Below are 55,635 nucleotides of genomic sequence, written 5' to 3'. Positions count from 1 at the left end.
GAGTGGATTGCGTCGCAGGCCGCCGCAGACTGAGGAAAGACCGAACGCCAAACTTGCAGGTTTTTGCAGTTGTCGTGGAGACTCCCTCCAACAACAAAGTGAGGAGAGTTCATGACGAGGTTTGCCCGCGTCCCTCTTGCCATCGCAACAGGCGCGCTTCTTGTAGTAACTTTGACTTCATGTGGAGGCGGCGGTGGAGGTGGTGGAGGCGGGGGTGTCGGCATACTCCCCAGCGCGGGCGGAACCACGCCGACCACAAACACCCCCGAGCTGCCGGCACGCGAAGCCCTCATCGCCCGCGCCAGAAGCTACGAACTCGACACGCCCTACGTCCCGCCGCCCGGCGATCCCCTGGAGCACAACACCTCGGGCTACGCCAAGACGATGTGCTCCGCCGCGTTCATCACCGGCCTTGACCCCGACGTTGCCGCCGAGAGCGTCGGCTACTTCACCGGCCCTTACGACCAGCGCAAGAAAGTGGGCAAGCCGGTGGTCGACCGCGTCAAGAAGGAAGTCCGCATCGCCATCCCGAACGGTCCGACGCTGGTGGCGCGCTACTACGGCTCGCAGGGCTGCATCACGCTGCCACCCGGCAGGGACGATGTGTTCTTCACGCCTGTGGCCGTGACAAGCACCCTCCCCGATCCCTCTACGCAGGCATGGCCCATGGGCGACGTGATGCCCGCCGGCCCCGCGCCCGGCATCGATACGGCAAAGGTAAGCCAGGCAGTCGATGCAGCCTTCGAGCTGCCGGAGGCCTACACCGCCGCCTTCGTCGTCACGCACAAGGGGCGCATCGTTGGCGAGCGCTACATGAACGGCATCACGGCGAACACGCCGCTCGAATCATGGTCGATGGGCAAGAGCGTGACCGCGACGATGCTGGGCGTGCTGATGACACAGGGCGAGTACCGGCTCGACCAGCCGGCGCCCGTTCCGGAATGGCAGGGAGCGGACGACAAGCGCAAGGAAATCAAGATCCAGGACATCCTGCATATGTCGAGCGGGCTGCGCATCAAGGCGCCGGACGATCCGGACTTCGACCCCAACGGCACTTACCCCGACCACATCTATCTCTACACCGGCCGCATAAACTCGTTCAACTACGCAGCCACGCGTCCGCAGCAATGGCCGCCCAACACCATCGGCCGCTATCGCAACACCGACCCGGTGCTCGCAAACTACCTGATCCGCCTTGCCGTGGAAAAGCGCGGTGAGGAGTACCTGTCGTTCCCGCAGAGAAACCTGTTCGACAAGATCGGCATCCGCACGATGACGCTGGAGACCGACCCGTACGGCAACTTCCTGGCACAGGGCTACGACTTCATGTCGGGGCGCGACTGGGCGCGTCTGGCCAACCTGTATCTGCAGGACGGCGTCTGGAACGGCGAGCGCATCCTGCCCGAAGGGTTCGTCAAGTTCGTGAGCACCCTGGCGCCGGCCTGGGCGGCCGACAAGCGCCCGATCTACGGCGGCTTCTTCTGGCTCAACGGCGCGATCAACAGTGCGAGCACCTGGCCGGTGCCGACCACGGCGTACTATATGCTGGGTGCGGGCGGGCAGACGGTGCTGATCGTTCCTTCGCACGACCTGGTGGTGGTGCGGCTTGGCTATGACAAGGGGGAACGCGCCTCGGCCACGAGCCTGCGAAAGGCGCTGACGCTGCTGATGCAGGCCGTGCCCAGTTCGTCCTAGGAGTGAAAAGGCCTCCCGAAGGAGGCCTGCGCTGACCGGGTTCCAGGCGGGGCCCGGGCTTTCTCTTCATTCGACGCGCTTGCTCAGGAGAGTCGGCACGAGATAACCGTCGCGGTACACGGCCTCGATGCTTCCCTGCACGCGGTCGGCGGCATGCGCAGCCACGAATTTCTCCTCTGTCACGCGGTAAACCACCATGGTGCACGACGAGTGCTTGCTGAGGGTGCGGGCCACGCCGGTGGCCTGTCTTAGGGTTGGGTACGTTTCCATGGGATCCTCCTTGTCTGCCTGACAGCCCAAATATTAACTCTTTGGTACTCAAATATGCCTCAGGGTATTTTCTGAGCGTCAACGGTCGCCATTCTTGTCCGCCCCTCCCTTTTGCAGGAATCGGATGATCTGGCCATTGACATCCTCAGGCTGCGACATGGCCGCGATGTGGTCTGCGCCCGGCACGATCGCAGCCTCCAAGCCCGGCATCCGGCGCTGCGCCAGCTTCAGCATCGCCTGGGGTTCGTAAAGCTTTTCCGCGTCGCCGATCAACAACAGTGTGGGTGCGCGGATGGCGCGCAGGCCGACGCCGCCGTGACGCTCACTACACTGCCCTCCGATGAACACCCCTCCTCGACCGCAGCGCGCGCGAGACATCCTGACTTCCTACTTCTGGAGCGGCGACGTCATCCGCAGCCGAAGCGTGAGCAATGTCGTGTTGTCTGCCACGGTCGACGTGCCTGTGCCCCCTGCGCGCCTGCTTGCAGATTGGGAGAGCGAGATTTCTTCGCGCCTGTTCCTGGAACCCGGAGACGTCGAACCATTGCCCCTGGCCCGGGCGCGTACGCGCTGGCCTGACTACAAACACTGCGTGCAGGCGGTGTCCGACTGGATGCGCACGCTTGGGCTGTCCGATGTGCTTGCCTCCAGCGACGTGGCCCTCATGGCCTGCCGCGGCGCGAAGTACCACCACGACGGTGCGCAGTACGGCGGCGCGGCCTTCTGCAATCTCTTCATGAGCGAGGACAAGGGGCTGGACCTGCACTTTCCCTTTGCAGCTCACCGGATCCCGCTGACCCGGGGCACGGCAGTGATCTTCGATACCGGCCAGCCTCACGCCGTCATTCAACGCGGCAGCAGCGGCTTCGATGCGACCGACTTCGCGCCCGAGCGGGATTGCAGCCAAGTGTTCCTGACCTGGGAGCTGCCCATCGAGGATGTCCATGTCGGGCACGCACTGGGAGTCGCCTTCGACATCGATCTTTCGACCTCACCGCAGCTGGATGAAGAGCAAGTCTGGCTTAACGGCGCACGGGCCATCGTGTGCCCGGAGTCCGGACGATGGCGCAGCGCCGACTGACTGATCGTCAGCGATTGGATGGAAGAGCCCTGGCAGCAGCCAATTCGCCCAGACAGGCGTTGACCGCCTGGAGCGGTGCCTTCTCGTGGCAACGCGCTACCGCCTCGCGCGCAACGGCTTCGCTCAAGCGCCGCTCCCGCCCGGCCTCGACCTGGAATTCGACGATCCACTTCATGAGCATGGCCAGTACGATCAGCAAGCCGATCAAGGCTGCGACCAAGGTCACCCGCCAGCCCTGAACGCGAAAGATGGATGCCGCGGATTTGCCCGCCATGGGTTCCTGCGAAGCCATCTAGCGGGGAAGGTCCGGAAAGACCCACATGCTCAAGCCGAGGATCAGGCCAGCACCCAGGAACATGATGGCTGCCGTCGTGAACATCGATGCCGCAATGATGTTCGGAACAAGGATGGCCACGACCACAAAGGCCACGGCGGCCACGATGCACAGGAGCACGGACAACCATGCCATGTACGCTGGCCCGCGCCCGGCCGCCAAAGGCTCGTCCGGGCTGGTTTCGGGTTGGAACGGTGTGCGCATGAATAGCCTCCCTCTTCGCAAGATGTCGCGTGTAATTCGGTAGCCGGTGCAGGCAGGTGCGAGGCAGCATGGACTGCGCGCAACCTTTCCTGACCTTCGTCAAAAAAGTACAGGAAGGTTAAGAAGAACAGCCGATCGGGCTAAGGGATTAATTCGCGCGCACCGCACATGAGAGCGGGGTCGGGCAGAAAGCCAGTGAACCTGCGCAATATTTGACAAATGTCAAACATTGCGCAGCGCAGGCACCTCTCAGCCGCAGAGGTCGAAGATCGCTTCCATGATCAGCTGGTAGCCACTCCAGAACAGCCAGTGGTCGCTGCACTGGGTGAACGGCCCTGCGACAGCCGGGGCAGCCAGAGCCAGCGACGACAAGATCGCGGCCACGGCGCCAGCCTTGATTGCGGTTGCACGTTTCATGATTTCTTCCCTCCATTGGTACTTCTGAACGCAGGACATCTCGCTCCTGCAACCCGAGATGAGCCGCGCAAGCGACTCACGGTCGGACTCTAGGACTGCGAACGAGCGACCACCAGTGTCGAAAGTCACGCGCTCAGGCACCCAGCGGCTGAAGCCCCCTCACCCACTCGAACACCGCAGCGACGGCCGGCTCCGAACGCCGCGACTCGAGGCACACCAGATAGAACGGCAGCCCAGGCAACTCCGGACCGAAGGGCTGCACCAGATTGCCCGCGCGCAATTCGTCGGCAATCAGCGCAAGGCCCATCAACGCCACGCCTTGCCCCTGCAGCGCGGCAGACACGGTGTGCGTTTCGTCCGAGAACACCGGCCCGGCCGATACGTCGAGGCCGGGCACCTGCGCCTGCTGCTGCCACTCGGCCCAGGTGCCGGGCTGGCCCTTGCTGCCGGGCACCGCAAAGTGAAGCAGCGTGTGCCGCGTCAGGTCACTGCGCCGGCGCAGCTTGAGTGCAGGGCTGCAGGCCGGCGCGAAGACGTTGTCGAACAGCTTCTCGGCCACCATGCCCGGCCACTGTCCCTTGCCATAGCGGATGGCGATGTCAGCCGTGACACCGTCGAGCGCAACCGCTTCGTGTGACGCATGAATGCGCAGGTCGAGCCTCGGGTGCAGCGCGCGCAAGGTGCTCACGCGCGGCAGCAGCCAGCGCGCCGCGACGGCCGGCGTGGCCGACAAGGTGATGGCGCTGCGCTCGGGCGGTGCACGCAGCCGCGCCACCGCATTCGCCATGGCATTGAACGATTCGCTCAGCACCGCCTGCAGTTCCCTGCCCTGCGGCGTGAGCACCAGTTGCCGCGGCTGGCGGATGAACAGCGGCACGCCGAGTGAGTCTTCGAGCTGCCGCACCTGGTGGCTGATGGCGGTGGGCGTGACCGAAAGCTCATTGGCCGCGAGCTTGGCGCTGCAGTGCCGCGCGGCCGCCTCGAAGGCGCGCAGCGCCGCCAGCGGAGGGAGTTGGCGAAGGTTGGCCATGGATGAATTAATTTTTCAGCAATGCAAAGAAATTGTCGTTTGTCACGCTGGGGATGCCTGGATAAATTGAGAACCATGTCAAGCAGACAGCTGAATTTTCTTCATCCCACCCTTCACGTCAACGAGGACCACGCCATGACCACACTGCTCCACATCGACGCCAGCGCCCGCCCCGGCCGCTCCGGCACCCACGTTCACGGCTCGCATTCGCGCCGGCTGAGCCATCACTTCGTGTCGAGCTGGCTCGCGACGCAGCCGGGCACCGAGGTGATCTATCGCGACATCGGCGCCGCGCCGCCGAGCAACGTCACTGGCGAATGGATCGCGTCGGGCTACACGCCCGCCGCAGAACGCGAACCGTGGATGCACGCCGTGCTCGCCGAAAGCGACGCGCTGATTGCCGAGATCCGCCGCGCCGACGTGCTGGTGATCGGCGTGCCGATGTACAACTTCAGCATGCCGGCACCGCTCAAGTCATGGATCGACAACATCGTGCGCGTCGGAGCCACCTTCGACTTCGACCGCAGCCGCGAGAACCCGTATGTGCCGCTGCTGGCCGAGCGCAACCGCCGCACGGTGCTGCTGACCTCGTGCGGCAGCAGCGGCTACGGGCCGGGCGGATTCCAGGCGCATCTGGACCTGCTCACGCCCGGCATCACGAGCCCGCTGGCCCTGCTCGGTCTCAACGAAGTGCACAGCGTGGCCATCGAGCACGCCGAAGACCATGGGGACCTGCTGGACCGCTCCATCGCCGGCGCGCTCGCCCGCGTCGAGGCGCTGGTGGGCGAGCTGCAGGCCTCCTGATGACTGGGGAAAAAAACTGCTCAGGCCGAGCGCAGCTGCTCGCGCAGCTTCTGCCCGATCTCTGGCCGCTCCAGGAAGGGGTCGGCCGGGTTGGTGATGGAGACGATGTTCTCCATGCGGCTGCGCACGTTGCCCAGCGCCTTCGGGTGGCTGAACACGTAGAACTGGTTTGCCGTGATGGCGTCGAACACCTTGGCCGCGACTTCTGCGGCCGTGATCTTGCCGCTGCTCACAGCCTTGTTGCTCATGGCCTGGCCGATGAGCTGGCTCTTGGTGAGCTCGGTTTCCTTCGGCGCATTCGGTCGGTTGCGCTCGCTGCTGGTGATGCCGGTGGGCACGAAGTACGGGCACAGCAGGCTCGCGCCGATCTGGTCGGTGACGAGGTTCAGGTCCTGGTACATCGTTTCGGTGAGGCTCACGACCGCTGCCTTCGCGGCGTTGTAGATGCCCATGTTGGGCGGCGTGAGCAGGCCCGCCATGCTGGCGGTGTTGGTGATGTGGCCCCGGTAGGCCGGGTCTTTCGCGGCGGCCTCCAGCATCATCGGTGTGAAGAGACGCACGCCGTGAATCACGCCCCACAGGTCTACGCCCAGCACCCACTCCCAGTCGGCCACGGTGTTCTCCCACACCAGGCCACCGGCTCCCACGCCCGCGTTGTTGAACACGAAGTGCGGCGCACCGAAACGTTCCTTCACGGCAGCGGCCAGCGCTTCCATCTGCGCCGCGTTCGACACGTCGACCTTGCGCGCCAGCACCTGAGCACCGGCTGCTTCCATTTCTGCCTGGGCCTTGTCGAGCGCGTCCTGCTGCACGTCGACCAGCACGAGGTTCATGCCGCGGGCGGCGCCGATGCGCGCGCACTCCAGGCCGAAGCCCGAGCCCGCGCCGGTGAGTACGGCGGTCTTGCCCTTGAAGTCTTGAATCATTGAATTCTTTCCTGTGGTTGGCTCTGCGCCGTCTATTGGAACGCTTTGCAGCATGGTTGACTGTCGTTCGTGTGACGCGTGCCTGCAGCCGGCTCAGGCTGGCACCGACCTCCCCCAACACACTACAGACCGAAAACCCACTCCTTCGTGACAAAGAACCAAGCGGTTGACCATAGACAACAGTGTTAGCAATTGCTGCCGCATACAACGCCCCGTCATCAACGGGGAGCGTAGCGAATGGAGCGAAAATTCTTGTAGTCGGCGATCCGCTAGCGTCTGGCGGACAGGTATTGCCTTACGACGGCCCCATGCTCGATTTGTATGGACACCGAGTCGCGTTGATCGGCGGCAGGGCCTACTGCGAAGGCTGCAACAGCGTGGGTGTCATCGCGAAGGCCGGAGGGCCACGGCGCCCTCAATTCATATCGGAGGCAGCGCTGGAAGGAGACGTGGTGGTCTGCCACTGCCCGGTGCCACAGCCCATACTTTCCACTCTGCAGCGGTGGGCAACATACGAGGACGAGGCTTGGCATGCCGTTGGAGCCGAGGATGAATTGGCGGCATTCAAGAAAACGGTAGACAAGAATGTGACCCACCCACCTGGGACGGAACTGACCGAAAGGATCTGCCCAAACATGACGAACAAGGAGTTTTGCGCGATGGTGCTCAAGCTGCGCGATCAGGCCGTAGTGTTCATTGCGAAGCAGCGCCTCCCGGAACTCGAGCGCTGGGACAAAGATGCGCAGGCACGAGTGCGGGAATGGTTTGGCGTGGCCGACCAATCTATGCGGGAGCATCTCCAGAAAGGACTGGCTGCGTGCAAGCGAGTGCTCGAGGGACTGGGATGCGAGAACTTCATCCGGTACTCGGAAGCAAGCAAGAAGAATCTCGGCTGCATCTTCTCAAGCGACCCGGTCGTGACAGTAGCGGCAGTTTGCAAACCAGACACTGCGACCCGCACCATTGCCATCGGGCTGAGTTTTTGCGACCTCCCGGAGAACATGCTCATCTACGATACGAACATCATTCGCGACGGGGACTCGAAGCTCCTGACATTGATTCACGAGGTCACGCACTTCGACGACACCTTCAGTTCATTCGATCCCTGGTATGGAACGAAGCACGCGAGGGATCATGCAGAAGATCCTCGGTCTCGTGTCAACGCCGACAGCATCGCTGCGTACATTCTTGGCGTTGTTGCGAAAGCATCCAAATGAAATGCACGATCAGGGGCCTTCCTCGTCATTGCTGCCACGCTGACAGGTTGCAGCGCCATGGCTTGCAAGCCCATCGTGGTAACAAGGCTGACCTTTGCCGAAGGTGCCGCAAACCTCGAGCCAACACAGATAGCGAAGCTGGCGGAGTTCATTGACCGGGCAAACTCGGCGTTTCCGAAGTACCTCGAGGTTTCAATCGACGGAGGCGCCGCCGTCAAGGTGCAAGGCAGAACACCTGCTGAAGCCAGACAGTTGGCAAGACGGCGCGCCGAAAACGTGACCCGAGCGTACAAGCAGCTCCAGCCGACCGAGATCAAGCTGGAAACGACGTCAAGCATCTACGAAGACAACAAGATGTCGAGGGAAGCGAGCAACGATTTTGTCGTGGTGCAGTTTCACCCCGACTACGAGGCGCTGAAGTTGCCCGACTGCAACCCGGTTCCGATCCCCGGGTTCAAGCGTTGATGCACGGCAATCGCCGGCCGCAGCCATCTCAACCCTCAGCCTTCTTCAGCACATACCCGATCCGCGGAAAGTGCACATGCACCGTGCCCGTCCGCTCGCTGCTGCGCTCCAGCGTGTAGTGCGTGCGCGTAGCCGCGATCAGCGTGCCGGGCGTCTCTTCGAGGCCGAAGCTCTCGGCGCGCACGGTGACGGCGCTGCCGAGCGGAATGCCGTGGTCATCCTGGAAGGTGCTGTCGGTCAGCAATGTGTGCGGCGTCGCGGCCTTGGCCACTGCAATGGCCTCGTCGCTCGTGAACTTCTCGGGAACGCCGTGGCCGATGGCGGCCATGCGGTCCAGCCAGTCGATCACCGCGGGCGTCAGGTCGAGGATGGTGCGAACCGACTCGATGCGCCGCGTGTACCAGAGCGGGTGGTAGGCCGAGAAGTCTGCAATGCTGGGCACCTCGCCGAGCAGGAAGGGCTTCTCGTCGAGCATGTCCGACAGGCGGCGCAGGTATGACTTGTAGGCGCTGGTGGCGTCGGCCGGGCGCAGGCGGGTCATGTTGCCGACGCTCATCTTGCCGCGGTCTTCGCCGAAGGCTTTTGCGGCTTCTGGCGGGGCCTTGGCGAACACCTCGGCCGCGCCCCTGGGCTGCAGGTTCCAGGTCATGGCAGCCCAGAAGAGCGTGGTGTCGGCCCACTGGGCGAGGATGCGCGACATGCCCTTTTCAGGCTCGGGGTAGAGCGTGGGTTCGGGCTGCAGGTGTTCGAGCACGTCGGCGATGAGTGCGCTGTCGCAATACATGTCGGCGCCGATCTGCAGGAACGGCGTCTTGCGGTAGCCGCCGGTGAGCACCTCCACGTCGGGCTTGGGCATGATCGGCGGGATGAAGACCGACTTCCACGGCAGCTTCTTGGCACCGAGGATCAGGCGCACTTTCTCCGAGAACGGGGAGGTCAGGTAGTGGTGAAGGATCAGGTCGGCCATGGGTGGGGTCTTTCTTCTGTGGTGGGTTCGGCGCGCTTCAACGGGGTTGCGCGCGCTGGATGATCGAATCGAAATCGGTGCCCGCGGCCAGCGTGCCAAAGGCATTGCCCCAGTCGCCACCCAGGCGCGAGGCGCAGAACGTGCCAGCAATGGCGGTCGGCGCGGTCTGTACGAGCAGTGCAGCCTGCACGGCGAGCGCAACGTCCTGCGCGAGGCGACGGGCCTCGGCTTCGGAGGCCATCGCCTCGATGCGAGCCGGCAGCGCGTCGGCCAGCCGGTCGAGCGCTGCGTGCTGGCCACGCGCAGGCGCCAGCTCCTTCGTCAGCGCGGCCACCGCGTCGCCCTTGCGCAGGCCGCGGAGCAGGTCGAGCGCCATGATGTTGCCCGCGCCTTCCCAGATGGAGTTGAGCGGCATCTCGCGGTAGATGCGGGCCATGACGCCCTCGCCACCCTCTTCCACGTAGCCGTTGCCGCCGAGGCATTCCATGGCCTCCTGCGCGAAGGCGCTGCCGCGCTTGCAGATCCAGAACTTGGCGACCGGCGTGAGCAGGCGGGCCATCAAGCGCTCGTGCTCGTCGGCCTGGTTGTCGAAGGCACGGGCCAGGCGAATGGCGAGCGCGGTGGCCGCTTCGCTTTCTAGCGCGAGATCGGCCAGCACGTTCGTCATCAAGGGCTGTTCGATCAGCGGCTTGCCGAAGGCCTTGCGCTGCGTCGCATGGTTGAGCGCGATGCCCAGCGACTGGCGCATCAGCCCGCTGGTGCCCAGTGCGCAGTCGAGCCGCGTCATCGTGCCCATCTCGAGGATCTGCGGGATGCCGCGGCCCTCCTCGCCCACGAGCCACGCGCTGGCGCCCTGGAACTCGACCTCGGAGCTTGCGTTGGCCTTGTTGCCGAGCTTGTCTTTCAGCCGCTGGATCTGGATGGCGTTGCGTGAACCATCGGGCAGCACACGCGGCAGGAAGAAGCACGAAAGCCCCGCGGGCGCTTGCGCCAGCACCAGGAAGGCGTCGCACATCGGCGCCGAGAAAAACCACTTGTGGCCGGTGATGGCATAGCGCTCGCCCCAGGCATCGCTGCCGTCGCGCACGGCTTGCGTGGTGTTGGCCCGCACGTCGGAACCGCCCTGCTTCTCGGTCATGCCCATGCCCATGGTCACGCCGGGCTTGTCGCTGAAGAGCTTCAGCGCCGGGTCGTACCAGAGGCTGCCGAGCTTCGGGCCCCAGTCGGCGTATACGGCCGCATTGCCACGCAGCGCGGGCGTGACCGCGTAGGTCATGGAGATGGGGCAAAGAATCGATGGCTCCAGCTCGGTGAAGAGCATGAAGCCCGCTGCGCGCAGCACATGCGGCGAGGCCGAAGTGCCCGTCCAGGGCGTGCCGTGCAGCCCGGCACCCACGGCGGCGGTCATCAGCGCGTGGTAGCTCGGATGGAACTCCACCTCGTCGATGCGCCGCCCGAAGCGGTCGTGCGTATGCAGCTCGGGCGTGTGGATGTTGGCGAGCCGCGCATGCGCCTGCATGCCGGCCGTGCCGAGGGTGGCGCCAAGCTCGTGCAGCTGCGTCGTCTGCAACGCGGGCGCGTTGAACTTCAGCGCATCGCGCAAGGGCCGGTTGGTGTCGAAGAGGTTGTAGTCCACCAGCGGCGTGGGCTGGTTGAACACCTCGTGCGTGGTTTCCATGACCGGCCTCCTTGCCGTGCGTTCAGTTCATCCAGTGCATCAGATCAGCTTGACGAGTTGCTTGCCGAAGTTCCTGCCCTTGAGCAGGCCCAAAAAGGCTTCAGGCGCCGCTTCGATGCCTTGCGCAATCGACTCGCGCGGCTTCAGCTTGCCCGTGGCCACCAGCGTGCCCAGCTCGGTCAGCGCCTCGGGCCACGCTTCCATGTGCTCGCTGACGATGAAGCCTTCGATCTTCATGCGGTTGATGAGGATCAGCGCCGGGTTGGCCAGCGGCAACGGCTGGCCGTCGTAGCCCGCGATCATTCCGCACAGCGCCACGCGGGCAAAGGCGTTGGCGCGCAGCAGCACCGCGTCGAAGATGTAGCCGCCGACGTTCTCGAAGTAGCCGTCGATGCCGTTCGGGCAGGCTTCCTTGAGCGCCGCGCTCATCGACTTGACGTCGGCGTGCACGCGATAGTCGATGCAGGCGTCGAAGCCAAGCTCGTCGGTCACGTACTTGCACTTGCCGGAGCCACCGGCAATGCCGACCACACGGCAGCCGCGCGCCTTGGCCAGCGCACCGAAGGCGCTGCCCACGGCGCCGCTGGCGGCGGTGATGACCACCGTTTCACCGGCCTTGGGCGCAATGATCTTCACCAGCCCGTACCAGGCCGTGACGCCGGGCATGCCGACCGCGCCGAGGTAGTGCGACAGCGGCACGTGCGTGGTGTCGACCTTCTTCAGCGCTCCGGGCTGCGAGGCATCGACCACGCTGTATTCCTGCCAGCCGCCGAAGCCGAGCACCTTGTCGCCCACGGCGTACTTGGGGTGCTTGCTCTCGACCACTTCGCCGACCGTGCCGCCCTGCATCGTCTGGCCCAGCGGCTGGGGCTGCGCGTAGCTCTTGGCGTCGTTCATGCGGCCGCGCATGTACGGGTCGAGGCTCATGTAGTGGTGGCGCACGAGCACCTGGTTGTCCTTGAGCGCGGGGGTCTCGGCGGACACGAGCTTGAAGTTGCTGGCCACGGCCTCGCCGTCGGGGCGGTTGTCGAGGTGGATCTGCTTGTTGATCGGCATGAATGTCTCCGGGAAAGTGTCAGTCAGTCGGTCGACGGCGGGCGCATCTCGTTGGCGCTGGCGGGGCCGGTCGGCAGCCGGCGCTTCACGTACTTGAAGGTGCCGGTGGCGTGGGCGCACACGCGTTCCTGTTCGTCGTAGATTTTGGCCTCGGTGAAAGCCAGTGTCGCCGTCCTGTGAATGAGCGTGCCGCGTGCGTGCAGCGGACCGACCGAAGGCTGCATGAAGCTGGTCTTCATCTCGATGGTGACCACGCCCGTCTCTGGCGCTACGCTGCGCGCGGCTGCTGCCATCGTGATGTCGAGCAGCGTCATGCAGGCGCCGCCGTGCGTCACGTCGAAGGTGTTCAGGTGCTCGGGCTTCGCCGTGTAGATGATCTCCGACTCGCCGCCCTCGAACTTCGTCAGCTCGAAGCCCAGGTGGCGCGCGAACGGGATCTGGCTCGTGTACGAGCGGATGTTGATGTCGCTGGAATCTGAAGAAGACATGTCAGGCCGCACCCAGCACCACGCTCACGCCGCCGTCTACAGCCAGCCACTGGCCGGTGATGTGCTTGCCGGCATCGCTCGCGAACAGCAGCGTCAGGCCCTTCAGGTCTTCCTCGTCGCCCAGGCGGCCGAGCGGGGCCTGCGCGGCCATCTTTTCCTCGCCCAGCGACTTGATGAGACCGGCGGCCATCTTCGTCATGAAGAAGCCGGGACAGATCGCGTTCACATTGATGCCGTAGCGGCCCCATTCGGCGGCCAGCGTGCGGGTGAAGCCGATGACCGCGGTCTTGGAGGTGTTGTAGGCCAGCGTCTGCATTTCAGGCGGGTTGCCGTTCAGCCCGGCGATCGAGGCGATGTTGATGATGCGGCCGGTCTTCTTCGGAATCATGTAGCCGTTGGCGATCTGCTGCGACAAGATGAAATAGCCGCGCACGTTGAGGTTCATCACCTTGTCCCAGGCCTCGACCGGGTGGCTCTCGGCCGGCGAACCCCAGCTGGCGCCCGCGTTGTTGATGAGGATGTCGACTGCGCCCATGCGCTGCAGCGTTTCGTCGGCCAGGCGGCGGGTGTCTTCTTCCTTCGAGCAGTCGGCGGCGATCCAGCGCGCGTCGATGCCGGCGGCTTGCAGCTCGGCGGCGGCCTGCTCCAGGTCGTCGGCCTTGCGCGAGCTCAGCATGATCTTCGCGCCGGCTTCGCCCAGCGCGTGGGCCATCTGCAGGCCCAGGCCGCGCGAGCCGCCGGTGATGAGGGCAGTCTTGCCGGTGAGGTCGAACAGCTGCTTGATGTTGCGGGGCGTCATGAGGTGTCTCCGGTTTTGAATGTCAGGCTCAGATCTCGTAGTCCATGCACTGGCGGGCTTCACGCACGGCGCCGATGAAAGGCTTCAGGGCCACGTGCTGCGGGTGGTCCGAATAGGCCGCGAGCGCGGCGGAGTCGGTGAATTCCGAGTACAGGACCAGGTCGTAGGTCGCTTCCAGCCCGGGCTGGGCAATGGCCACCTCGAAGCGCAGCGTGCCGGGCGACAGCTTGGCGCAGGCGTCGAGCAGCGCCTTGGCCTTCAGCAGGTTGGTCGCCTTGTCGGTGCCCTCGGCGTGTTCCTTGAACTTCCACATCACGATGTGCTTGAGCATGGCGGGCCTCTTTACTTGGTAGGGGTGTTGGGCAGCCGCGAGCGCACGTAGATCAGCACGAAGCCGACCAGCGCCACGACACCGCCAGGCACTGCGAGGGACCAGCCCAGCGCGGCGTCGGTGCGGCCGGTGGCAATGCCCAGGATCACGACGAACAGGCCGCCGTAGATCAGGATCCAGATCCACTTCTCGAGCCGCGCGTGCGGCTTGGGAGGTTTGACGGCGGGGGGGTTGTTGTTGGGGTTGGCGTTCGGCGAATCGGTAGTGGCCATCAGAAGGCGTCCTCGGGCAAAGCTGTACAGGTCGGGTCGCGGGTTTCGACCACGTTGAGCCATGCGCCGATTTTCGGCAGCTCGTAGTGGAAGAAGTAGTCCGTGGCGCCGATCTTGCCAGCTGTTACCGCCCTCGCCTTTTCACCGTCGGTCTGCAGGGCCCTTTGGGCCACGTCGAGCCAGATCCACGCCAGCACCGTGTGGCCGAAGGCCTGCATGTACGGCACAGCGTTGGCCAGCGCGTCGGCCGGGTCGCCGGTGGACCATGCGGCCTCGGTGGCGCTGCCGATGCGCTGCAGCGCGGCGCCCAGCGCCTTGGCATGAGCGGCCAATGCCGGCACCTTGGCGGCGCGCCCGATGGTGTCGGTCATGCGCCCGGCCAGCAGTTGCAGGCCACGGCCCTTTTCCATCAGCACCTTGCGGCCCAGCAGGTCGGCCGCCTGGATGCCGTGGGTGCCCTCGTGAATCATGTTCAGGCGGTTGTCGCGCCAGTACTGCTCCACCGGAAAGTCGCGCGTGTAGCCGTAGCCGCCATGCACCTGGATGGCCAGCGAATTGGCCTCCAGGCACCACTCGCTGGGCCAGCTCTTGGCGATGGGCGTGAGCACTTCGAGCAACAGGCGCGCGTCGTCGGCGGCCTGCGCGTCGCCGGTCTTCTGCTCGTCGACCAGCCGGGCGCAGTACAGCTCCAGCGCCAGCGCGCCTTCGCAGTACGCCTTCTGGGCCAGCAGCATGCGCCGCACATCGGCGTGCTCGATAATGCGCACCTGCGGCGCGGCCGAGTCCTTGGCGACTGCGGCCCCTGCTGCATCCGGCTTCTTCACCAGCCGCCCCTGCGGACGGCTCTTGGCATATTCGAGCGAGGCGTGGTAGCCGGCCATGCCGAGCATGGTGGCGGCCGTGCCGACGCCGATGCGCGCCTCGTTCATCATGTGGAACATGCAGTGCAGGCCCTTGCCGGGGGCGCCGACCAAGTAGCCCACGGCACCGGCCTTGCCATCGACCGGGTACTTGCCCTCGCCGAAGTTCAGCAGCGTATTGGTGGTGCCGCGCCAGCCCAGCTTGTGGTTCAGGCCCGCGAGCGCAACGTCGTTGCGCTGGCCCGTCAGCTCGCCCTTGGTATCGACCATGCGTTTGGGCACGATGAACAGCGAAATGCCGCGCGTGCCCGGCACCAGCTTGCCGTTCTCGTCGGGGATCTTGGCGAGCACGATGTGCACGATGTTCTCGGTCAGCTCGTGGTCGCCCGACGAGATCCACATCTTGTTGCCCGTGAGGCGATAGCGCGGGCCCAGAGGGTCGTCCTGAAAGCCGGCGCCGTCGGGCACTGCGCGCGTGGCCACATCGCTCAGCGACGAACCGGCCTGCGGCTCCGACAGGCACATGGTGCCGGCCCAGCGACCCGAGAACTCGTTCTTGGCGAACACCTCTTTCTGCATCTCGGTGCCGTGCACCATCAGCAGGTTGGCGTTGCCGCTCGTGAGCATGTTGGAGCCGATGCTCACGGAGGCCATCGCGAAGAAGCTGTTGGCCGCGGCAGAGAGCGTGTACGGCAGCTGCATACCGCCGATGTCGTAGTCTTGCGCCGCGCTCATCATTCCCGACTCGACGAAAGCCTTGTGCGCGTCATGCGTGGCCTGCGGCAGGATGACTTTTTCGCCATCGAAATGCGGCTCCTGCGTATCGACCGTGCGGTTGAACGGCGCGTACTTTTCGCGCGCGATGCGCTCGCAGGTATCGAGCACCGCGTCGAAGGTCTCGCGCGAGTGGTCGGCAAAGCGTTCGCGCTGGTTGAGCGACTCGGCGTCGAGCCAGTCGTAGAGCAGGAAGTCGAGGGTGGAACGCAGGCTCATGAGGGTGTCTCTTCTTGCTACTTTTTCGAGGGGTCGGGCAGTTTCGCGATGGTGCCCTGCGCCAGCGCGCAGAGCTTCTCTGCACCGTCATTCACCACGAACACTTCGCAGGTGCAGACGGCCTGCGAGCTGCCGCAATGGGCGGTGGTGGCGCGTGCGATCAAACGATCGCCAAGAGCCGGCCGCACATAGTTGATCTTGAATTCGGAAGTCACCACCGGCACACGCAACGCGCTGCCACCGGCAAAGGTGAGCGCGTTGTCGGCCATGTAGCTCACGATGCCGCCGTGGGCAAAGCCGTTCTGCTGCTTCAGCTGCGCCGTGAGCGGCAGCTGAAGCTCGGCAAGGCCCGGCGCCAGCGCGTGCAACTCCGCGCCGATCAGCACGCTGAACGGCTGCGATGCAAGCATGCGTCGCCCGTAGGCCAGAACGGCTTCGGGCGAGACCTCGTGGTCGTGGCCCAAGCCGGACATGATTACAAGACCTCGAACACGCCCGCGGCGCCCATGCCGCCGCCGATGCACATCGTGACCACGACCTTCTTGGCGCCGCGGCGCTTGCCTTCGATGAGCGCGTGGCCCGTGAGGCGCTGGCCGCTCACGCCGTAGGGGTGGCCCACGGCAATGGCGCCGCCGTCCACGTTCAGGCGGTCGGCCGGAATGCCGAGCTTGTCGCGGCAGTAGATCACCTGCACCGCGAAGGCTTCGTTCAGCTCCCACAGGTCGATGTCGTTGACCGTGAGGCCCAGGCGCTTGAGCACCTTCGGAATCGCGAAGACCGGGCCGATGCCCATTTCGTCGGGCTCGCAGCCGGCCACGGCAAAGCCCAGGAAGCGGCCCAGGGGCTTCAGGCCCTTCTGCTCGGCGTACTTCTCGTCGACCACCACGCAGGCGCCGCCGCCGTCGGAGAACTGGCTGGCATTGCCGGCCGAGATCAGGCCGCCGGGAATGGCCGAGCGGATGCCGCTGATGCCTTCCTTGGTGGTGCCGGCGCGGATGCCTTCATCGTTCTCGATGGTGACTTCCTTGGTGCGCAGGCCCAGCACAGGGTCGGCCACGCCGGCCAGCACGGTGATGGGGGCGATCTCGTCCTTGAAGCGGCCGGCTTCCAGCGCGGCGGTGGCCTTCTGCTGGCTGGCGGCGCCGTATTCGTCCATGGCGTCGCGGCCGATGTTGTAGCGCTTGGCGACCTGCTCGGCCGTCTGCAGCATGTTCCAGTAGATCTCGGGCTTGTGCTTCACGAGCCACGGGTCGGCCAGCATGTGCTTGTTGGCTTCGTTCTGCACGCACGAGATGCTCTCGACGCCGCCGGCCACGTACACCTCGCCCTCGCCCGCGATGATGCGCTGGGCGGCGGTGGCGATGGTCTGCAGGCCCGACGAGCAGAAACGGTTGATGGTCATGCCCGAAGTGGTGATCGGCAGGCCGGCGCGCAGCGCGATCTGGCGCGCGATGTTGGAGCCGGTCGCGCCTTCGGGCGTGGCGCAGCCCATGATGACGTCGTCCACCGAAGCAGGGTCGATGCCGGCGCGCTGCACCGCGTGCTGCACGGCGTGGCCGCCGAGCGTGGCGCCGTGCGTCATGTTGAAGGCACCCTTCCAGCTCTTCGCGAGCGGCGTGCGGGCGGTGGAAACAATGACGGCGCTGGTCATGGTGAGGTCCTTTGAAGCAGATGGAAGGGAAAAGAGGTTGTCGTCATTGCGCCGGAGCAGCGTTGGTGTTGCTCAGGAGCTGGTGATAGAAGCCGATCATCTCGCCGTAGTTCGAGATGGCCAGGCGTTCGTTGTTGCCGTGAAAGCGCGCGAGGTCTTCGCCTTTCACGCGGAACGGCGAGAAGCGGAAGACGGCGTCGCTCACGAGGCTGAAGTGGCGCGAGTCGGTAGCGGCGGTCATGAGGCCTGGGGCCACCACCGCATCGGGGAAGGTCTGGCGCACGGCCTGCTGGATCGCGCGGTAGCCGGTGCTGTCGGTCGCCGACACGGGCGACGGCTCGGCGTTGCCGGGGTACTGCTTGATCTTGATGTCGTCGTTGGCCAGCGTCTTGCGCAAGTGGGCCTCGACGCTGGCGAGCGTGTCACCCGGCAGGATGCGGAAGTTGACAGCGGCCTCGGCGCGGCCGGGCAGCACGTTGTCCTTGTTGCCGGCGCGAACGATGGTCAGCGCGGTGGTCGTGCGCAGCATGGCATTGCTGCTCGGGCTCTTCTCGAGCTGGCCGCGCACCAGCGGCTCGGTGAGCCACAGGTTGGACAGCATCACGCGATTGACGCCACTCATCTCGGGCGCGAGCGCGCCGAACATCTGGCCGGCCACGCCCTTGATGCCACCGGGCATCGGGTTGGCTTCGAGCCGTGCCAGCGCCGCACTCATGCTGCCGATGGCGCTGTGTTGCGGCGGCATCGACGAGTGGCCGGGGGAGGTGTCGAGCGAGAGGAAGAAGGTGCCATAGCCCTTTTCAGCCAGGCCGATGAGCGCCGCGGGCTTGCTCAGGCCCGGCAGCACGCCGTCGAGCACCAGCAGGCCTTCGTCGAGCACCCAGTCGAGGCGCACGTTGCGCGACTTGAGCAGTTCGGCAATCGGTAGCGCACCGCGCAGGCCGCTCACCTCTTCGTCGTCGCCCATCACGAGATAGACGGTCTGCCTGGGCTTGAAGCCGGCGCCGATGAGCAACTCGATGGCTTCCATCTGCGCGAAAAGATTGCTCTTGTTGTCGAGCGTGCCGCGGCCCCAGATGAAGCCGTCCTTGATCTCGCCCGCGAAGGGGTCGACCGTCCACGCCTTTTCGGTGCCCGGGGCAATGGGCACCATGTCCTGGTGCGCCATCAATGCGATGGGCTTGGCAGAGGGATCGGTGCCGGTCCATGTGTAGAGCAGCGCCTTGTTGCCGACCACTTCCTTCTTGAGAGTGGCATGCACCTTCGGGAACTGCTGCGCGAGGAATGCGTGCAGCTTGTCGAACTCGGCCGCGTTGGCAGCCGGATCGTCCATGCCCGACACCGTGCGGAACGTGATCGCTGTAGAGAGCCGCTTGGCGGCCGCCTGCAGGTCGATGTCCAGCTTCGGCGCGGGCGCCACCGCCAGTTGCTGCGACGGTGTGGTCCAGGTCTTGACCGCCACGGCGGCCACCAGCAAGACGATTGCCAGCAGCAGCCCGAGGAAGATGCGTTTCAACATTGGCGGTCGGTCCCTTTGCCTTAGTGGATCAGCTGAACTGCTTGCCTTCGGCCACGAGCTTCTGGATCAGCGGTGCAGGCTGCCAGAACGCGCCGTCATCACGCGGGTTCTTGGCAAAGCGCTTCATCGTCTCGGCCACGTTGTACAGGCCGACCTGCGACGCGTAGTGCATCGGGCCGCCGCGCCAGATCGGAAAGCCGTAGCCGGTGAGGTACACCATGTCGATGTCGCCAGACTTCGAAGCAATGCCGTCTTCCAGGATGTGCGCGCCTTCGTTCACCAGGGCGTACACCAGGCGCTGCACGATCTCTTCATCGGAGATCTTGCGCGGCGTGATGCCAAGCTCTTTGCGGTGGTCCTCGATCATCTTGTTGACGAGTTCCGACGGAATGGCGTCGCGCTTGCCGGCCTGGTAGTCGTACCACCCTGCCCCGGTCTTCTGGCCGAAGCGGCCCAGTTCGCAGAGCTTGTCGGCCGTGCGGCTGTACTTCATGTCGGCGCGCTCGGTGGCGCGGCGCTTGCGAATGGCCCAGCCGATGTCGTTGCCGGCCAGGTCGCCCATGCGGAACGGGCCCATGGCAAAGCCGAACTTCTCGACGGCCTTGTCGACCTGCTGCGGCGTGGCGCCTTCGTCCAGCAGGAAGCCGGCCTGGCGCGAGTACTGCTCGATCATGCGGTTGCCGATGAAGCCGTCGCACACGCCCGAGACCACCGAGGTCTTCTTGATCTTCTTGCCGATGTCCATGACCGTGGCGAGCACGTCCTTGGCGGTGGCCTTGCCGCGCACCACTTCGAGCAGCTTCATCACGTTGGCGGGGCTGAAGAAGTGCATGCCGACCACGTCCTGCGGACGGTCGGTGAACGAGGCGATCTTGTCGACGTCGAGCGTCGAGGTATTCGAGGCCAGGATCGCGCCCTTCTTGGCGACGCGGTCGAGTTCCTTGAAGACCTTTTCCTTCACGCCGATTTCTTCGAACACGGCTTCGATGATGAGGTCGGCGTCCTTCAGGTCGTCGTAGCTCAGCGTGGTGCTCAGGAGCGCCATGCGCTGCTCGTACTTGTCCTGCTTGAGCTTGCCCTTCTTGACCTGGGCTTCGTAGTTCTTCTTGATGGTGGCAACGCCGCGGTCGAGCGCTTCCTGCTTCATCTCGAGGATCTTGACGGGGATGCCCGCGTTCAGGAAGTTCATCGAGATACCGCCACCCATGGTGCCGGCGCCGATCACGCCAACGGCCTTGATCTCGCGCTTGGGCGTGTCTTCGGGCACGTCGGGAATCTTGCTCGCGGCGCGCTCGGCCATGAACAGGTGGCGCAGGGCCAGCGATTCGGGCGTGAACATCAGCGCCGTGAACAGGCGGCGTTCTTCGGCCATGCCTTCGTCGAACTTCAGCTTCGTCGCGGCCTGCACGGCGTCGACACACTTCAGCGGCGCCGGGTAGTTCTTCGACATGCCGCCGACCATGTTCTTGGCGAACTGGAAGTAGGCGTCGCCCTGCGGGTGCTTGCACGGCAGGTTGCGCACCAGCGGCAGCGCTTCACCGGTCTTGCCGGCCACGCTCTTGGCGAAGGCCACGGCTTCTTCGAACACCGATTCGGCCGAGGCGGCGAGCTTGTCGAACAGCTTCTGGCCGGGCAGGCTCGCGAGCAGTTCGCTCTTCACGGGCTCGCCGCTGACGATCATGTTCAGGGCGGTTTCCACGCCGAGCACGCGCGGCAGGCGCTGCGTACCGCCGGCGCCGGGCAGCAGGCCCAGCTTGACTTCAGGCAGTGCCACGCTGGTGCCGGGGGCAGCCACGCGGTAGTGGCAGCCCAGGGCCAGTTCGAGGCCGCCGCCCATGCACACCGAGTGGATGGATGCGACGATGGGCTTGGGAGAGGCTTCGAGCGCGAGGATCACGCTCAGCAGGTTGGGCTCTTGCAGCGCCTTGGGCGTGCCGAACTCCTTGATGTCCGCGCCGCCCGAGAAAGCCTTGCCGGCGCCGGTGATGACGATGGCCTTGACGGCGTCGTCGGCATTGGCCTTCGACAGGCCATCGGTGATGCCGATGCGTGTCGAGAAACCGAGACCGTTGACCGGAGGGTTGGTCAGTGTGATCACGGCGATATCGCCGAGCACTTTGTATTCAGCCGTCATGCTGCGTTCCTTGGTGTGTGAAGAAAAAGAAGAAAAAGCACGAGTGTTCTTTTTCGGGAGATTCTAGGCGTTTCGCGTGGCCCAACAATGGCACGCAGTCGCTGGAGAGACAAGGGGATCCGGGGCGTGGCCCGAATCCCCTGGGGGTATCAAACCTCCAACCACTCTTTGCGAGTTGTTGCATCGGCGCGCAGGCTGTCCGGCGTGCCGTCGAACACGATGCTGCCGTGGCCCATGACGAGCGCGCGGTCTGAAATCTGCATGGCAATGGTGAGCTTCTGTTCGATCAGGAGCACCGAGATGCCCTTGTCCTTCAGCGTGCGCAGGTACTGCCCCACCAGCTCGACGATCTTGGGCGCGAGGCCTTCGGTGGGCTCGTCGATGATGATGAGGTCGGGGTCGCCCATCAGCGTACGGCACAGCGTGAGCATCTGCTGCTCGCCGCCCGAGAGCACGCCCGCTTCTGTGTGCTGGCGCTCCTTCAGGCGCGGGAACATGCCGTACATGTCGTCGAACGACCAGCGGCTGCCCTTGCCCGAGCCCTTCTGCCCCAGCAGCAGGTTCTGGTGCACCGTGAGCTTGGGGAAGATGTCGCGGTTCTCTGGCACGTAGCCGATGCCGAAATGGGCGATCTCGTAGGCTTTGCGACGCAGGATGTCCTGCCCCTTCCAGTGCAGGCCGCCCTCGGCGTGCACCAGGCCCATGATGGCTTTGGCGGTAGTCGAGCGGCCTGAGCCGTTGCGGCCCAGCAGCGCGACGATTTCGCCGGGGTTCACGTCGAACGAAACGCCGTGCAGCACATGGCTCTTGCCGTAGTAGGCGTGGATGTCTTTGAGCTTCAGCATGTCAGTGTCCCGCCCCTTGTGCATCCGCGACCGACGAGCCGAGGTAGGCCTCCTGCACGCGCGCATTCGCGCGAACGGCAGCAGGCGTGTCGAAGGCAATGACTTCGCCGTACACCACCACCGCGATCTTGTCGGCCAGCCCGAAGACCACGCCCATGTCGTGCTCCACCGTCAGCAGTGTCTTGCCGACCGTGACGTGCTTGATGAGCGAGATGAAGTGCGAGGTTTCGGTCTTGCTCATGCCCGCCGTGGGCTCGTCCAGCAGGATGACGCTGGCGCCGCCCGCAATGGTCACGCCGATTTCCAGCGCGCGCTGCTCGGCGTAGGTGAGGTTCACCGCGTGCACGTCGCGCTTCTTCTCCAGGCCGATCTGCTTGATGAGCTCTTCGGTGCGCTCGTTGGCGTCGTCGAGGTTCGAGAGAAAGCGCAGGAAGGTGTATTTGTAGCCCAGGCTCCACAGCACGCCGCAGCGCAGGTTCTCGAAGACGGTGAGCTTCGGGAAGATGTTGGTGATCTGGAAGCTGCGCGACAGGCCCATGCGGTTGATCTCGTACGGCTTCATGCCGTCGATGCGCTGGCCGTTGAGCAGCACCTCGCCACTGGTGGGCGTGAGCCGCCCGCTGATCAGGTTGAACAGCGTGGACTTGCCCGCGCCGTTCGGCCCGATGATGGCGATGCGCTCGCCGGCCGTCACGGCCAGATCGACGCCGCGGATGATGTCGGTCTTGCCGAAGCTCTTGCGCAGGTTCTTGAGTTCAAGTGAATAGGTCATGCCGTCTCCCGCCGCTTGATCTCGGCTTCGATTTCTTCCTGTGCATGGCCCCAGACCTTCGCGAAGCGACGGCGCACCACCTCGAACACGCCCAGGCCCACCGCCAGCAGCGCCACCGCGATGATCCAGCTAGTGGCCGATGAGGTATCGAGCTGCAGGCCCGCGAGCGGCACCACGGGCCCGAGCGCCGCATTCAGCTGCATGTGATAGATCATCTCGACGATGGCGGCAGCGCCCGCGAGCATGATGGCCGCACCGATGAAGAGGCCCACGTAGAGTGCGTAGAAGCGCTTGATCTTGCCGAACAGCGCCACGCGCACGTTCATCATGATCAGGCTGGCCACGCCGCCGGGCGCGAACATCACCATCAGCAGGAACACCAGGCCCACGTACAGCAGCCAGGCCTTGCTGAGCTCGGACAGCAGCACCAGCGCGAACACCAGCAATGCCGCGCCGATGATCGGCCCGAAGAAGAAGGTCGCGCCGCCCAGGAAGGTGAACAGCAGGTAGCTGCCCGAGCGCAGCCCGTTCAGGCTGTCGGCCGCGTTCACGATCTCGAAGTTGATGGCAGCCAGCCCGCCGCCGATGCCCGCGAAGAAGCCTGCGATGATGAAGGCGTAGTAGCGCACGCGCTGCGTGTTGTAGCCGATGAACTCCACGCGCTCCGGGTTGTCGCGCACCGCGTTCAGCATGCGCCCGAGGGGCGTGCCGGTGAAGGCGAACATCAGCCCGGTGCAGATGAAGCAGTACACGGCGATCAGGTAATACACCTGGTTCTGCGGCCCGAAGTTGATGCCGAAGACCGAGGCGCCGTACACGCGGTTGGTGGTGATGCCGCCCTCGCCGCCGAAGAAGCTCGGGAACATCAGCGCCATGGCGGCAACAAGCTCGCCGAGGCCGAGCGTGATCATCGCGAAGGTGGTGCCCGACTTCTTGGTCGACACGTAGCCGAACACCACGGCGAAGAACATGCCGCCCAGGCCGCCCACGAGCGGGATGAGCACCAGCGGAATCGGCAGCTTGCCGGCGCTGGCCAGGTTCATCGCGTGGATGGCGATGAACGAGCCCAGGCCCACGTACACCGCATGCCCGAAGCTGAGCATGCCGCCCTGCCCCAGCAGCATGTTGTAGCTCAGGCAGATGATGATGAGGTAGCCGATCTGCGACAGCATGGTGAGAGCCAGGCTGCTGGTGAAGATCATCGGCGCCACGATCAGCAGCAGCGCGAAGAAAGACCAGATCAGGATGCGGCCGATGTTCAGCGGCTTGAAGCGGTAGTACTGCGTCGGCGCCTTGGTGGCCGAAGCGGCTGGCGTGGTTGTGGTGGTTGCAGTGTTCATGGCGTCAGTCCTCCCGCGTCCCGAGAAGACCCTTGGGCCTGAAGATGAGGATCAGCACCAGGAACAGATACGGCAGGATCGGTGCCACCTGCGAGATGGTGAGCTTCAGCAGCTCGTAGCCGAAGGTCTGGTCGCTCACCGCCACGCCGAGCGCCTGCAGGCCGGTGGCAAGCGATTGGTCCATGGCCACGGCAAAGGTCTGCACCACGCCGATGATCAGCGAGGCCAGGAAGGCGCCTGCCAGCGAGCCCATGCCGCCGACCACCACCACCACGAAGATGATGGAGCCGACCGAACCCGCCATGGCCGGCTCGGTGACGTAGGTGTTGCCGCCGACCACGCCCGCGAGGCCAGCCAGCGCTGCGCCGCCGCCGAACACCAGCATGAACACGCGCGGCACGTTGTGGCCCAGCGCCTCGACCATGTCGGGGTGCTTCAGCGCCGCCTGGATGACCAGGCCGATGCGCGTGCGCGTGAGCAGCAGCCACACCGACACCAGCATCAGCACCGCCACCAGCATGATGAACGAGCGCGACTTGGGAAACTGCGTGCCGTAGAGCGAGAAGAGCGGGCCCTGCAGCGCCGACGGCAGGCCGTACGGCACCGTGGAGCGGCCCCACACCAGTTGCACGAGTTCAAGGATCAGGTATGAAAGACCGAAGGTCACCAGCAGCTCGGGCACGTGGCCGAACTTGTGGACCCGGCGCAGGCAGTAGCGCTCGAAGGCCGCGCCCAGCGCGAACACCAAGAGCGGCGCGATGAAGAGCGCCGGCCAGAAACCGACGACGCCCGACAGCGTGTAGGCGAAATAGGCGCCCAGCATGTAGAAGCTGGCGTGCGCGAAATTGAGCACGCCCATCATGCTGAAGATCAGCGTGAGGCCAGAGCTCAGCATGAACAACAGCAAGCCGTAGCTCACGCCGTTGAGCAGCGAGATGACGAAGAATTCGACGTTCATCGGTCTTTCGTGTCAGGTAAAAAAGAAAAAGGCCCGAGTGTTGAAGTCGGGCCTCGACCTGTCAGGTGGCGATCAGACAGCGATCAGGAGGCGCCGCCGGGCCGCTTCATCTGGCAGGAGGTGGGCGTGCTGGCCACGTAGGCGTCGTAGTACTTCACCGGGGCCAGCGTGTAGCCGGTGTTCTCCGGGCTGTACGGGTACTTGGCGCTGGCCTTCTCCCACTTGGCGATGTACAGGCCCTGCTGTGCCTGGTGGTCGGTCTTGCGCAGTTCGATCTCGCCGTTGAAGCTCTTGAACTTCATGCCTTCCATGGCGGCGGCCACCTTGACGGGGTCGGTCGACTTGGTCTTCACGAAGGCTTCGGTCAGCGCCTGGAACACGGTGTAGACGTCGGTGGTGTAGAGGTCGTCGTTGAACTTCTTCTTGAACTCTTCGGCGTACTTCTGCATGTCGCCGCCCATGTTGTAGTGGGCATAGCCGACCTGGTACACCTTGCCGTCGGACGCTGCGCCCATGGCGGTCGGCGTGCCGCTGGTCACGGCGTAGTAGGTGTAGAACTTGACGTTCAGGCCCGAGTCGTTGGCCGACTTGATCAACAGCGCGAGGTCGGAGCCCCAGTTGCCGGTGATGACAGTGTCGGCGCCCGAGGCCTTGATCTTGGCGATGTACGGCGCGAAGTCGCGCACCTGGGCCAGCGGATGCAGGTCGTCGCCGACGATCTGCACGTCGGGGCGCTTGTTCTTGAGGTTTTCCTTGGCGAACTTGGAGACCTGCTGGCCGTGCGCGTAGTTCTGGTTGAGCAGGTAGACCTTCTTGATTTCCGGCTGGTCCTTCATGTAGGTGGTCAGCGCTTCCATCTTCATCGACGTGTCGGCGTCGAAGCGGTACTGCCAGTAGCTGCACTTGCTGTTGGTCAGGTCGGGGTCGACGGCGGCGTAGTTCAGGTACAGCGCTTCCTTGCCGGGATTGCGCGCGTTGTTCTTCTCGAGCGCGTCGATGATGGCCAGCGCAGGGCCGGAGCCGTTGCCCTGCACGATGTAGCGCGCGCCCTGGTCGAGCGCCGAGCGCAGTGCGCTGGTGGTCTCTTGCGGACTGAGCTTGTTGTCGATGCCGATGATCTCGAACTTCACGCCTGCCGCATTCTTCTTGTTGAACTCTTCGGCAAAGAACTGGAAGGTCTTGAGCTGGTTCGTCCCGACCGCGGCCATGAGGCCCGACAACGGGTCGAGCCATGCGATCTTGACGGTTTCACCCTTCTGGGCAAGGGCGCCGGTGGCGGTTGCCGCGATGACGGCCGCGGTAGCGATTTTCAGAGCGAACTTCAATCTATATCTCCTGGTCAAACCGATTCAAAACGCCGCACGAGAGTACAAGCGTTTGCAGCCCCTCCCCTCAGGGAATGCCCGTAAGAGGGGTGCTGCAAAGGCCCGTTTCTATCGCGCATGCGACACCGCGTTTCTCCAATTTGCTACCCGTTGGTAGACAGCTGCTACCAATGGGTAGGAAACGCGTTCACAAAGACGCCTAGGGGCGCTTCATCTGGCACGACGTGGGCGTGCTCGCCACGTACGATTCGTAGTACTTCACGGGAACGTTCGTGTAGCCGGTGTTCTCCGCGTCATAGGGGTACTTGGCGCTGGCCTTTTCCCAGCGCGAGATGTACAGGCCCTGCTGCAGCTGGTGGTCGGCCTTGCGCATCTCGACCTCGCCGTTGAAGCTCTTGATCTTCATTCCCTCCAGCGCCGCGGCCACCTTGACCGGGTCGGTCGACTTGGTCTTGGCGAAGGCGGCATCGAGCAGCGCGAACACGTGATAGATCGACGACTGCGTGAGGTCGTCGTTCATGCGCTTCTTGTAGCCGGCGAGCAGCTGCTGGATTTCCCCGCCCATGTTGTAGTGGGCGTAGGCGACGGTGTAGACCTTGCCGTCGGAAGTGGCGCCCATGGCCGTGGGCGTGCCCGCACCCGGCGCGTAGTAGGTCAGGAACTTGACGTTCAGGCCCGAGTCGTTGGCCGCCTTGATGAGCAGCGACAGGTCAGAGCCCCAGTTGCCGGTGATGACGGTGTCGGCGCCCGAAGCCTTGATCTTGGCGATGTACGGAGAGAAGTCGCGCACCTGCGCGAGCGGATGCAGGTCGTCGCCCACGATCTGGATGTCGGGGCGCTTCACCTTCAGGTCTTCCTTGGCGAACTTGGACACCTGCACGCCGTGGGCATAGTTCTGGCCGAGGATGTAGACCTTCTTGATGTCGGGCTGGTCCTTCATCCAGGTGGTCAGCGCCTCCATCTTCATGGAGGTGTCGGCGTCCAGCCGGAAGTGCCAGTAGCTGCACTTGCTGTTGGTCAGGTCGGGGTCGACCGCCGCGTAGTTCATGTAGAGCAGCTCCTTGCCCGGATTGCGCGCGTTGTTCTTCTCGACGGCGTCGATGATGGCTAGCGCGGGGCCGGAGCCGTTGCCCTGCATGATGTAGCGCGCGCCCTGGTCTTGCGCGGAACGCAGCGCGGCGGTGGTCTCTTGCGGGCTGAGCTTGTTGTCGAGCGCGATGATCTCGAACTTCACGCCCGACTGGTTCTTCTTGTTGAACTCTTCAGCAAGGAATTGCGTGGTCTTGAGCTGGTTGGTGCCAACCGCGGCCATGAGGCCCGACAGCGGGTCGAGCCAGGCGATCTTGACGGTCTCGCCCTTCTGAGCGAATGCGGCGGCAGCGCTCACCAGCATTGCACAGGCAGCTACTGACTTGATAGCAAATTGCATGAAGAGTCTCCAGTGTGAAAGGCGGAATGCCAGCGTACAAGCGCCCTTTTCTTCGCCGCACAGGGAATGCCCGGAAGGAAGGCCGCCGGGGCGGCTTTCCTATCGCTTAGGCGACAGTGCGGGTGGGCTTGGCTCGTGTCCTTGTCTTCAGAGGGTCGGCAGCTTGTAGTCCTTCAGCAGCTCGCGCAGCTTGGTCTTGAGGATCTTTCCGGTGGCGCCGATCGGAATGGCCTCGACGAACACCACGTCGTCCGGGATCTGCCACTTGGCAGTCTTGCCCTCGTAGAACTTCAGCAGCTCTTCGCGCGTGACTTCGGCGCCGGGCTTCTTCACGACCGCGATGATCGGCCGCTCGTCCCACTTCGGATGGAACACGCCGATGCACGCGGCCATGGCGATGGCCGGATGCGCGACGGCGATGTTCTCGATCTCGATGGAGCTGATCCACTCGCCGCCTGACTTGATTACGTCCTTGCTGCGGTCGGTGATCTGCAGATAGCCCTCGGCGTCGATGGTGGCCACGTCGCCGGTGGGGAACCAGCCGCGGTTCTGCTCGTCGGGAATCAGCGGATTGCCGCCCTCGCCCTTGAAGTATTCCTTGACGATCCACGGGCCCTTGACCAGCAGGTCGCCATAGGCCTTGCCGTCCCACGGCAGTTCCTTGCCGTCGCCGTCGATGATCTTCATGTCGACGCCGAAGATGGCGCGGCCCTGCTTCATGCGGATCTGCAGCTGCGCGTCGGCCGGCAGCGACAAGTGCTTGTTCTTCAGCGTGCACAGCGTGCCCAGCGGGCTCATCTCGGTCATGCCCCAGGCGTGCAGCACCTCGACGTTGTAGTTCTCCTGGAACGCCTTGATCATGGCCGGCGGGCAGGCCGAACCGCCGATGACAGTGCGATTGAGCTTGCTGAACTTCAGCCCGTTCGCCTGCATGTGGCCGAGCATCATCTGCCACACGGTGGGCACGCCCGCCGCGAAGGTCACGCCCTCGCCTTCGATCAGCTCGAACACCGACTTGCCGTCCAGCGCCGGGCCGGGGAACACGAGCTTGCAGCCCACCAGCGCCGCCGAGTACGGAATGCCCCAGGCGTTGACGTGGAACATCGGCACCACCGGCAGCACCGAGTCGCGTGCCGACAGGCGCATGACGTCGGGCAAGGCCGCGGCGTAGGCATGCAGCATGGTCGAGCGGTGGCTGTAGAGCGCGGCCTTCGGGTTGCCCGTGGTGCCGCTCGTGTAGCACATGCTCGAGGCGGAGTTCTCGTCGAAGCTGGGCCACTCGTAGTCGGTGGACTGCGCGCCCATCCAGCTTTCGTAGCTCACGAGGTTGGGCACGCCGCTGTCGGCGGGGAGCTTGTCCGCATCACACAGTGCAACCCATTTCCGGATCGTGGGACAGCGCGCATGCACGGCCTGCACCAGCGGCAGGAACGTGAGGTCGAAGCACAGGATCTGGTCTTCGGCATGGTTGGCGATCCACGCGATCTGGTCGGGGTGCAGGCGCGGGTTGATGGTGTGCAGCACGCGGCCGCTGCCGCTCGCACCGTAGTACAGCTCCAGGTGGCGATAGCCGTTCCAGGCCAGGGTGGCGATGCGGTCGCTGAACAGCAACTGCTCGCCGTCCAGTGCGTTGGCCACCTGCCTGGCGCGCGATGCGATGTCGCTCCATGTGCAGCGGTGGATGTCGCCTTCGACACGGCGCGAGACGATCTCGCCGTCGCCGTTGTGGCGCTCGACGAACTCGATCAGCGACGAGATCAAAAGCGGTTGGTCTTGCATCAAACCCAGCATCTACGAACTCCTATGTGAAATGACTTCATGAAAACCTGCGGACAACGGATTCACGCAAGCTTCGGCCACTTCCACAATGACACAAACCCGCACTGCACGATTGAACGAAGCGGCTCATTGCACCGGCGTGATCTTGGCCGCCAGCGGCGTGGCGTCGAGCAGCAATTGCGAGGGCCACGGCGCCCAGGTCGCACCAAGTTCGGGCGTGTTCGGATCTCCTTTGCGCATGAAGGCGCCGATGCTGGCCATGACGGCGTTCGACAGCGCCAGCCGCCCCTTCTCGTTGGCCTTGCCGCCCATGACGTTCGACAGCACCGAGGGGCCGAAATTGCCGAACACGAACGGCAGGTCGAAGGCGTGCGAGGCGCCATACACGTCATTCCACGGCGCCGCTTCCTGCGACCAGTCGAGACGGTAGTGCCAGATGTTCGACTGGCGCGTCTTCATCGTGTCGAGCAGGTTGCTGCGATTGGCCTCGAACAGCCCCTTCGTGATGAGCGCGGTGGCTGCGTTGTAGCCGGTGCCGGGCTTGTCTACCGGAAGGTAGAACGGGTCGATGATGTCGTTCACGGTGAGCGTGGGTGCGGCATCGGGGTCGAAGTTGAACATCAGCGTGAAGCGCTGGGCGTCGTTGACGATCCAGCCCGAGGTCGGAAAGCCGATGGTCCCCAGCAGCGACGCGAAGAGCTTGCCCTCGTCGCGCGTGTTGCCCGCGAGCATGGGCACCTTCACGTACTGGTCGGCCGCGATGGCGCCGATGGGGTCGGTCGGGATCACGGTGCCATCTGGAATGGGCCCGACCGAGCCCAGCCCCGCGGCGACCACGGTGCCCAGCATCCTGCCGCCGTCCTGCGCGCGCAGGTACTCGGCGATCTGGGCCGGTGTGCGGGTGGCGATGTAGGCCTTGGCAGCGGTCGCGTCGGCGGCGGTGCCGTCTGCAACGAGCAGCTTCTCCAGGATGGCCGCGCCCTGCGCGAGCGAGGTCGAGGCCGGCGACAGCGAAGGCAGCGTACCGGGCGGCAGGTTGCTCGCGAGCGAAATGCCGCCGCTCATCTCGAAGGCCTTGTGGAACAGGCCCTTGGCCATCGGCGAGGTCATGACCGACAGCAGGTTGGTGGCGCCGGCCGACTCGCCCGACAGCGTGACGTTGCCCGGATCGCCGCCGAAGTTGGCAACGTTGTTCTGGATGAACCGTAGCGCCGCCATGTTGTCGAGCAGCGCGAAGTTGCCGGAGTCGTCTCCCGCAGTGCCGCCCGGCTTCAGCTGCGGCATGTTGAGAAAGCCCAGGATGCCGAGGCGGTAGCTGGCGGTGATGACCACCGCGTTGGCGGTCTTCGCCAGCTTGGCGCCGTCGTACAGCGGGTCGGCCGTGTAGCCCGAGATGTTGCTGCCGCCATGCACGAACAGCAGCACCGGCAGGTTCTTCTCGTCCGTCGCCGGGCGCCAGATGTTGACGAACAGGCAGTCTTCGCTGCCGACCGGCTTGCCGAGGTTGGTGCCGATGGTGGCGTCGTATGTGTTGTTGAGGCCGGGGCTGAAGATGCGGCCGATCTGCAGGCAGGCATTGCCGAACTTGGTGGCCGGACGAATGTCGCTCCAGGCTTCGGGCGCGACCGGTGCGCGCCAGCGCAGCGCGCCCACGGGCGGCTGGGCGAACGGGACGCCCTTCCAGTAGTAAGTGCCCGAACTGTCGCCGTCGTCCACGCCTTCGATCTTGCCGGCCGTGGTCTGGCGCACCATCGGGCCGTCGGCTGGAGGCGGAGCCGGGGGCGCTGGCGCCGGTGGGGGCGCACTCGGCAGGAAGGTGAAGCCGGACGAACCGGACGATCCGCCTCCGCAGGCCGAGAGAGCCGCAAGGGCCGCCGCTGTCGCCATGGTGGCGATGGCCTTGCCCACCGCCGTTTTTCTTGCTGCACCCTGGTTTTGTGCCGTTGTCTCTGTCTTCATGTTTTTGTCTCCACACCGGGTTAATCGGAATTCCTGGCCTGGTGCGCGGCACCCATACTCCGGGCCGCCGAGCACGCAAAAAATTCTAGAAACCGGCGTCGTTTTCACCGCTATCGCAAGGAAGCCAAACGAATGACTTCAGGAGCCTCCCTGTCGCACCGCCAACGCGGGCCGCAGCGACGGGCCGGCGGCATGCCGCAGCCGGAGCTGCGCACCAGCTCGGCCGCGTGGCTAGAGGGCGTGCTGTCGATGTTCGAGGCCGAGGGGCTGGACGTGCCTTCGCTGTTGCGCGATGCCGGCTTCGACCCCGATTCGCTGCACCGCCAGAACACGCGCATCCCGGTCGACGAGATCTCGGTGCTTTGGCAGCTCGCGGTGGCGCGCGCCGGCAAGCCCACGCTGGGCCTGCACCGCGACCTGGCCGCCACGCACAGCAAGCTGGGCACGGTCGGTCACGCCATGGCCTGCAGCCCAGACCTGGGCGCTGCGCTCACACGGCTGACGCGCTACATGGCGGTGATCTCGGACGCGACCGCCTTCTCGATGCACCCCGAGCCGCGCGGCTGCTGGATGGTGATGGAGCACACCGGCGGCAGCCTGCCGATTCCGCGCCAGCGCGTCGAATACGCCCTGCTGACCGTGTTCATGCAGTGCCAGTGGCTCACGCGGCGCGAGCTGCAGCCGCTGGCCATGGAATTCGTGTACCCCGCGCCGGCCAACGACCGGCTGCACCGCGAGGCCTTCGGCTGCGAAGTGCGCTTCAACGCCGTCGCCAACCGGCTGCTGCTGTCGACGGCCGATATGACGATGCCGCTGCCCACCTTCCACCCGGTGCTCGGCGAGATGCAGGAGCACCTGCTCGACGATCAACTGAACCTGCTGGGCCAGACCACCACCAGCAGCCTGGTGTGCGCCGAAATCGCACGCCGGCTCCAGCACGGCGAGCCGCGCCGCCAGGACGTGGCCTCGGGCCTGGGACTGGCCGAGCGCACGCTGCAGCGACGGCTGCAGGAAGAGTCGGTGTCGTTCCAGGGCCTGCTGGACCGCACCCGCCGAGAGCTCGCGCAGCAGTACCTGGCGGAAGACCGGCATACGCTGACCGACGTGGCTGACATGCTGGGCTTCGTGGACACCAGCAACTTCTTTCGCGCCTGCAAGCGCTGGTTCGGCGTGCCGCCGGCGCAGTACCGGGCGCGCATCTGGGACAGCCCCGCGCCGCTGGCCGCCTGAGCTTCCCAAGCCTCGTGCTGGGGCCGCGATGGCCCGCTTGACAAGGGGTTACGCGCTGTGCCGGACAATCCGCCCATGAGCTTGCTTGCTGAAGACACCGAGGTCGCGGACCTTGGGCTGCGCTGGAAACCCGGTTTCGCCACCCTTGGCCCGGCCTTTCTCACCGAATTGCGGCCGACGCCGCTGCCCGATCCGTACTGGGTGGGCCGCAGCGAAGCCGTCGCCCGCGAGCTGGGCCTGCCGCCTGATTGGCATTCGTCGGATGCAACGCTGGCGGCCCTGACCGGCAGCCTGCCCATCGCCGGCACACGCCCCTTTGCCACGGTCTACAGCGGCCATCAGTTCGGCGTATGGGCCGGCCAGCTGGGCGACGGGCGCGCCATCATGATCGGCGAAACCGAAAACGGGCTCGAAGTGCAGTTGAAGGGCGCGGGCCGCACGCCTTACTCGCGCGGCGGCGACGGCCGCGCGGTGCTGCGCTCCAGCATCCGCGAGTTTCTCTGCAGCGAGGCCATGCACGGCCTCGGCATCCCGACCACCCGCGCACTCTGCGTGACCGGCTCCGACGCCCGCGTGTACCGCGAGGAGCCCGAAAGCTCGGCCGTCGTGACCCGCGTGGCGCCCAGCTTCATCCGATTCGGCCACTTCGAGCACTTCGCGGCCAACCAGCGTGAAGACGAGTTGCGCGCGCTGGCCGACTACGTCATCGACCGCTACTACCCGGCGTGCCGCACCACCGACCGCTTCAACGGCAACGCGTACGCAGCCTTTCTCGAAGCCGTGAGCGAGCGCACCGCCGCCCTGCTCGCCCGATGGCAGGCCGTGGGCTTCTGCCACGGGGTGATGAACACCGACAACATGAGCATCCTCGGGCTCACCATCGACTACGGGCCGTTCCAGTTCCTCGACGGTTTCGATCCGCGCCACATCTGCAACCACAGCGACACCAACGGGCGCTACGCCTTCAACCAGCAGCCCAACGTCGCCTACTGGAACCTGTTCTGCCTGGCGCAGGCGCTGCTGCCGCTGATCGGCGACCAGGAAGTGGCGGTGGCCGCGCTTGAGTCTTACAAGACGGTGTTCCCGAACGAGTTCGAAGGCCGCATGCGCGCCAAGCTGGGCTTTGCCGAGGCGGCCGAAGGCGACCGCGCGCTCATCGAGGGTGTGCTCAAGCTGCTGGCCGCGGGCAAGGTCGACTACACGATCTTCTGGCGACGGCTCTCGAACTACATGGCCGACGGCAACGTCGAGCCGGTGCGCGACCTGTTCCTGGACCGCGAGGGTTTCGATGCATGGGCGCTAGCGTTTTCGGAGCGCCATACGCTCACTGGGCGCGCGCAAGCCGCCGATCTGATGCTCAAATCGAATCCCGGATTCGTGCTGCGGAACCACCTGGGACAGCAAGCCATCGAAGCAAGTCAGCAAAAGGACCACTCGGCTGTGGCAACCTTGCTGGCTGTGCTCCAGTCCCCATTTGAAGAACATCCCGACGCCGACGCACTGGCCGGCTTCCCGCCCGACTGGGCCTCCACGATCGAAATCAGCTGCTCATCATGACCACTCCCGTACAGAAAACCGACGCCGAATGGAAAGCCCTGCTCGCTGAAAAAGGCGCCGAGCCCGCTGCCTTCGAGGTAACGCGCCACGCCGCCACCGAACGCCCCTTCACCGGCAAGTACGAAGCACATTGGGACGACGGCACGTATCACTGCGTGTGCTGCGGCGCCAAGCTGTTCGAGTCGACGACCAAGTTCGACGCGGGCTGCGGCTGGCCCAGCTTCTCGGAAGAAGCCGTACCCGGTGCCATCCGCAACATCGTCGACCGCTCGCACGGCATGGTGCGCACCGAGAACGTCTGCGCCAATTGCGGCGCCCACCTGGGCCACGTGTTCCCCGACGGCCCTACCGAAACCGGCCTGCGCTACTGCATGAACTCGGCGTCGCTCGACTTCCAGAAAAAATGAAACTGCTCCTCGACTTCTTCCCGATCCTGCTGTTCTTCGGCGCCTACAAGCTCGGCGACATCTACACCGCCACCGGCGTGCTGATGGCCGCCACTGTCGTGCAGATGGCGATCATCTACGCCACCGAGCGCAAGCTGCAGGCCATGCAGAAAGCCACGCTGGTGCTGATCCTGCTGTTCGGCACGCTCACGCTGGCGCTGCACGACGACCGCTTCATCAAGTGGAAGCCGACGGTGCTATACGGCGCAATGGCCATTGCGCTGGCCGTGGCGCTCTGGGCGCTGAAGAAGAACTTTTTGAAGATGCTGCTGGGCTCGCAGCTCGAGCTGCCCGACCGCATCTGGGGCCGGCTCAATGTGGCGTGGATCGGTTACTGCCTGTTCATGGCCATCATCAACGGCTACGTGGCGGCGTACTTCACGACCGAGGCCTGGGTCAACTTCAAGCTCTGGGGCTATGTGTTCCCCATCGTCTTCCTGGTGGCGCAGGGTCTGTACATCGCGCCGCACCTGAAGAACGAAGACAAGCCGACGGCATGACGACGAGCACCACACTGCTGCCCACAGCCGCCGACATCGAAGCCGCGCTGCGCGAGGCGCTTAGCCCCACGCAGCTCGAAGTGATCGACGAGAGCGCCGCCCACGCAGGCCATTCGGGCGCCAACGCGGAGGGCCGCGGCACCCATTTCCGCGTGCGCATCGCCTCCCCTCTGTTCGAAGGGAAGCCCCGCGTGGCGCGACATCGGCTTGTGTATGATGCCCTCCAGGTTTTTATCGCACAGGGTCTGCACGCCATCGCCATCGAGGTGCTCTGAGTCGTCCACCGGATCGCACGCCGCGTTTGCACCGGCCGTTGCTCCCCTTGTTTTCTTCCCTATCCCTGCTTTCTTTCCCGCGCCTTTTCCTACACGCGCATTTCCTTTCCAGCTCGATATTCATTCCATGAAAAAACAAATCTTGCAGGCCGTCGCGGCCGCAGTGCTGCTCGGTGCCACGTCCATGGCGGCTCTGGCGCAGAACGCAGCCATCGTGAACGGCAAGCCGGTGCCCAAGGCCCGCATGGACGTTCTGGCCCAGCAACTGGCAGCCGCAGGCCGTCCGGTGACGCCTGAAATGCAGAGCCAGCTGCGCGAGGAAATCGTGGCTCGCGAAGTGTTCATGCAGGAAGCGCAAAAGCAGGGCCTGGACGCCAGCGACGACTACAAGAACCAGCTCGAACTCGCCCGCCAGGCCATCCTGATCCGCGCACTGTTCGAGAACTACCGCAAGACCAACCCGGTCTCGGACGCAGACGTGAAGGCCGAGTACGACAAGTTCGTGGCGGCCAATGGCGGCAAGGAATACAAGGCCCGCCACATCCTGGTCGAGACCGAAGACCAGGCCAAGAAGATCATGGCCGACCTGAAGAAGGGCGCCAAGTTCGAAGACATCGCCAAGAAGCAGAGCAAGGACCCGGGTTCGGGCGCCAACGGCGGCGACCTCGACTGGGCCAACCCCGCGAGCTTCGTGCCCGAGTTCTCGGAAGCGATGATCAAGCTCAAGAAGGGCGAAACCACCCCCACCCCGGTCAAGACCCAGTTCGGTTATCACATCATCCGCGTCGACGACATCCGCCAGGCCCAACTGCCGAAGCTGGAAGAAGTGAAGCCGCAGATCACGCAGCAACTGCAGCAGCAGCGCCTGCAGAAGTACCAAGAGGATCTGCGCGCCAAGGCCAAGGTCGAGTAACTCGATCCAGGCAAAAGAAAAGCGGCCTACGGGCCGCTTTTTTTTGGGTGTCTTTATTCAGATCGCCCAGGTGCCGAAGTTGTCGCCCGGTCCGTCGAGCGCTGCGAACGCCCGCCATGCCTTCCCGGCATCCGCGCCCTGCACCGCGCGGCCCAGCGCGTCGAGCGTGCGGTAGATTTTCTTCGATGCGCCGAAGTGCGCGGCGTTGAGCGCCTCCAGCTGCGGAAGCAGCGTCTGCAGGATCTCAGTGCGCGCGGACGAAGCTGCCGCCTCGTCTTCACGCCATGCGAGCAACAGCATGCGGATCAGATCCTCGACACGCGACGCTTCCAGCACATGCCGGCTTCGCGGGTGATCGAGGTCGAGCACCGTTTGGTCCTCAGCCCACCCAGCGGCGGGCATTGCGCCAGATCTGCATCCACGGGCTCAGATCGCTCTTGTCGCCCGAGGTCCAGCTCATCTGGATGTTGCGGAACACACGCTCGGGGTGCGGCATCACCGCGGTGAAGCGGCCGTCAGGCGTGGTCACCGAAGTCAGGCCGTTGGCGCTGCCGTTGGGGTTGAACGGGTACTGCTCGGTGGGCTGGCCGTGGTTGTCCACGAAGCGCATCGCGCCGATGGCCTTGGCGGCGTCGCCACGGTGCTTGAAGTTGGCATAGCCCTCGCCGTGCGCCACCGCGATCGGCAGGCGGCTGCCGGCCATGCCCGCGAAGAAGATGCTCGGCGATTCGAGCACTTCGACCATCGACAGGCGCGCCTCGAAACGCTCGCTCTGGTTGGTGGTGAAGCGCGGCCAGGCCTCGGCGCCCGGAATGATGTCGGCCAGCTCGGCGAACATCTGGCAGCCGTTGCACACGCCCAGGCCGAAGGTGTCGGTGCGGCCGAAGAAGGTCTTGAACTGCTCGGCCAGCTTCGGGTTGAAGGTGATGCTGCGCGCCCAGCCGATGCCAGCGCCCAGTGTGTCGCCGTAGCTGAAGCCGCCGCAGGCGACCACGCCCTTGAAGTTGGCGAGGTCCGCCCTGCCCGTCTGCAGGTCGGTCATGTGGACGTCGAAGGCTTCGAAGCCGGCTTCGGTGAAGGCGTAGGCCATCTCGACGTGCGAGTTGACGCCCTGCTCGCGCAGGATCGCGACCTTGGGGCGCGACTGCAGGATGGCCGGCGCGGCAGGCTGCGGGTTCGGCAGGAACACGTGCATGCCCGGATCGCTCGGCACGCCGGCTGCGGCGTGCTCGGCATCGGCACAGGCTGGGTTGTCGCGCTCGCGGGCGATCTTCCAGCTGACCGAGTCCCACACCTGTTGCAGGTCGTGCAGGCTGGCACTGAACACCGACTTGGCGTCGCGCCAGACTTCGACCTTGCCCTTGCCCGCATCCATGGTGGAGCTGGCGGGGCGCGTCTTGCCGATGAAGTGGCTGTGCGTGCTGAGGCCGTGAGCGCGCAGCACTTGCATGACGTCGTTGCGCTCGGCGGTGCGCACCTGCAGCACCATGCCCAGCTCTTCGTTGAACAGCGCCTTGAGCGTGAGTTCTTCGCGCCGCGCGCTGACCTGCTGCGCCCAGTTCTTGGCGTCGCCGGTTTCCATGCGGCTGTCGGAAATGCCGTCGCCTTCGGTGACCAGCATGTCGACGTTCAGCGCCACGCCGACGTGGCCCGCAAAGGCCATTTCGCAGGCTGTGGCGAACAGGCCGCCGTCGCTGCGGTCGTGCATCGCGAGGATCTTGCCGTCGGCGCGCAGCGCGTTCACGGCATTGACCAGCGCCACGAGCTGCGCCGGGTCGTCGAGGTCAGGCACGGTGTCACCGCTCTGGCCCAGCGTTTGCGCCAGGATGCTGCCGGCCATGCGGTGCTTGCCCTGGCCCAGGTCGATCAGCACCAGCGTGGTGTCGGCCTCTTCGGCATCGAGCTGCGGCGTGAGCGTGCCGCGCACGTCGGCCAGCGAGGCGAAGGCCGTGACGATCAGGCTCACGGGCGAGGTGACCTTCTTGGCCTCCGCGCCGTCCTTCCATTGCGTGCGCATCGACAGCGAATCCTTGCCGACCGGAATCGACACGCCCAGCGCCGGGCACAGCTCCAGTCCAACGGCCTTGACGGTCTCGTACAGCGCGGCGTCTTCGCCGGGCTCGCCACAGGCGGCCATCCAGTTGGCCGACAGCTTGACGCGCGAGAGTTCGATCGGCGCGGCCAGCAGGTTGGTGATGGCCTCGGCCACGGCCATGCGGCCCGAGGCCGGTGCGTCGAGCGCGGCCAGCGGCGTGCGCTCGCCCATGCTCATGGCTTCCCCGGCAAAGCCCTTGTAGTCGGCCAGCGTCACGGCGCAGTCGGCCACGGGCACCTGCCACGGGCCGACCATCTGGTCGCGGTGGCTCAGGCCGCCAACGGTGCGGTCGCCGATGGTGATGAGAAAGCGCTTCGAAGCCACGGTCGGATTCGCGAGCACGTCGATGGCGGCCTTCTGCAGGTCGACGCCCGTGAGGTCGAGCGGCTTGAAGCTGCGGGCCACGGTCTTGACGTCGCGGTGCATCTTCGGCGGCTTGCCGAGCAGCACGTCCATGGGCATGTCGACCGGCTGCACCTGTGCGCCCTCGTCGGCCACCAGCAGCTGGCGTTCTTCGGTCGCCACGCCGACCACCGAGAACGGGCAGCGCTCGCGCTCGCAGAAGGCCTTGAACTGGTCGAGCGATTCCGGCGCGATGGCCAGCACGTAGCGCTCCTGGCTTTCGTTGCACCAGATTTCCTTAGGCGCCATGCCCGACTCTTCGAGCGGCACGGCGCGCAGGTCGAAGCGCGCGCCGCGGCCGGCGTCGTTGGTCAGTTCGGGGAAGGCGTTGCTCAGGCCGCCGGCGCCCACGTCGTGGATCGCCAGGATCGGGTTGGCCGCGCCCTGCTGCCAGCAGTGGTTGATGACCTCTTGCGCACGGCGCTCGATTTCGGGATTGCCACGCTGCACCGAGTCGAAGTCGAGCTCGGCCGCATTGGCGCCGGTTGCCATCGAGCTGGCGGCACTGCCGCCCATGCCGATGCGCATGCCGGGGCCGCCGAGCTGGATCAGCAGCGAGCCGGCCGGGAAGCGGATTTTCTTGGTCTGCGTGGCGTCGATTTGCCCCAAGCCGCCCGCGATCATGATGGGCTTGTGATAGCCGCGCTGCACGGTGTCGAGGTCGCTCGCCACGGTCTGCTCGTATTCGCGGAAGTAGCCCAGCAGGTTGGGACGGCCGAACTCGTTGTTGAACGCGGCGCCGCCCAGCGGGCCCTCGGTCATGATCTGCAGCGGGCTGGCAATGTGCTCGGGCTTGCCGTAGTGGCCTTCTTCAGGCCACAGCCTGGACACGGTGAAGCCGGTCAGGCCGGCCTTGGGCTTGGAGCCACGGCCGGTGGCGCCTTCGTCGCGAATCTCGCCGCCTGCGCCGGTCGAAGCGCCCGGGAACGGCGAAATAGCGGTCGGGTGGTTGTGCGTTTCGACCTTCATCAGCACATGGCTCAGGGCGCTATCTTTTTGATAGTTCTGCGAGCCGGTCGCGGGAATGAAGCGCTCGATGGTCGCGCCTTCCATGACCGAGGCGTTGTCCGCATAGGCGATCACCGTGTGCTGCGGGTTCTGCTTCTCGGTGTGGCGGATCATCGAGAACAGGCTTTGCGGCTGCGCCTTGCCGTCGATGGTGAAGTCGGCGTTGAAGATCTTGTGGCGGCAGTGCTCGCTGTTGGCCTGCGCGAACATCATCAGTTCGACGTCGCTGGGGTTGCGGCCCAGGCGGGTGAAGGCGTCGACCAGATAGTCGATTTCGTCCTCGGCCAGCGCCAGACCGAAACCGGTGTTGGCTGCCACCAGCGCCGTACGGCCGCCGGCCAGCACGTCGACCTGCGCCATCGGCTGGGCAGGCAGTTCGCTGAACAGGCTGGCGGCCTGATCGACGGTGGCCAGCACCGATTCGGTCATGCGGTCGTGCAGCGGGCCGGCTACGGCGGCCAGCGTGTCGCCTTCGATCACGGGGGCCTTGCCGATCAGCGGGGCCTTGAGCTTCAGGTGGTACTGGGTCACGCGCTCGACCCGGCGCAAGGCCAGGCCGCAGTTATGGGCAATGTCGGTGGCCTTGGAGGCCCAGGGCGACACCGTGCCCAGGCGGGGCGTGACCACCACCGAGGTGCCCGCCTTGGCCGGTGCCTCGAAGGGTTCGCCGTAGGTCAGCAGCGCCGCAAAGCGCTCGCGGCCGGCCGAATCCAGCGCCGCATCGGTGACCACGAGGTGCACGAAACGGGCTGAAATGCCCTCGATGCGCGGCTCGATGGCCTGGAGCTTCGGCAGCAGCTGGCGTGCGCGGAAGTCGCTGAGCGCGCTGCCGCCCTCGAACATGGTTACGACGGGAAGGGCTTGAGGTGCGGGCTGCGTCACGGTCGATGGGGCCTCGGGGGCCGCGTTGGAAATCAAGGAATCGAGGCAGATGGCCGCTGACTGGGGCCATCCGCGTTAGCCCGGAATTTTAGCTTGCCGAATGGGATAATTCGGGGATGAGCATTAACTACAAAGACGCTGCGGGCATCGAAGCCATGCGGGTCGCCTGCCGCCTGGCTTCCGAGGTGCTGGATTACCTCACGCCCCTCATCAAGCCCGGCATCACGACCAACGATGTCGACCGGCTGGCCGCCGAGTACATGGTCAAGCAGGGCACCACCTCGGCCACGGTGGGATACATGGGCGCGAGCAGCGTCCCGTACCCGAAGTCGCTGTGCACCTCGGTGAACCACGTGGTGTGCCACGGCATTCCCAATGACAAGCCCCTGAAGAAGGGCGACATCATGAACGTCGACGTGACCGTCATCAAGGACGGCTGGTTCGGCGACAACAGCCGCATGTACGTGATCGGCGACGCCTCCATCGCCGCCAAGCGCCTGTGCAGCATCACCTTCGAAGCCATGTGGCACGGCATCCTGCAGGTGCGCCCCGGCGCGCACCTGGGCGACGTGGGCCACGCGATCCAGAAATTCGCCGAAGGCCAGGGCTTCTCGGTGGTGCGCGAGTTCTGCGGCCACGGCGTGGGCCAGCGCTTTCACGAAGAACCCCAGGTGCTGCACTACGGCCGCCCGGGCACCATGGAAGAACTCAAGCCCGGCATGATCTTCACCATCGAGCCGATGATCAACGCCGGCAAGCGCGACGTGAAGGAAGACTTCAAGGGCGGCCAGTACGACGGCTGGACCATCGTCACGCGCGACCATTCGCTGTCGGCCCAGTGGGAGCACACCGTGCTCGTCACCGAGACCGGCTACGAGGTGCTGACGCTCTCCGCAGGCAGCCCGCCGCTGCCCTCCTTCGTCACCTCGACCAAGACCTGACGCGGCAACGCGTCTCCCCGCCGTGATCGAAGCAGCCAACATCGACGTGGCGACGCTGCGCGAAGCCTATCGCGCGAAAAAGCTCGCCCTGTTCGACACCCTGCGCTTCGCGCGCGCCCCCACCCGCAGCGTGCACACGGTGCTGCGCCAGCTCTCGGCACTGGCTGACGAAACGCTCTGCACGCTGTGGCGCGATGCCGGCTTCGGTGACTCGTTCTCGCTGGCCGCCGTGGGCGGCTTCGGGCGCGGCGAGCTGTTTCCGTATTCCGACGTCGACGTGCTGCTGCTGTTGCCGCCCGAAGACCACGAAAACGCCATCGACCCGGCCCGCATCGAGGCTTTCATCGGCCATTGCTGGGACGCGGGCCTCGAAATCGGCTCCAGCGTGCGCACGGTCGACGAATGCCTGGCCGAGGCCGAGAAAGACGTCACCGTCCAGACCTCGCTGCTCGAAGCGCGGCTGATCGCAGGCGACAAGAAGCTCTTCACGGCCTTTCGCCGCCGCTTCACCCGCGCGATCGACCCGCAGGCCTTCTTCGTGGCCAAGTCGCAGGAAATGCGGCACCGCCACCAGAAGTACGACAACACGCCCTACGCGCTGGAGCCCAACTGCAAAGAGTCACCGGGCGGCCTGCGCGATCTGCAGACCATCCTCTGGATGACCAAGGCCGCCGGCTACGGCAGCCGCTGGGACGACCTCGCCAAGAACGGCCTGGCCACCTCCTTCGAGGCGCAGCAGATCAAGCGCAACGAAGCCCTGCTCTCGCTCATCCGCGCGCGGCTTCACGTGATTGCCAACCGCCGGGAAGATCGCCTGGTGTTCGACCTGCAGACCGCCGTGGCAGCCAGCTTCGGCTACGAAAGCGAATCGCAGCGCAAGTCGAGCGAGGCGCTGATGCGGCGCTACTACTGGGCCGCCAAGGCGGTCTCGCAGCTCAACCAGATCCTGCTGCTCAACATTTCCGAGCGCCTGCAGCCGAGCGACGAGCAGCACACGCCCGTCAACGAGCGCTTCTACGAGCGCGCCGGCCTGATCGAGATTGCGAGCGACGACCTCTACGAGCGCGAGCCGCACGCGGTGCTCGAAACCTTCCTGCTGTACCAGAAGACCATCGGCGTGAAGGGCCTGTCGGCGCGCACGCTGCGCGCGCTCTACAACGCGCGCCACGTCATGGACAGCAAGTTCCGCAACGACCCGGTCAACCACGAGACCTTCATGCGGATCCTGCTGCAGCCCTACGGCATCACGCATGCCTTCAGGCTGATGAACCAGACCTCGGTGCTGGGGCGCTACCTGCGGGTGTTCCGCAGCATCGTGGGGCAGATGCAGCACGACCTGTTCCACGTGTACACGGTGGACCAGCACATCCTGATGGTGCTGCGCAACGTGCGGCGCTTCTTCATCGCCGAGCATGCACACGAGTACCCGTTCTGCTCGCAGCTGGCAGCCGGCTGGGACAAGCCCTGGATCCTGTACGTGGCCGCCCTCTTCCACGACATTGCCAAGGGCCGCGGCGGCGACCATTCGACGCTGGGCGCACGCGACGTGCAGCGCTTCTGCAAGCAGCACGGCGTTGCCCGCGAAGACGCAAAGCTCATCGAATTCCTGGTGGCCGAGCACCTGGTGATGAGCCAGGTCGCCCAGAAGCAGGACCTGAGCGACCCCGAAGTGATCGGCGCATTCGCCAAGCGCGTGGGCAACGAGCGCTACCTGACCGCGCTCTACCTGCTGACCATCGCCGACATCCGCGGCACCTCGCCGCGCGTGTGGAATGCCTGGAAGGGCAAGCTGCTCGAAGATCTGTACCGCTACACCCTGCGCGCGCTGGGCGGCCGCATGCCCGACCCGGACGCCGAAGTCGAGTCGCGCAAGCGCGAGGCGCTGGTGCAGCTGGCCCTGCACGCCCAGCGCTTCGAAGCGCACAAGGCCCTGTGGGACACGCTCGACGTCGGCTACTTCATGCGCCACGACGCCACCGAGATCGCCTGGCACGCCAAGCAGCTCTCGCGCTTCGTACCGCCGCCCAACGTGCCGATCGACCCGAAGGCACCGCCCATCGTGCGCGCGCACCTGTCGCCGGTGGGCGAAGGCCTGCAGGTGGTCGTCTACACGCCCGACCAGCCCGACCTTTTCGCGCGCATCTGCGGCTACTTCGACCAGTCGTCCTTCAGCATCCTCGACGCCAAGGTGCACACCACGAGCAACGGCTACGCGCTCGACACCTTCCAGGTGGTGACCACCTTCCTGCCGGACCACTACCGCGACCTGATCAGCATGGTCGAGTCGGGCCTGGCGCAAACGCTCACCGAAGCCGGCGCCCTGCCCCCGCCCAGCATGGGCCGGGTGTCCCGCCGGGTGCGCAGTTTTCCGATCAAGCCGCGCATCAGCCTGCTGCCCGACGACAAGGCGCAGCGCTGGCTGCTCAACATCTCGGCCAGCGACCGCGCCGGCCTGCTGTATTCGGTGGCCCGGGTGCTGGCGCGCCACCACCTGAATCTGCAGCTCGCCAAGGTCACGACGCTGGGCGAACGGGTGGAAGACACCTTCCTGATCAGCGGCCCCGAACTCCAGGGCCAGAAGACGCAGCTGGCCATCGAGACCGAACTCATGGAAGCCCTGGCCTCCTGAAAACAACCTATCCCCTCAGAATGTCGGCCATGGAATCCCTGATCGAACAGCTATCCGACTGCGTCTCCTCCGCCAAGACGCTGGAAGACCTCGCCCGCCCGATGCTCGAAATGCTCGAGGCGGCCACGGGGCTGGAGTCGGCCTACCTCGTGAGCGTCGACCCGGACAAGGGCCGCCAGCACATCCTCTTCGCCCACAACACCGGCGAGCTGCTGACCATTCCCGAGGGAGCCTTCGTGCCCTGGGCCAACACGCTCTGCCGGCACGCCCTCGAAGAAGACCGCACCTACACCGACGACGCCGGCGGCTGCTGGGGCGACGCCGATGCCGCCCACGAGCTCGGCATCCAGACCTGCGTGAGTGCTCCGGTAAAAACCGACAGCGGCGAGCTCTTCGGCGCCCTGTGCGCCGCCAGCGCACAGCAAATGCCCTTGCCGCCACAAGCGGAGCCAGTGCTGCGGCTGTTCGCGCGGCTGATCGGGCAGCAGGTAGAGCGCGAACTGCTGGTCGAGAAGCTCAGGGAGGCTAATGCCGAACTCGCCACGCACGCCGCCATCGACGCCCTCACCGGCCTGCCCAACCGCCGCGTGCTCGTCGACGCGCTGCAGCGCATGCTGGCGCAAGGTGCGCGCAGCGGCCAGAGCGTGCTGGTCGGTTTCGTCGACCTGGACGACTTCAAGAAGATCAACGACGCGCACGGCCACGCTATCGGCGACGAATTCCTCGCGGCCATGGCAAAACAGCTCGCGAACTCGGTGCGCGCAAGCGACATGCTGGCGCGCTTCGGCTCCGACGAGTTCGTGGTGATCGGCCTGGGGCCCGCGCTGGGCGAATCGCCGCGCACCGGGGCGCGGGCGCTGGCCGACCGCCTGGCAGAAAACACCATCGGCGAGCTGCGGCTGAAGCGCATGACGATCGACTACGCAGGCGCCAGCGTAGGCGTGGTGGCGGTCGACCCGCGCACCACCTCTGCCGAGGAAGCCCTGCGGCAGGCAGATGCCGCCATGTACGCCGTCAAGCACAGCCGCCGCGGCATGGTCCGCGACGCCGGGGAAGCCCTGTCTGACTGAACGCGACTAAACGGACGAGGTGGCAGGCAGCGCCGCCGTATCGGCGCCCCACAGGGGAGCCTGCTCATACTGCGCCACCCATTGCACGACATCCTTGGCCGCCATCGGCATCGCGATGCCGTAGCCCTGGCCCAGCGTGCAGCCCAGCGCAAGCAGCGCTTCGCCCTGCTTCACCGTTTCAACCCCCTCGGCCACGGCCGTGAGGCCAAGCGCGTGGAGCAGCGCGACGATGCCCTGCACGATGGCGCGGTCCTGGTCGTTGTCGAGCATGCCGCGCACGAAGGACTGGTCGATCTTCACGGTCGACACCGGCAATTGCCGCAGGTAGGTGAGCGACGAATACCCGGTGCCGAAGTCGTCGATGGTGACGCCCACGCCCAGCATCTTGCAGGCCTCGACGAACAACGCGACGTTCGCAAACTGGCTGATCGCCGTGGTCTCGAGGATTTCGAGCTCGAGCATGCCCACGCCCATCTTCGGAAACTGCGCCAGGTGCCGCGCAAGCCGTTCGACGAAGTCCCAGCGCATCATGTGGCGTGGCGCCACGTTCACGCTCACCGAAATCTGCAGGCCCGCCAGGCGCCACTGATGCGCCTGCCACAGGGCCGTGGCAATGGCCCAGTCGCCCACCTGCTCGACCAGTTGGTCGTCTTCGATCAGCGGCACGAACTGCGCCGGCGGCAGCAGGCCGCGCTCGGGGTGCTGCCAGCGGATAAGCGCCTCGACACCGGCCACCACGCCGCGCCGCATGTCGACCTTGGGCTGGTAGACCAGGAAGAACTCGCCCTGCAGCAGACCTTCCTGGATGCGCTGGCGCTCGCGCACCACCTGCTCGTCGGCGCGCGCCTGGGGCGCGTCGAAGTAATGCACCTTGCCGTCGGCCGCGCGCTTGGCGAAGAAGGCCGCGTGCTGCGCCTGGCGCAGGGCTGTCTCTGGTGGCGGGCCGTTGCTGTCGAGCAGCATGGCGCCGATGCTCGCGTCGATGCTGGCCGTCTGGTCGCGCCAGCTCCAGGGCTCGCCGAGCGAAGCCTGGATGCGCTCGAGCACCTGGGTGCATTGCGAGGTTCCGATGCCGGCAAACAGGGCTGCGAACTCGTCGCCGCCCACGCGGGCCATCACGCTCTCGCGCGGCAGCTGGGCCTTGATGCGGCGGGCCACCTCTTCGAGGGCGGCGTTGCCCGCGACCATGCCGAGGTGATCGTTCAGCTCGGCAAAGCGGTCGACGTCGATGTAGCAGACGGCAGCCAGGCGTTTGCCGGCGCGGGCCCAGTCGGCCATCAACGGGCGCAGCACTTCATCCGGCGGAAGACGTGCCGACCCGTCGTAGTACGACGGCAAGGAGACTGTGGGTTGCTGGTTCGACAAAAGACTGGGGCTCCGAAAGTCGCGGGCTATTGTTCTCCCAATCCGGGCCGTTCCACACCTTGCAGTGAGATTTTGTTACAGACGAGGTGTACGAACAACACTCGTGCATACAGTGTGGCTAGCCGCAATAGGCACCCACCACGCGCCCGGTGGGCTCGACCTGCACGTTGAGCCGCGTCATGTCTTGCGCCGGGTCGGCGGCTTCGGTGGCCAGCACGGTGCGTGCCACGCGGGCGCCGGAGCGCTGGCGCATTTCTTCCAGCAGTTGCTGGCTGATGCGCAACCCCAGGCCGAAGCGCACGGCCGTGGCCTGGCAGGTTTCCGGCGGCGTGACGAAGCTCGGGGGTTCAGGCACTTCCGATGTCAGGGGCCGGTCGGCCGGAGGTGTCTGGCAGCCAGCCAGCAAGAGGCCCAGGGCCACAGCCGGCAAGCCGGCCCGGAGTCGACCGTTCGTGATGCGCATCTGTCTTGCTCCTTCTTCTTCAATCTGGGCGGAAGCTTATTCGACTCCGGGGACAGTCCCGCGGCAAGGATTAAGTCGATGGTCCGCAAAGTGGCGACCAATTCACGCGGCGGCTGTCTGGCGTCGCATTCAGGGCCATTCAGGGCCATTCAAGGCGTATGCTGGCCGCGACACGCGCAGTTCGGGCCCCCAAGTTCAGGCACTTTGGCCGCACACCCATGACACCTCCTCCTGCCACCGTTTTCCTGATCGACGTCGACAACACCCTGCTCGACAACGACCGCGTCGTGGCCGATCTTCGCGCCCATCTCGAACAGGCCTTCGGCGCCGAAAGCGCCGGCCGCTACTGGGTGGCCTTCGAGCAATTGCGCAGCGAGCTCGGCTACGTCGACTACCTCGGCGCCCTGCAGCGCTACCGCGCCGAAGAGAGCCGCCGCGGCATGAGCGATTCGCGGCTGCTGCTGATGTCGAGCTTTCTCATCGACTACCCCTTTGCCGAACGGCTCTACCCCGGCGCGCTGGAAGCACTGAAGCATCTGCGCCGGCACGGGCCCACGGTGATCCTGTCCGACGGCGACGTGGTGTTCCAGCCGCGCAAGGTGCAGCGCTCGGGCCTGTGGGAGGCCACCGAGGGCCGCGTGCTGATCTACGTGCACAAGGAACAGATGCTCGACACCATCGAGCAGTGCCACCCCGCCCAGCACTACGTGATGGTGGACGACAAGCTGCGCATTCTTTCGGCCATGAAGGCCATCTGGGGGCCTCGTCTGACGACGGTCTTCGTGCGGCAAGGGCACTATGCACTTGATGAGCAGGCCATTGCCGCCTACGCCCCTGCCGACATCACCGTCGAACGCATCGGCGACCTGATCAACTTTGACTTTCCATCGACATGAGCCAAGCAACCAACCCTCTCGCGGGAAAGCCCGCCCCTCTCGAACTGCTGGTCAACGTGCCGCGCCTGATCTCGGCTTACTACACCGGCCGGCCAGACCCGTCGGTGCCGAGCCAACGCGTGGCCTTCGGCACCTCGGGGCATCGCGGCTCCTCCTTCGACGATGCATTCAACGAATGGCACGTGCTGGCAATCAGCCAGGCCATCTGCGACTACCGCAAGCAGAAAGGCATCGACGGTCCGCTCTTCCTCGGCATCGACACGCATGCGCTGTCCACGCCGGCCTTCAGCAGCGCGGTGGAAGTGCTCGCGGCCAACGGCGTCGAGCTGATGATCTCGAAGGACGACGAATACACGCCGACGCCGGCCGTGTCGCACGCCATCCTGGTCTACAACCGTGGACGCACAAGCGGGCTGGCCGATGGCATCGTCATCACGCCCTCGCACAACCCGCCCGAGAGCGGCGGCTTCAAGTACAACCCGCCGAACGGCGGACCGGCCGGCACCGACATCACCTCGGCCGTCGAGGCGGCCGCCAACAAGATGCTGGCGAACAAGCTCGAAGGCGTGAAGCGCATGCCGCTCGCGCAGGCGCTGCGCGCATCGACCACGCACCGGCACGACTACCTGAACACCTACGTCGAAGACCTGGCGCAGGTGCTCGACATGGACGCGATCCGCGACGTGAGCCTCGACCTGGGTGTCGACCCGCTGGGCGGCGCGGGCGTGCGCTACTGGCCCGCGATTGCCGAGCGCTACAAGCTCACGCGCCTGAACGTGCTGAGCCAGGAAGTCGACCCGACCTTCCGCTTCATGTCTCTGGACTGGGACGGCCGCATCCGCATGGACCCGTCGTCGCCCGACGCCATGCACAAGCTGATCGACCTGAAGGACCGCTTCGGCATCGCCTTCGCCTGCGACACCGACCACGACCGCCACGGCATCGTCTCGGGCAGCACCGGGTTGATGCAACCCAACAGCTACCTCGCGGTGATGATCGACTACCTCTACACGCACCGCCCGCAATGGCCGGCGCAGGCGGCCGTCGGCAAGACGGTGGTGAGCAGCCAGATGATCGACCGCGTCACCGCACGGCTCGGCCGCAGGCTGTACGAGGTGCCGGTGGGCTTCAAGTGGTTCGTAGACGGGCTGGTCGATGCCTCGCTGGCCTTCGGCGGCGAGGAAAGCGCGGGCGCGACCTTTCTGCGCAAGGACGGCTCGGTGTGGACCACGGACAAGGACGGCCTGGTGCCCGCCCTGCTCTCGGCCGAGATCGCCGCGCGCACCGGGCGTGACCCGGGCGAGCGCTACACCGAGCTGACGCAGGCGCTGGGCCAGCCGGTGTCAGACCGCGTGGATGCGGCCGCCACCGTCGAGCAGAAGAAGCGGCTGTCGAGTCTCTCGCCGGAACAGATCCGTTCGACCGAGCTGGCGGGCGACAAGATCGTCAATGTGCTGAGCCATGCGCCGGGCAACGGCGCGGCCATCGGCGGCGTGAAGGTCGTGACCGACAACGGCTGGTTCGCCGCGCGGCCCTCGGGCACGGAGAACATCTACAAGATCTACGGCGAGAGCTTCAAGGGCAAGGAACACCTCGCGCGCATCCTCGAAGAGGCGCAGCAGGTGGTGGATGGGGCGCTCTCGGGAGCCTGAACGCATGCAGACGCTGGTGCTGCGGCTGAACCCCGGCGACGACCTGCGCGCGTCGCTCGATTCGGCGTTGAAGCAAGGCGGTGCCGACGCGGCGTTCGTGGTTTCGGGCATCGGCAGCCTGAGCGGGGCGAGCATCCGGTTTGCAGGCGCAGAGAACGCGGCGCGCATCGAAGGCGACCTGGAAATTCTCACGCTCGCGGGCAGCCTGTCGCCGGACGGCTCGCATCTTCACATCAGCGTGTCGGATGCCGAGGGCCGAGTTTTCGGCGGCCATGCCGCACCCGGATGCACAGTGCGCACCACGGCGGAAATCCTCGTCGCCGTGCTGCCCGACTGGCAGTTCGCGCGCACGCACGACCCGCTCACCGGCTACGCCGAACTCAATGCGGTTTGTCGTTCAGGTCGTACTTCATGATCCGGCCATGGCGGCCTTCGAGGTCGCGCTCTACGGCGTAGACGTCGCCGCTCGGCGCGCTGCGCTGCGAGAGCACTGCATCCAGCGCCGCGAGGTCGGCCGCGTCGAGTTGCAGGTCAAGCACCTTCAGGTGATCCGCCAGGTGGTCGCCGCGCCGCACGCCGACGATCACTGCCGCGACGGACGGCTGCTGCAGCACCCAGCGCATCGCCACGGTCGAAATCGACACGCCATGCCGCAGCGCGATCTGCTTCAGCTGCACCAGCAGTTGCTGGAACAGGTCCCAGCCGCCGAAGTCGTCGATGATGAGCTTGTACTTGACCAGCGAGCGGTTCTCGAACGACTGGCCCGGATCGCTCACGCCGAGCCAGCGCTCCGAGAGGAAGCCGCCGGCCACGCTGCCGTAGCACAGCAGCTTCATGCCTGATTGCTCGCAGTACGGCGTCATCAGCGGCAAGGGCCGCTGGTCGAGCAGCGAGTACTGCACCTGCATGCTGAAGAGCGGTACGCCGGCGTCGGCCAGTTCACGCACATGCGCCGTGTCGAAATTGGTGCCGCCCACGCGGTCGATCTTGCCGGCGCGCTGCAACTCCAGGAGCCAGTGCGCAACCTCGAGATAGCGCGGCACGCCGTAGTCCCACCAGTGGAACTGCACGAGGTCGAGCCGCTCCATGCGCAGGCGCTTCAGCGAGCGATCGATGATCTGCTCGACCTGGCGCTTGTCGATGGTCGGCAGGATGGCGAGGTCGGGCACGAACTTGGTGTGCACGCGCAGCTGCGAGAGGCTGTCGGGGCCGTGGCGCTGCAGGTAGTCGGCGCGGAACTCGCCGATCATTTCTTCCACGCCGGTGTAGATGTCGGCGCAATCGAAGGTGGTGATGCCGGCGTCGTAGTAGGCCGCCATGTCGGCGATAGCACCTGCGTGATCCACGTTGCCGTGGCCGCCGGCCAGCTGCCATCCGCCCTTCAGCAGGCGGGAAATTTCATAGCCGGGCGCGAGCTCGATGCGATGGTGCGAATGCTGCGAGGGATTCATGAAGACTCGTTCGATGGATGGACAACCGCCGTGGTGTCGGCGTGGCGAAAAGTGCGCAGCCCCATGCGGGTGATGCGAAAGCGCGAGGGGCAGTTCGGATCAGGGCAGGCCACCTCGGCGTCGGTGCTCATCCAGTCGTTCGCGTCGGTGGGCCGCTGCTTGGCGGCCAGCAGCGGCAGCAAGGCGCCCAGCGAATAGATCGAGAAGCCCTGTCCCTCGGGCAGATGCAGCATCTCGCCGCGCAGCTCGAAATAGTCGCCCACCTTGGCGCCGCAATAGATGCGGGCGCCTTCCGGTGCGACGACTTCGACGCGCAGGTCGTGGAGCGTGAAACTGGGGTCGGGGTTCATCATGTGCCTCGGGTGCTCAGGGGTTGGGCGGCGTCACCGACAGGATGATTTCGGTCGGGGCCTGCGACTGGTTCAGGTAGCGATGCGGCAGGCGCGAGTCGAACGAGATGCTCTCGCCTGCCAGCACCGGATAGTCGACGCCCGCGATCTGCGCCACCAGCGCGCCCGCGACCACGTACACGCACTCAGTCGATGCATGGCCACGCGGTTCGTCCGCCGACACCTGGCCCGGCTGCAGCACGGCACGCAGCACTTCGAGCTGGCCATTGCCGGCTGTCAGGCGCTCGTACCCGACCTGCCCCTTGGGCGCGGTGAGCAGCGAGCGTTCGCCCGGACGGCTGATCCACACCGAGGGCGGCGCGGGCTCGGAGAACAACGACGAGACCGATTCGCCGAACACGCCGGCCAGGCGGCGCATGGTTTCGAGGCTCGGGTCGGTGACCGAGCGCTCGATCTGGCTGAGCAGCGTGGCCGACACACCGGCCTGGGCCGCGAGCTCGCGCAAGGACAGGCCGCGCACGGTCCGCAGCTCTTTCAATCGCTCGCCGATCATCCGGTCGCTCCGTTGTCTGTGCAGTGTGGCTTCATTGGGTGGCGATAGTATGTGCTGTGTGGCTGCACGTCAATGGTGCACTCGCGTCACATTCGTGCATTGGCATTTCTTCGGATAATGGCTGAAATCCAGCTTGCGCTTTTTGACAATCCGATTGCACACTCCAGCCAGTTTTTGTGCAGTATCACTTTACAGGAGCAGAGAGATGGTCGACACCCCTCCCGCGCGCAGCAGCGATTCACCCCGCCTCGGCCATCGATGGTTGCTGGTCTTCCCCTTCGTCTGGCAGGCCTGCCTCGCGCCGGCGGTGAACGACATCGCGGCCAAGCCTTTCGGCATGCCCTTTCCCATGTTCTGGCAGATGGCGGGCATCGTGCTCACGAGCGTGGTGATCGCGATCGTCTTCAGGCTCGACGCCCGGGCCGGCGTCGAGGCCGAAGAGGCCGACTTCCTCGACAGGAGCCTGAAGGCCGAAGACGCTGGCAAGAACGACAAGGACGGCGCGGCATGAAACTCGCAATCGTCCTCGCCATCCTGCTCGCCACCGTGGCAGGCGCCATGGCCTACGGCCGCCGCACGCGCCACGGCAAGAGCTTTGCGGACTGGGCCGTCGGCGGCCGCAGCCTCGGCACGCTCGTGTTCTGGTTCATGAATGCGGGCGAGGTCTACACCACCTTCGCGGTGCTCGGCATCTCGGGCTACGCCTGGGCGCTGGGAGCTCCCGCGTACCTCGCGTTCTGTTCCGTCTCGATGAGCTACGCGGTCGGCTACTGGCTGATGCCGAAGATCTGGCGCGCGGGACGACTGCGCGGGCTGCTCACGCAATCGGACTTCTTCGCCGCGCGCTACGACGCGCCCTGGCTCGGCGTGCTGACCGGCGTTGTGGGCATCGCGTCTCTGGTCGTGTATGTGCAGATCCAGCTCGTGAGCCTCGGGCTGATCGTGCAGCTCACGCTGGGCAACAGCATCTCGAGCGAAGCCGCAACCATCGGCGCGGGCGCGCTGATGATCGCCTTCGTATTCGCGGCCGGCGTGCGCTCTGCCGCCTTCGCAGCCGGCGTGAAAGACATCCTCATGGTCGTCGTCGTGGTGCTGCTGAGCGTGACGGTGGCCAGCAAGGTCGGCGCGGCCTCGCTGATGGACCTGTTCTCGATGGCGGAAGCCAAGCACCCAGGCATCGGCAAGTTCCCGGGACTGGACGCCACCTCCCCCACCACGGCGATCTGGCTCATGACCTCGGCCATCAACATCGCGCTGGGCAACTGGGTCTTTCCGCACCTGTTCCAGATGTCGTACACGGCGCACAGCGCCACCGCCATCCGGCGCAACGCGATCTGGCAGCCGCTGTATTCGCTGGCCTACTTCTTCATCATCCTGCTCGGCTTCGCGGCCCTGCTGGCGAACACGCAACCGCCGGGCGGCAACCTGAACGCGGCGCTGCTGCAGTTCGTGTCGGACCGCTACCCGGCCTGGACGGTCGGGCTGCTGGCTGGCACGGGCTTTTTGCTGGCGCTGGCGCCGGGCTCGTTGCTACTGCTGACGGCGGGCTCGATCTTCACGCGCAACGTGGTGCGGCCGTTTCGCCCGGGGCTGGGCGAGCGCGGGTCGCTGGCCCTCTCGCGCGGCTCGCTGGTGGTGTTCGCGGCGATTGCGGTGTGGCTGTCGATCAGCCAGAAGGGCTCGCTGGTGAAGATCCTGCTCGACGCCTATTCGGCCATCGGCATGCTCGCGCCGGGTGTGTTCCTCGGGTTCCTTTGGAAGCGCACGAGCGCGGTCGGCGTGCTGGCTGGCCTGGTCGCTGGCTTCGTCGCGCTGCTGGCGCCGTTCGCGGCGAAGTTCTGGGCGACCGCGGTGCCGCAGTGGGAAGCTGGGCTGATCGCGATGGCGATCAATGCGGCCGTGGTCGTGGTGGTGAGCCTGGCCACCCGGGCGCCGCAGCGCGATGCGGTCGCGCTGGGGTTGCAGATCCGGGTGGCTTGATCAGCCTTCCAACGCTTCCACGCGCAGCGTGACCACCGGGCCGGCCACTTCGTTCCGCGCCTGGAGCGCATGCACCGCGAGATCGAGCGTGCCCTGCACTACAGGCCCGGTCAGCACCAGCACCTGCGGCCCGGTGCCGGAGCATTCGGCCGCCAGTGCTACCTGCCGCACGGGCACCTTCTGCGCGGCGAGACAGGCGGTGACCGCCTGGATCTGGCCGACCGCGTGCACCGGCACACGCAGGTAGTGCGAGGTATCGACGGCCGCGCGCGGCAGCACCGACAAGGCATTCGTCGCATGCGCGTGAACGCCCAGGTGCGGCACGTGCTGCGCAGCGTCGACGCCGTCGAGCCGCGCCACGTCCACGAGGTCGGCGATCACGGCCGAAGCTGTCTGCTCCGAGCCAGCGCCCGCACCGTAGTACATCGTGAGGCCAGCCGCGTCGCTCTTGACCATGACGGCGTTCATCGAGCCCTTCACGTGCGCCATCAGATGGTCTGCGGGTACTAGCGCGGGCTGCACGCGCAGTTCGACGCCAGATGCTTGCCGTCGCGCCACGCCCAGCAGCTTGATGCGGTAGCCGAGCTGTTCGGCACAAGCCACGTCCAGCCCTTGCAGGGCGGTGATGCCTTCCACCTGCGCGTCGGCAAAGCGCAGCGGCATGCCGAAAGCGTTGGCGGCGAGCAGGGTCAGCTTGTGGGCGGCGTCGATGCCTTCGATGTCGAAAGTCGGGTCGGCTTCCGCGTAGCCCAGCGCCTGTGCTTGCGCGAGCGCGGCGACGAAGTCGAGACCCTCGTCGCGCATCTTGCTCAGGATGAAGTTGGTGGTGCCGTTGATGATGCCCGCCACCCATTCGATGCGGTTGGCCGCAAGGCCTTCGCGCAGCGCCTTGATGATGGGGATGCTCACGGCCACCGCCCCTTCGTAGGCCACGACCACGCCTTTCTCCCGCGCGGCCGCGAAGATTTCGGCGCCGTGCACTGCCAGCAGGGCCTTGTTGGCCGTCACCACGTGCTTGCCGTGCGCAATGGCGGCCAGCACCCAGTCGCGCGCCGGGCCGGTGCCACCTGCCACTTCCACCACCACGTCGACATCGGGGTGCGTGGCCACGTGCATCGCGTCGGCCGTGAGCGGAACGCCCTCTCCCACGATGCCGGCGGCCCGCTCCAGGTTGCGCGCGGCGACGATCACGAGCTCGATCGAACGGCCCGCCCGCGCCGCGATGTCGGCCCGGTTACGCGCCAGCACGCGGAAGGTGCCAGAGCCCACGGTGCCGATACCGATCATCCCCACGCGCAGGGTACGAATGGCCGCAGGGCGGCTGTGCAGGGGCTCGAGGGATTCAACGGGATCGCGGTACATGGACATCTCCAGACGAA

General features: G+C 65.6%; 55 protein-coding genes (1 of these 55 only partly in view). 20 read left to right on the top strand and 35 right to left on the bottom strand.

Translation table 11 applies throughout. From position 1 onward, the window contains the following. Nucleotides 1-33: the 3' end of a LysR substrate-binding domain-containing protein gene (locus BLW48_RS06055; RefSeq protein WP_093173397.1), read on the top strand. The gene continues 894 nt to the left of window position 1, outside the view; the window shows 33 of its 927 coding nt (coding positions 895-927); its start codon lies beyond the left edge, outside the window; the stop codon is at nt 31-33. A 78-nt stretch (nt 34-111) separates the two neighbouring features. Beyond that, the gene (locus BLW48_RS06050) at nt 112-1,695 is read left to right on the top strand and encodes a serine hydrolase domain-containing protein (protein WP_093173395.1); all 1,584 of its coding nucleotides are present in this window, start codon (nt 112-114) and stop codon (nt 1,693-1,695) included. Between the two features lie 66 nt (nt 1,696-1,761). On the opposite strand, the gene BLW48_RS06045 is transcribed toward BLW48_RS06050, so the two are convergent. Next, a complete protein-coding gene (locus BLW48_RS06045; protein WP_093056871.1) occupies nt 1,762-1,965 on the bottom strand; it encodes a hypothetical protein in 204 nt (67 codons plus the stop codon). Between the two features lie 78 nt (nt 1,966-2,043). Continuing rightward, nucleotides 2,044-2,241 carry an alpha/beta fold hydrolase gene (locus BLW48_RS06040; protein ID WP_093173393.1) on the bottom strand — a complete coding sequence of 66 codons (198 nt, stop codon included), beginning with the start codon at nt 2,239-2,241 and terminating at the stop codon, nt 2,044-2,046. Nucleotides 2,242-2,305: 64 nt separating this feature from the next. Between BLW48_RS06040 and BLW48_RS06035 the strand changes: the two genes are divergently transcribed. Beyond that, nucleotides 2,306-3,046, top strand: coding sequence for a hypothetical protein (locus BLW48_RS06035; protein WP_093173391.1), 741 nt, complete (start codon nt 2,306-2,308; stop codon nt 3,044-3,046). 7 nt (nt 3,047-3,053) lie between these two features. On the opposite strand, the gene BLW48_RS06030 is transcribed toward BLW48_RS06035, so the two are convergent. The 4 genes from BLW48_RS06030 to BLW48_RS06015 all read right to left on the bottom strand — a co-directional run bounded on the left by BLW48_RS06030 (nt 3,054) and on the right by BLW48_RS06015 (nt 5,031). Then, on the bottom strand, nt 3,054-3,338 hold the full coding sequence (locus BLW48_RS06030; RefSeq protein ID WP_256330715.1) for a general secretion pathway protein GspL: 285 nt from the start codon (nt 3,336-3,338) through the stop codon (nt 3,054-3,056). After that, complete coding sequence (locus BLW48_RS06025) at nt 3,339-3,584, bottom strand: hypothetical protein (RefSeq protein ID WP_093056874.1); 246 nt, start codon at nt 3,582-3,584, stop codon at nt 3,339-3,341. It lies immediately after the preceding gene. A 249-nt stretch (nt 3,585-3,833) separates the two neighbouring features. Continuing rightward, a complete protein-coding gene (locus BLW48_RS35335) occupies nt 3,834-4,001 on the bottom strand; it encodes a hypothetical protein (RefSeq protein WP_176928836.1) in 168 nt (55 codons plus the stop codon). 133 nt (nt 4,002-4,134) lie between these two features. After that, nucleotides 4,135-5,031: a LysR substrate-binding domain-containing protein gene (locus BLW48_RS06015; protein WP_093173389.1), complete on the bottom strand. Its 897-nt coding sequence runs from the start codon at nt 5,029-5,031 to the stop codon at nt 4,135-4,137. 135 nt (nt 5,032-5,166) lie between these two features. Here BLW48_RS06015 and BLW48_RS06010 point away from each other — a divergent pair, with 135 nt between their 5' ends. Then, entirely contained in the window at nt 5,167-5,835 is a 669-nt protein-coding gene (locus tag BLW48_RS06010) for an FMN-dependent NADH-azoreductase (RefSeq protein WP_093173387.1), read from the top strand. A gap of 20 nt (nt 5,836-5,855) precedes the next feature. Here BLW48_RS06010 and BLW48_RS06005 read toward each other — a convergent pair whose 3' ends face one another. Next, the gene (locus BLW48_RS06005) at nt 5,856-6,761 is read right to left on the bottom strand and encodes an SDR family oxidoreductase (RefSeq protein WP_093056878.1); all 906 of its coding nucleotides are present in this window, start codon (nt 6,759-6,761) and stop codon (nt 5,856-5,858) included. Nucleotides 6,762-7,069: 308 nt separating this feature from the next. Between BLW48_RS06005 and BLW48_RS06000 the strand changes: the two genes are divergently transcribed. Next, on the top strand, nt 7,070-7,978 hold the full coding sequence (locus BLW48_RS06000; protein WP_256330714.1) for a M35 family metalloendopeptidase: 909 nt from the start codon (nt 7,070-7,072) through the stop codon (nt 7,976-7,978). A gap of 57 nt (nt 7,979-8,035) precedes the next feature. After that, a complete protein-coding gene (locus BLW48_RS05995; RefSeq protein ID WP_093173385.1) occupies nt 8,036-8,443 on the top strand; it encodes an OmpA family protein in 408 nt (135 codons plus the stop codon). Nucleotides 8,444-8,471: 28 nt separating this feature from the next. Here the strand turns inward: BLW48_RS05995 and BLW48_RS05990 are convergent, their stop codons facing one another. The 20 genes from BLW48_RS05990 to BLW48_RS05895 form a co-directional block, all read right to left on the bottom strand. After that, complete coding sequence (locus BLW48_RS05990) at nt 8,472-9,410, bottom strand: glutathione S-transferase family protein (RefSeq protein WP_093173383.1); 939 nt, start codon at nt 9,408-9,410, stop codon at nt 8,472-8,474. 37 nt (nt 9,411-9,447) lie between these two features. Further along, nucleotides 9,448-11,088 carry an isovaleryl-CoA dehydrogenase gene (locus BLW48_RS05985; RefSeq protein ID WP_093173381.1) on the bottom strand — a complete coding sequence of 547 codons (1,641 nt, stop codon included), beginning with the start codon at nt 11,086-11,088 and terminating at the stop codon, nt 9,448-9,450. Between the two features lie 39 nt (nt 11,089-11,127). Continuing rightward, nucleotides 11,128-12,144: an NADP-dependent oxidoreductase gene (locus BLW48_RS05980; protein ID WP_093173379.1), complete on the bottom strand. Its 1,017-nt coding sequence runs from the start codon at nt 12,142-12,144 to the stop codon at nt 11,128-11,130. Between the two features lie 23 nt (nt 12,145-12,167). Beyond that, nucleotides 12,168-12,632 (bottom strand): PaaI family thioesterase, encoded by a 465-nt coding sequence (locus BLW48_RS05975; protein WP_093056884.1) that lies wholly within the window; start codon nt 12,630-12,632, stop codon nt 12,168-12,170. Nucleotide 12,633: 1 nt separating this feature from the next. After that, nucleotides 12,634-13,431, bottom strand: a complete 798-nt coding sequence (locus BLW48_RS05970; protein ID WP_093056885.1) for an SDR family oxidoreductase — start codon at nt 13,429-13,431, stop codon at nt 12,634-12,636. 28 nt (nt 13,432-13,459) lie between these two features. After that, nucleotides 13,460-13,762, bottom strand: coding sequence for a Dabb family protein (locus tag BLW48_RS05965; RefSeq protein ID WP_093074035.1), 303 nt, complete (start codon nt 13,760-13,762; stop codon nt 13,460-13,462). 11 nt (nt 13,763-13,773) lie between these two features. Next, complete coding sequence (locus BLW48_RS05960; RefSeq protein WP_093173377.1) at nt 13,774-14,034, bottom strand: hypothetical protein; 261 nt, start codon at nt 14,032-14,034, stop codon at nt 13,774-13,776. Then, nucleotides 14,034-15,887: an acyl-CoA dehydrogenase gene (locus BLW48_RS05955; RefSeq protein ID WP_093173375.1), complete on the bottom strand. Its 1,854-nt coding sequence runs from the start codon at nt 15,885-15,887 to the stop codon at nt 14,034-14,036. The genes BLW48_RS05960 and BLW48_RS05955 overlap by 1 nt, the downstream gene beginning before the upstream one ends. A 17-nt stretch (nt 15,888-15,904) precedes the next feature. Continuing rightward, nucleotides 15,905-16,360 carry a PaaI family thioesterase gene (locus BLW48_RS05950; protein WP_093173373.1) on the bottom strand — a complete coding sequence of 152 codons (456 nt, stop codon included), beginning with the start codon at nt 16,358-16,360 and terminating at the stop codon, nt 15,905-15,907. A 2-nt stretch (nt 16,361-16,362) separates the two neighbouring features. Next, nucleotides 16,363-17,538, bottom strand: coding sequence for an acetyl-CoA C-acyltransferase (locus tag BLW48_RS05945; RefSeq protein WP_093056890.1), 1,176 nt, complete (start codon nt 17,536-17,538; stop codon nt 16,363-16,365). A 43-nt stretch (nt 17,539-17,581) separates the two neighbouring features. Then, complete coding sequence (locus tag BLW48_RS05940) at nt 17,582-19,057, bottom strand: M20 family peptidase (RefSeq protein ID WP_093173371.1); 1,476 nt, start codon at nt 19,055-19,057, stop codon at nt 17,582-17,584. 28 nt (nt 19,058-19,085) lie between these two features. Next, a complete protein-coding gene (locus tag BLW48_RS05935) occupies nt 19,086-21,191 on the bottom strand; it encodes a 3-hydroxyacyl-CoA dehydrogenase NAD-binding domain-containing protein (protein WP_093074025.1) in 2,106 nt (701 codons plus the stop codon). A 149-nt stretch (nt 21,192-21,340) separates the two neighbouring features. Further along, entirely contained in the window at nt 21,341-22,036 is a 696-nt protein-coding gene (locus BLW48_RS05930) for an ABC transporter ATP-binding protein (RefSeq protein WP_093056893.1), read from the bottom strand. 1 nt (nt 22,037) lies between these two features. Continuing rightward, entirely contained in the window at nt 22,038-22,808 is a 771-nt protein-coding gene (locus tag BLW48_RS05925; RefSeq protein ID WP_093173370.1) for an ABC transporter ATP-binding protein, read from the bottom strand. Then, nucleotides 22,805-24,148, bottom strand: coding sequence for a branched-chain amino acid ABC transporter permease (locus BLW48_RS05920; protein ID WP_093173368.1), 1,344 nt, complete (start codon nt 24,146-24,148; stop codon nt 22,805-22,807). The genes BLW48_RS05925 and BLW48_RS05920 overlap by 4 nt, the downstream gene beginning before the upstream one ends. Nucleotides 24,149-24,152: 4 nt before the next feature. Then, on the bottom strand, nt 24,153-25,106 hold the full coding sequence (locus BLW48_RS05915; protein WP_093056896.1) for a branched-chain amino acid ABC transporter permease: 954 nt from the start codon (nt 25,104-25,106) through the stop codon (nt 24,153-24,155). Nucleotides 25,107-25,189: 83 nt separating this feature from the next. Then, the gene (locus tag BLW48_RS05910) at nt 25,190-26,431 is read right to left on the bottom strand and encodes a branched-chain amino acid ABC transporter substrate-binding protein (RefSeq protein ID WP_093056897.1); all 1,242 of its coding nucleotides are present in this window, start codon (nt 26,429-26,431) and stop codon (nt 25,190-25,192) included. Nucleotides 26,432-26,630: 199 nt separating this feature from the next. Beyond that, nucleotides 26,631-27,860, bottom strand: a complete 1,230-nt coding sequence (locus BLW48_RS05905) for a branched-chain amino acid ABC transporter substrate-binding protein (protein ID WP_093056898.1) — start codon at nt 27,858-27,860, stop codon at nt 26,631-26,633. 147 nt (nt 27,861-28,007) lie between these two features. Beyond that, nucleotides 28,008-29,651, bottom strand: a complete 1,644-nt coding sequence (locus BLW48_RS05900; RefSeq protein WP_093074019.1) for a 3-(methylthio)propionyl-CoA ligase — start codon at nt 29,649-29,651, stop codon at nt 28,008-28,010. A gap of 114 nt (nt 29,652-29,765) precedes the next feature. Next, nucleotides 29,766-31,526 carry a carboxylesterase/lipase family protein gene (locus BLW48_RS05895; RefSeq protein ID WP_177142304.1) on the bottom strand — a complete coding sequence of 587 codons (1,761 nt, stop codon included), beginning with the start codon at nt 31,524-31,526 and terminating at the stop codon, nt 29,766-29,768. Between the two features lie 222 nt (nt 31,527-31,748). Here BLW48_RS05895 and BLW48_RS05890 point away from each other — a divergent pair, with 222 nt between their 5' ends. The 6 genes from BLW48_RS05890 to BLW48_RS05865 all read left to right on the top strand — a co-directional run bounded on the left by BLW48_RS05890 (nt 31,749) and on the right by BLW48_RS05865 (nt 36,519). Further along, the gene (locus tag BLW48_RS05890; protein WP_093056983.1) at nt 31,749-32,828 is read left to right on the top strand and encodes an AraC family transcriptional regulator; all 1,080 of its coding nucleotides are present in this window, start codon (nt 31,749-31,751) and stop codon (nt 32,826-32,828) included. 75 nt (nt 32,829-32,903) lie between these two features. Further along, entirely contained in the window at nt 32,904-34,385 is a 1,482-nt protein-coding gene (locus BLW48_RS05885; protein ID WP_093173364.1) for a protein adenylyltransferase SelO, read from the top strand. After that, nucleotides 34,382-34,792 carry a peptide-methionine (R)-S-oxide reductase MsrB gene (gene msrB / locus BLW48_RS05880; protein WP_093056901.1) on the top strand — a complete coding sequence of 137 codons (411 nt, stop codon included), beginning with the start codon at nt 34,382-34,384 and terminating at the stop codon, nt 34,790-34,792. The genes BLW48_RS05885 and msrB overlap by 4 nt, the downstream gene beginning before the upstream one ends. Beyond that, nucleotides 34,789-35,331 carry a septation protein A gene (locus BLW48_RS05875; RefSeq protein ID WP_093056902.1) on the top strand — a complete coding sequence of 181 codons (543 nt, stop codon included), beginning with the start codon at nt 34,789-34,791 and terminating at the stop codon, nt 35,329-35,331. The genes msrB and BLW48_RS05875 overlap by 4 nt, the downstream gene beginning before the upstream one ends. Beyond that, nucleotides 35,328-35,606 (top strand): BolA family protein, encoded by a 279-nt coding sequence (locus BLW48_RS05870; protein WP_093056903.1) that lies wholly within the window; start codon nt 35,328-35,330, stop codon nt 35,604-35,606. The genes BLW48_RS05875 and BLW48_RS05870 overlap by 4 nt, the downstream gene beginning before the upstream one ends. 127 nt (nt 35,607-35,733) lie before the next feature. Continuing rightward, on the top strand, nt 35,734-36,519 hold the full coding sequence (locus tag BLW48_RS05865; RefSeq protein WP_093056904.1) for a peptidylprolyl isomerase: 786 nt from the start codon (nt 35,734-35,736) through the stop codon (nt 36,517-36,519). A 57-nt stretch (nt 36,520-36,576) separates the two neighbouring features. Here BLW48_RS05865 and BLW48_RS05860 read toward each other — a convergent pair whose 3' ends face one another. Together BLW48_RS05860 and purL are read right to left on the bottom strand one after the other, a co-directional pair. Beyond that, nucleotides 36,577-36,888: a hypothetical protein gene (locus tag BLW48_RS05860; protein WP_143047726.1), complete on the bottom strand. Its 312-nt coding sequence runs from the start codon at nt 36,886-36,888 to the stop codon at nt 36,577-36,579. A gap of 10 nt (nt 36,889-36,898) precedes the next feature. Next, nucleotides 36,899-40,867, bottom strand: coding sequence for a phosphoribosylformylglycinamidine synthase (purL, locus tag BLW48_RS05855; protein WP_093173361.1), 3,969 nt, complete (start codon nt 40,865-40,867; stop codon nt 36,899-36,901). Between the two features lie 155 nt (nt 40,868-41,022). On the opposite strand from purL, the gene map reads away from it, so the two are divergent. The 3 genes from map to BLW48_RS05840 are packed head-to-tail and all read left to right on the top strand — an operon-like array spanning nt 41,023 to nt 45,546. Next, nucleotides 41,023-41,847 carry a type I methionyl aminopeptidase gene (gene map, locus BLW48_RS05850; protein WP_093056906.1) on the top strand — a complete coding sequence of 275 codons (825 nt, stop codon included), beginning with the start codon at nt 41,023-41,025 and terminating at the stop codon, nt 41,845-41,847. Nucleotides 41,848-41,869: 22 nt separating this feature from the next. Next, entirely contained in the window at nt 41,870-44,476 is a 2,607-nt protein-coding gene (locus tag BLW48_RS05845; protein WP_093173359.1) for a [protein-PII] uridylyltransferase, read from the top strand. Nucleotides 44,477-44,505: 29 nt separating this feature from the next. Continuing rightward, complete coding sequence (locus BLW48_RS05840; RefSeq protein ID WP_093174131.1) at nt 44,506-45,546, top strand: sensor domain-containing diguanylate cyclase; 1,041 nt, start codon at nt 44,506-44,508, stop codon at nt 45,544-45,546. Nucleotides 45,547-45,552: 6 nt separating this feature from the next. Here the strand turns inward: BLW48_RS05840 and BLW48_RS05835 are convergent, their stop codons facing one another. Both BLW48_RS05835 and BLW48_RS05830 read right to left on the bottom strand, forming a co-directional pair. After that, a complete protein-coding gene (locus tag BLW48_RS05835; protein ID WP_093074005.1) occupies nt 45,553-46,911 on the bottom strand; it encodes a putative bifunctional diguanylate cyclase/phosphodiesterase in 1,359 nt (452 codons plus the stop codon). A gap of 118 nt (nt 46,912-47,029) precedes the next feature. After that, entirely contained in the window at nt 47,030-47,374 is a 345-nt protein-coding gene (locus BLW48_RS05830; protein ID WP_093173357.1) for a hypothetical protein, read from the bottom strand. Between the two features lie 218 nt (nt 47,375-47,592). On the opposite strand from BLW48_RS05830, the gene BLW48_RS05825 reads away from it, so the two are divergent. The 3 genes from BLW48_RS05825 to BLW48_RS05815 are packed head-to-tail and all read left to right on the top strand — an operon-like array spanning nt 47,593 to nt 50,337. Then, complete coding sequence (locus BLW48_RS05825; RefSeq protein ID WP_093074001.1) at nt 47,593-48,270, top strand: HAD family hydrolase; 678 nt, start codon at nt 47,593-47,595, stop codon at nt 48,268-48,270. Continuing rightward, nucleotides 48,267-49,922: a phosphoglucomutase (alpha-D-glucose-1,6-bisphosphate-dependent) gene (gene pgm / locus BLW48_RS05820; protein ID WP_093173355.1), complete on the top strand. Its 1,656-nt coding sequence runs from the start codon at nt 48,267-48,269 to the stop codon at nt 49,920-49,922. The genes BLW48_RS05825 and pgm overlap by 4 nt, the downstream gene beginning before the upstream one ends. A gap of 4 nt (nt 49,923-49,926) precedes the next feature. Then, nucleotides 49,927-50,337 carry a PPC domain-containing DNA-binding protein gene (locus BLW48_RS05815; protein WP_093173353.1) on the top strand — a complete coding sequence of 137 codons (411 nt, stop codon included), beginning with the start codon at nt 49,927-49,929 and terminating at the stop codon, nt 50,335-50,337. Here BLW48_RS05815 and BLW48_RS05810 read toward each other — a convergent pair. Genes BLW48_RS05810 through BLW48_RS05800 form a run of 3 tightly spaced genes read right to left on the bottom strand, consistent with a single transcriptional unit; the run spans nt 50,303 to nt 52,276 of the window. Then, the gene (locus BLW48_RS05810) at nt 50,303-51,373 is read right to left on the bottom strand and encodes an aldo/keto reductase (protein ID WP_093173351.1); all 1,071 of its coding nucleotides are present in this window, start codon (nt 51,371-51,373) and stop codon (nt 50,303-50,305) included. The genes BLW48_RS05815 and BLW48_RS05810 overlap by 35 nt on opposite strands. Beyond that, nucleotides 51,370-51,723 carry a TIGR04076 family protein gene (locus BLW48_RS05805; protein WP_256216629.1) on the bottom strand — a complete coding sequence of 118 codons (354 nt, stop codon included), beginning with the start codon at nt 51,721-51,723 and terminating at the stop codon, nt 51,370-51,372. The genes BLW48_RS05810 and BLW48_RS05805 overlap by 4 nt, the downstream gene beginning before the upstream one ends. Nucleotides 51,724-51,739: 16 nt before the next feature. After that, a complete protein-coding gene (locus BLW48_RS05800; RefSeq protein WP_093056923.1) occupies nt 51,740-52,276 on the bottom strand; it encodes a cupin domain-containing protein in 537 nt (178 codons plus the stop codon). A 205-nt stretch (nt 52,277-52,481) separates the two neighbouring features. Between BLW48_RS05800 and BLW48_RS05795 the strand changes: the two genes are divergently transcribed. Beyond that, entirely contained in the window at nt 52,482-52,787 is a 306-nt protein-coding gene (locus tag BLW48_RS05795; RefSeq protein WP_093173349.1) for a DUF3311 domain-containing protein, read from the top strand. Beyond that, the gene (locus tag BLW48_RS05790; protein ID WP_093173347.1) at nt 52,784-54,256 is read left to right on the top strand and encodes a sodium:solute symporter family protein; all 1,473 of its coding nucleotides are present in this window, start codon (nt 52,784-52,786) and stop codon (nt 54,254-54,256) included. Before BLW48_RS05795 ends, BLW48_RS05790 begins: the two co-directional genes overlap by 4 nt. On the opposite strand, the gene BLW48_RS05785 is transcribed toward BLW48_RS05790, so the two are convergent. Further along, a complete protein-coding gene (locus tag BLW48_RS05785; RefSeq protein WP_093173345.1) occupies nt 54,257-55,618 on the bottom strand; it encodes a homoserine dehydrogenase in 1,362 nt (453 codons plus the stop codon). Between the last annotated feature and the right edge of the window lie 17 nt (nt 55,619-55,635).

Origin of the sequence: Variovorax sp. YR266 (assembly GCF_900107295.1) — a bacterium.
GTDB lineage: Bacteria > Pseudomonadota > Gammaproteobacteria > Burkholderiales > Burkholderiaceae_C > Variovorax.
The sequence above is the reverse complement of the archived record's forward strand: the minus strand, read 5'-3'. Positions and strand labels throughout refer to the sequence as shown.

Excerpts from the sequence above, each read along its gene's own strand:
- BLW48_RS06050 (WP_093173395.1), top strand. The coding sequence starts at position 112 with ATGACGAGGTTTGCCCGCGTCCCTCTTGCCATCGCAACAGGCGCGCTT.
- BLW48_RS06045 (WP_093056871.1), bottom strand. The coding sequence starts at position 1,965 with ATGGAAACGTACCCAACCCTAAGACAGGCCACCGGCGTGGCCCGCACC.
- BLW48_RS06035 (WP_093173391.1), top strand. The coding sequence starts at position 2,306 with ATGAACACCCCTCCTCGACCGCAGCGCGCGCGAGACATCCTGACTTCC.
- BLW48_RS06030 (WP_256330715.1), bottom strand. The coding sequence starts at position 3,338 with ATGGCTTCGCAGGAACCCATGGCGGGCAAATCCGCGGCATCCATCTTT.
- BLW48_RS06025 (WP_093056874.1), bottom strand. The coding sequence starts at position 3,584 with ATGCGCACACCGTTCCAACCCGAAACCAGCCCGGACGAGCCTTTGGCG.
- BLW48_RS35335 (WP_176928836.1), bottom strand. The coding sequence starts at position 4,001 with ATGAAACGTGCAACCGCAATCAAGGCTGGCGCCGTGGCCGCGATCTTG.
- BLW48_RS06015 (WP_093173389.1), bottom strand. The coding sequence starts at position 5,031 with ATGGCCAACCTTCGCCAACTCCCTCCGCTGGCGGCGCTGCGCGCCTTC.
- BLW48_RS06010 (WP_093173387.1), top strand. The coding sequence starts at position 5,167 with ATGACCACACTGCTCCACATCGACGCCAGCGCCCGCCCCGGCCGCTCC.
- BLW48_RS06005 (WP_093056878.1), bottom strand. The coding sequence starts at position 6,761 with ATGATTCAAGACTTCAAGGGCAAGACCGCCGTACTCACCGGCGCGGGC.
- BLW48_RS06000 (WP_256330714.1), top strand. The coding sequence starts at position 7,070 with ATGCTCGATTTGTATGGACACCGAGTCGCGTTGATCGGCGGCAGGGCC.
- BLW48_RS05995 (WP_093173385.1), top strand. The coding sequence starts at position 8,036 with ATGGCTTGCAAGCCCATCGTGGTAACAAGGCTGACCTTTGCCGAAGGT.
- BLW48_RS05990 (WP_093173383.1), bottom strand. The coding sequence starts at position 9,410 with ATGGCCGACCTGATCCTTCACCACTACCTGACCTCCCCGTTCTCGGAG.
- BLW48_RS05985 (WP_093173381.1), bottom strand. The coding sequence starts at position 11,088 with ATGGAAACCACGCACGAGGTGTTCAACCAGCCCACGCCGCTGGTGGAC.
- BLW48_RS05980 (WP_093173379.1), bottom strand. The coding sequence starts at position 12,144 with ATGCCGATCAACAAGCAGATCCACCTCGACAACCGCCCCGACGGCGAG.
- BLW48_RS05975 (WP_093056884.1), bottom strand. The coding sequence starts at position 12,632 with ATGTCTTCTTCAGATTCCAGCGACATCAACATCCGCTCGTACACGAGC.
- BLW48_RS05970 (WP_093056885.1), bottom strand. The coding sequence starts at position 13,431 with ATGACGCCCCGCAACATCAAGCAGCTGTTCGACCTCACCGGCAAGACT.
- BLW48_RS05965 (WP_093074035.1), bottom strand. The coding sequence starts at position 13,762 with ATGCTCAAGCACATCGTGATGTGGAAGTTCAAGGAACACGCCGAGGGC.
- BLW48_RS05960 (WP_093173377.1), bottom strand. The coding sequence starts at position 14,034 with ATGGCCACTACCGATTCGCCGAACGCCAACCCCAACAACAACCCCCCC.
- BLW48_RS05955 (WP_093173375.1), bottom strand. The coding sequence starts at position 15,887 with ATGAGCCTGCGTTCCACCCTCGACTTCCTGCTCTACGACTGGCTCGAC.
- BLW48_RS05950 (WP_093173373.1), bottom strand. The coding sequence starts at position 16,360 with ATGTCCGGCTTGGGCCACGACCACGAGGTCTCGCCCGAAGCCGTTCTG.
- BLW48_RS05945 (WP_093056890.1), bottom strand. The coding sequence starts at position 17,538 with ATGACCAGCGCCGTCATTGTTTCCACCGCCCGCACGCCGCTCGCGAAG.
- BLW48_RS05940 (WP_093173371.1), bottom strand. The coding sequence starts at position 19,057 with ATGTTGAAACGCATCTTCCTCGGGCTGCTGCTGGCAATCGTCTTGCTG.
- BLW48_RS05935 (WP_093074025.1), bottom strand. The coding sequence starts at position 21,191 with ATGACGGCTGAATACAAAGTGCTCGGCGATATCGCCGTGATCACACTG.
- BLW48_RS05930 (WP_093056893.1), bottom strand. The coding sequence starts at position 22,036 with ATGCTGAAGCTCAAAGACATCCACGCCTACTACGGCAAGAGCCATGTG.
- BLW48_RS05925 (WP_093173370.1), bottom strand. The coding sequence starts at position 22,808 with ATGACCTATTCACTTGAACTCAAGAACCTGCGCAAGAGCTTCGGCAAG.
- BLW48_RS05920 (WP_093173368.1), bottom strand. The coding sequence starts at position 24,148 with ATGAACACTGCAACCACCACAACCACGCCAGCCGCTTCGGCCACCAAG.
- BLW48_RS05915 (WP_093056896.1), bottom strand. The coding sequence starts at position 25,106 with ATGAACGTCGAATTCTTCGTCATCTCGCTGCTCAACGGCGTGAGCTAC.
- BLW48_RS05905 (WP_093056898.1), bottom strand. The coding sequence starts at position 27,860 with ATGCAATTTGCTATCAAGTCAGTAGCTGCCTGTGCAATGCTGGTGAGC.
- BLW48_RS05900 (WP_093074019.1), bottom strand. The coding sequence starts at position 29,651 with ATGCTGGGTTTGATGCAAGACCAACCGCTTTTGATCTCGTCGCTGATC.
- BLW48_RS05895 (WP_177142304.1), bottom strand. The coding sequence starts at position 31,526 with ATGGCGACAGCGGCGGCCCTTGCGGCTCTCTCGGCCTGCGGAGGCGGA.
- BLW48_RS05885 (WP_093173364.1), top strand. The coding sequence starts at position 32,904 with ATGAGCTTGCTTGCTGAAGACACCGAGGTCGCGGACCTTGGGCTGCGC.
- msrB (WP_093056901.1), top strand. The coding sequence starts at position 34,382 with ATGACCACTCCCGTACAGAAAACCGACGCCGAATGGAAAGCCCTGCTC.
- BLW48_RS05875 (WP_093056902.1), top strand. The coding sequence starts at position 34,789 with ATGAAACTGCTCCTCGACTTCTTCCCGATCCTGCTGTTCTTCGGCGCC.
- BLW48_RS05870 (WP_093056903.1), top strand. The coding sequence starts at position 35,328 with ATGACGACGAGCACCACACTGCTGCCCACAGCCGCCGACATCGAAGCC.
- BLW48_RS05865 (WP_093056904.1), top strand. The coding sequence starts at position 35,734 with ATGAAAAAACAAATCTTGCAGGCCGTCGCGGCCGCAGTGCTGCTCGGT.
- purL (WP_093173361.1), bottom strand. The coding sequence starts at position 40,867 with ATGTTCGAGGGCGGCAGCGCGCTCAGCGACTTCCGCGCACGCCAGCTG.
- map (WP_093056906.1), top strand. The coding sequence starts at position 41,023 with ATGAGCATTAACTACAAAGACGCTGCGGGCATCGAAGCCATGCGGGTC.
- BLW48_RS05840 (WP_093174131.1), top strand. The coding sequence starts at position 44,506 with ATGGAATCCCTGATCGAACAGCTATCCGACTGCGTCTCCTCCGCCAAG.
- BLW48_RS05830 (WP_093173357.1), bottom strand. The coding sequence starts at position 47,374 with ATGCGCATCACGAACGGTCGACTCCGGGCCGGCTTGCCGGCTGTGGCC.
- BLW48_RS05825 (WP_093074001.1), top strand. The coding sequence starts at position 47,593 with ATGACACCTCCTCCTGCCACCGTTTTCCTGATCGACGTCGACAACACC.
- pgm (WP_093173355.1), top strand. The coding sequence starts at position 48,267 with ATGAGCCAAGCAACCAACCCTCTCGCGGGAAAGCCCGCCCCTCTCGAA.
- BLW48_RS05815 (WP_093173353.1), top strand. The coding sequence starts at position 49,927 with ATGCAGACGCTGGTGCTGCGGCTGAACCCCGGCGACGACCTGCGCGCG.
- BLW48_RS05810 (WP_093173351.1), bottom strand. The coding sequence starts at position 51,373 with ATGAATCCCTCGCAGCATTCGCACCATCGCATCGAGCTCGCGCCCGGC.
- BLW48_RS05805 (WP_256216629.1), bottom strand. The coding sequence starts at position 51,723 with ATGAACCCCGACCCCAGTTTCACGCTCCACGACCTGCGCGTCGAAGTC.
- BLW48_RS05800 (WP_093056923.1), bottom strand. The coding sequence starts at position 52,276 with ATGATCGGCGAGCGATTGAAAGAGCTGCGGACCGTGCGCGGCCTGTCC.
- BLW48_RS05795 (WP_093173349.1), top strand. The coding sequence starts at position 52,482 with ATGGTCGACACCCCTCCCGCGCGCAGCAGCGATTCACCCCGCCTCGGC.
- BLW48_RS05790 (WP_093173347.1), top strand. The coding sequence starts at position 52,784 with ATGAAACTCGCAATCGTCCTCGCCATCCTGCTCGCCACCGTGGCAGGC.
- BLW48_RS05785 (WP_093173345.1), bottom strand. The coding sequence starts at position 55,618 with ATGTACCGCGATCCCGTTGAATCCCTCGAGCCCCTGCACAGCCGCCCT.